General features: G+C 53.5%; 57 protein-coding genes and 1 pseudogene (2 of these 58 running past the window's edge). 35 read left to right on the top strand and 23 right to left on the bottom strand.

From position 1 onward, the window contains the following. Both pfkA and D6M16_RS20525 read right to left on the bottom strand, forming a co-directional pair. Positions 1-207: the 5' end (the start) of a 6-phosphofructokinase gene (pfkA, locus tag D6M16_RS20530; RefSeq protein WP_046220363.1), read on the bottom strand. Its footprint begins 756 nt before the window's first position; the window shows 207 of its 963 coding nt (coding positions 1-207); it begins with the start codon at positions 205-207; the stop codon falls past the left edge of the window. Positions 208-684: 477 nt separating this feature from the next. Further along, positions 685-1,161 (bottom strand): CpxP family protein, encoded by a 477-nt coding sequence (locus tag D6M16_RS20525; RefSeq protein WP_240435671.1) that lies wholly within the window; start codon positions 1,159-1,161, stop codon positions 685-687. A gap of 195 nt (positions 1,162-1,356) precedes the next feature. Here D6M16_RS20525 and D6M16_RS20520 point away from each other — a divergent pair, with 195 nt between their 5' ends. Together D6M16_RS20520 and cpxA are read left to right on the top strand one after the other, a co-directional pair. Then, entirely contained in the window at positions 1,357-2,046 is a 690-nt protein-coding gene (locus D6M16_RS20520; RefSeq protein WP_120513748.1) for a response regulator, read from the top strand. Beyond that, positions 2,043-3,461 carry an envelope stress sensor histidine kinase CpxA gene (cpxA, locus tag D6M16_RS20515; RefSeq protein ID WP_120513747.1) on the top strand — a complete coding sequence of 473 codons (1,419 nt, stop codon included), beginning with the start codon at positions 2,043-2,045 and terminating at the stop codon, positions 3,459-3,461. The genes D6M16_RS20520 and cpxA overlap by 4 nt, the downstream gene beginning before the upstream one ends. Here the strand turns inward: cpxA and D6M16_RS20510 are convergent. Then, positions 3,431-4,420, bottom strand: coding sequence for an AraC family transcriptional regulator (locus D6M16_RS20510; protein ID WP_120513746.1), 990 nt, complete (start codon positions 4,418-4,420; stop codon positions 3,431-3,433). The genes cpxA and D6M16_RS20510 overlap by 31 nt on opposite strands. Positions 4,421-4,627: 207 nt before the next feature. Here D6M16_RS20510 and D6M16_RS20505 point away from each other — a divergent pair, with 207 nt between their 5' ends. Genes D6M16_RS20505 through trmL form a run of 6 tightly spaced genes read left to right on the top strand, consistent with a single transcriptional unit; the run spans position 4,628 to position 9,845 of the window. Beyond that, positions 4,628-5,923: a flavin-containing monooxygenase gene (locus tag D6M16_RS20505; protein WP_120513745.1), complete on the top strand. Its 1,296-nt coding sequence runs from the start codon at positions 4,628-4,630 to the stop codon at positions 5,921-5,923. Next, the gene (locus D6M16_RS20500) at positions 5,924-6,850 is read left to right on the top strand and encodes a bile acid:sodium symporter family protein (RefSeq protein WP_120513744.1); all 927 of its coding nucleotides are present in this window, start codon (positions 5,924-5,926) and stop codon (positions 6,848-6,850) included. Further along, positions 6,847-7,800, top strand: coding sequence for an SDR family oxidoreductase (locus D6M16_RS20495; protein WP_120513743.1), 954 nt, complete (start codon positions 6,847-6,849; stop codon positions 7,798-7,800). The genes D6M16_RS20500 and D6M16_RS20495 overlap by 4 nt, the downstream gene beginning before the upstream one ends. After that, on the top strand, positions 7,793-8,587 hold the full coding sequence (locus tag D6M16_RS20490) for an SDR family NAD(P)-dependent oxidoreductase (protein WP_120513742.1): 795 nt from the start codon (positions 7,793-7,795) through the stop codon (positions 8,585-8,587). The genes D6M16_RS20495 and D6M16_RS20490 overlap by 8 nt, the downstream gene beginning before the upstream one ends. Further along, complete coding sequence (locus D6M16_RS20485; RefSeq protein ID WP_120513741.1) at positions 8,584-9,324, top strand: sulfite exporter TauE/SafE family protein; 741 nt, start codon at positions 8,584-8,586, stop codon at positions 9,322-9,324. The genes D6M16_RS20490 and D6M16_RS20485 overlap by 4 nt, the downstream gene beginning before the upstream one ends. A 56-nt stretch (positions 9,325-9,380) precedes the next feature. Further along, positions 9,381-9,845 carry a tRNA (uridine(34)/cytosine(34)/5-carboxymethylaminomethyluridine(34)-2'-O)-methyltransferase TrmL gene (gene trmL / locus D6M16_RS20480; protein ID WP_120513740.1) on the top strand — a complete coding sequence of 155 codons (465 nt, stop codon included), beginning with the start codon at positions 9,381-9,383 and terminating at the stop codon, positions 9,843-9,845. An 88-nt stretch (positions 9,846-9,933) separates the two neighbouring features. Here trmL and cysE read toward each other — a convergent pair whose 3' ends face one another. The 4 genes from cysE to D6M16_RS20460 all read right to left on the bottom strand — a co-directional run bounded on the left by cysE (position 9,934) and on the right by D6M16_RS20460 (position 12,970). Beyond that, positions 9,934-10,791 (bottom strand): serine O-acetyltransferase, encoded by an 858-nt coding sequence (cysE, locus tag D6M16_RS20475; protein ID WP_202602057.1) that lies wholly within the window; start codon positions 10,789-10,791, stop codon positions 9,934-9,936. Between the two features lie 132 nt (positions 10,792-10,923). Further along, a complete protein-coding gene (gpsA, locus tag D6M16_RS20470) occupies positions 10,924-11,940 on the bottom strand; it encodes an NAD(P)H-dependent glycerol-3-phosphate dehydrogenase (RefSeq protein ID WP_120513739.1) in 1,017 nt (338 codons plus the stop codon). Positions 11,941-11,953: 13 nt separating this feature from the next. After that, on the bottom strand, positions 11,954-12,424 hold the full coding sequence (gene secB / locus D6M16_RS20465; RefSeq protein ID WP_027250588.1) for a protein-export chaperone SecB: 471 nt from the start codon (positions 12,422-12,424) through the stop codon (positions 11,954-11,956). Between the two features lie 111 nt (positions 12,425-12,535). Further along, a complete protein-coding gene (locus tag D6M16_RS20460) occupies positions 12,536-12,970 on the bottom strand; it encodes a rhodanese-like domain-containing protein (protein ID WP_120513738.1) in 435 nt (144 codons plus the stop codon). Between the two features lie 425 nt (positions 12,971-13,395). Here D6M16_RS20460 and gpmM point away from each other — a divergent pair, with 425 nt between their 5' ends. Genes gpmM through D6M16_RS20445 form a run of 3 tightly spaced genes read left to right on the top strand, consistent with a single transcriptional unit; the run spans position 13,396 to position 16,878 of the window. Next, positions 13,396-14,934, top strand: coding sequence for a 2,3-bisphosphoglycerate-independent phosphoglycerate mutase (gpmM, locus tag D6M16_RS20455; protein WP_120513737.1), 1,539 nt, complete (start codon positions 13,396-13,398; stop codon positions 14,932-14,934). 8 nt (positions 14,935-14,942) lie between these two features. Next, on the top strand, positions 14,943-16,109 hold the full coding sequence (locus D6M16_RS20450; protein WP_120513736.1) for a peptidoglycan DD-metalloendopeptidase family protein: 1,167 nt from the start codon (positions 14,943-14,945) through the stop codon (positions 16,107-16,109). Positions 16,110-16,158: 49 nt separating this feature from the next. Further along, positions 16,159-16,878: a divergent polysaccharide deacetylase family protein gene (locus tag D6M16_RS20445; RefSeq protein ID WP_120513735.1), complete on the top strand. Its 720-nt coding sequence runs from the start codon at positions 16,159-16,161 to the stop codon at positions 16,876-16,878. Positions 16,879-16,933: 55 nt separating this feature from the next. Here D6M16_RS20445 and tdh read toward each other — a convergent pair whose 3' ends face one another. The 3 genes from tdh to D6M16_RS20430 form a co-directional block, all read right to left on the bottom strand. Beyond that, complete coding sequence (gene tdh, locus D6M16_RS20440) at positions 16,934-17,965, bottom strand: L-threonine 3-dehydrogenase (protein WP_120513734.1); 1,032 nt, start codon at positions 17,963-17,965, stop codon at positions 16,934-16,936. A gap of 63 nt (positions 17,966-18,028) precedes the next feature. Next, positions 18,029-19,222: a glycine C-acetyltransferase gene (locus D6M16_RS20435; RefSeq protein WP_120513733.1), complete on the bottom strand. Its 1,194-nt coding sequence runs from the start codon at positions 19,220-19,222 to the stop codon at positions 18,029-18,031. Between the two features lie 130 nt (positions 19,223-19,352). Then, a complete protein-coding gene (locus tag D6M16_RS20430) occupies positions 19,353-20,000 on the bottom strand; it encodes a TetR/AcrR family transcriptional regulator (RefSeq protein ID WP_120513732.1) in 648 nt (215 codons plus the stop codon). 184 nt (positions 20,001-20,184) lie between these two features. On the opposite strand from D6M16_RS20430, the gene rfaD reads away from it, so the two are divergent. The 8 genes from rfaD to waaA all read left to right on the top strand — a co-directional run bounded on the left by rfaD (position 20,185) and on the right by waaA (position 28,308). Next, positions 20,185-21,129 (top strand): ADP-glyceromanno-heptose 6-epimerase, encoded by a 945-nt coding sequence (rfaD, locus tag D6M16_RS20425; RefSeq protein WP_120513731.1) that lies wholly within the window; start codon positions 20,185-20,187, stop codon positions 21,127-21,129. Between the two features lie 71 nt (positions 21,130-21,200). Continuing rightward, positions 21,201-21,926: a glycosyltransferase family 25 protein gene (locus tag D6M16_RS20420; RefSeq protein ID WP_338048228.1), complete on the top strand. Its 726-nt coding sequence runs from the start codon at positions 21,201-21,203 to the stop codon at positions 21,924-21,926. A gap of 48 nt (positions 21,927-21,974) precedes the next feature. Then, entirely contained in the window at positions 21,975-23,306 is a 1,332-nt protein-coding gene (locus D6M16_RS20415; RefSeq protein WP_120513730.1) for an O-antigen ligase family protein, read from the top strand. Then, positions 23,303-23,983 carry a glycosyltransferase family 32 protein gene (locus D6M16_RS20410; protein ID WP_120513729.1) on the top strand — a complete coding sequence of 227 codons (681 nt, stop codon included), beginning with the start codon at positions 23,303-23,305 and terminating at the stop codon, positions 23,981-23,983. Before D6M16_RS20415 ends, D6M16_RS20410 begins: the two co-directional genes overlap by 4 nt. A gap of 61 nt (positions 23,984-24,044) precedes the next feature. Continuing rightward, a complete protein-coding gene (gene lpxM / locus D6M16_RS20405; protein WP_240435670.1) occupies positions 24,045-25,010 on the top strand; it encodes a lauroyl-Kdo(2)-lipid IV(A) myristoyltransferase in 966 nt (321 codons plus the stop codon). Between the two features lie 18 nt (positions 25,011-25,028). Then, a complete protein-coding gene (waaF, locus tag D6M16_RS20400; protein ID WP_120513728.1) occupies positions 25,029-26,072 on the top strand; it encodes a lipopolysaccharide heptosyltransferase II in 1,044 nt (347 codons plus the stop codon). Next, on the top strand, positions 26,069-27,040 hold the full coding sequence (locus D6M16_RS20395; RefSeq protein WP_240435669.1) for a glycosyl transferase family 90: 972 nt from the start codon (positions 26,069-26,071) through the stop codon (positions 27,038-27,040). The genes waaF and D6M16_RS20395 overlap by 4 nt, the downstream gene beginning before the upstream one ends. Continuing rightward, positions 27,037-28,308: a lipid IV(A) 3-deoxy-D-manno-octulosonic acid transferase gene (waaA, locus tag D6M16_RS20390; RefSeq protein ID WP_120513726.1), complete on the top strand. Its 1,272-nt coding sequence runs from the start codon at positions 27,037-27,039 to the stop codon at positions 28,306-28,308. The genes D6M16_RS20395 and waaA overlap by 4 nt, the downstream gene beginning before the upstream one ends. On the opposite strand, the gene D6M16_RS20385 is transcribed toward waaA, so the two are convergent. Then, the gene (locus D6M16_RS20385) at positions 28,305-29,018 is read right to left on the bottom strand and encodes a 3-deoxy-D-manno-octulosonic acid kinase (RefSeq protein ID WP_120513725.1); all 714 of its coding nucleotides are present in this window, start codon (positions 29,016-29,018) and stop codon (positions 28,305-28,307) included. The two genes, waaA and D6M16_RS20385, sit on opposite strands and share 4 nt — an antisense overlap. Positions 29,019-29,190: 172 nt before the next feature. Between D6M16_RS20385 and D6M16_RS20380 the strand changes: the two genes are divergently transcribed. The 4 genes from D6M16_RS20380 (at position 29,191) to coaD (ending at position 32,436) form a co-directional block, all read left to right on the top strand. Continuing rightward, entirely contained in the window at positions 29,191-30,234 is a 1,044-nt protein-coding gene (locus D6M16_RS20380; protein ID WP_120513724.1) for a glycosyltransferase family 9 protein, read from the top strand. 146 nt (positions 30,235-30,380) lie between these two features. Then, positions 30,381-31,166, top strand: coding sequence for a glycosyltransferase family 2 protein (locus D6M16_RS20375; protein WP_120513723.1), 786 nt, complete (start codon positions 30,381-30,383; stop codon positions 31,164-31,166). Continuing rightward, positions 31,163-31,957, top strand: a complete 795-nt coding sequence (locus D6M16_RS20370) for a glycosyltransferase family 2 protein (protein WP_120513722.1) — start codon at positions 31,163-31,165, stop codon at positions 31,955-31,957. The genes D6M16_RS20375 and D6M16_RS20370 overlap by 4 nt, the downstream gene beginning before the upstream one ends. After that, a complete protein-coding gene (gene coaD, locus D6M16_RS20365) occupies positions 31,954-32,436 on the top strand; it encodes a pantetheine-phosphate adenylyltransferase (RefSeq protein WP_046220388.1) in 483 nt (160 codons plus the stop codon). Before D6M16_RS20370 ends, coaD begins: the two co-directional genes overlap by 4 nt. A 36-nt stretch (positions 32,437-32,472) precedes the next feature. Here the strand turns inward: coaD and D6M16_RS20360 are convergent, their stop codons facing one another. From D6M16_RS20360 to radC, 6 genes are all read right to left on the bottom strand, one after another. Then, positions 32,473-33,504, bottom strand: a complete 1,032-nt coding sequence (locus tag D6M16_RS20360) for an NAD-dependent epimerase (protein WP_120513721.1) — start codon at positions 33,502-33,504, stop codon at positions 32,473-32,475. Positions 33,505-33,584: 80 nt separating this feature from the next. Then, the gene (mutM, locus tag D6M16_RS20355) at positions 33,585-34,397 is read right to left on the bottom strand and encodes a bifunctional DNA-formamidopyrimidine glycosylase/DNA-(apurinic or apyrimidinic site) lyase (RefSeq protein WP_120513720.1); all 813 of its coding nucleotides are present in this window, start codon (positions 34,395-34,397) and stop codon (positions 33,585-33,587) included. 40 nt (positions 34,398-34,437) lie between these two features. After that, entirely contained in the window at positions 34,438-34,923 is a 486-nt protein-coding gene (locus tag D6M16_RS20350; RefSeq protein WP_120513719.1) for a hypothetical protein, read from the bottom strand. Between the two features lie 110 nt (positions 34,924-35,033). Continuing rightward, positions 35,034-35,201 carry a 50S ribosomal protein L33 gene (rpmG, locus tag D6M16_RS20345; protein ID WP_002535344.1) on the bottom strand — a complete coding sequence of 56 codons (168 nt, stop codon included), beginning with the start codon at positions 35,199-35,201 and terminating at the stop codon, positions 35,034-35,036. 13 nt (positions 35,202-35,214) lie between these two features. Continuing rightward, on the bottom strand, positions 35,215-35,451 hold the full coding sequence (gene rpmB, locus D6M16_RS20340) for a 50S ribosomal protein L28 (RefSeq protein WP_027250565.1): 237 nt from the start codon (positions 35,449-35,451) through the stop codon (positions 35,215-35,217). A 204-nt stretch (positions 35,452-35,655) separates the two neighbouring features. Further along, on the bottom strand, positions 35,656-36,330 hold the full coding sequence (gene radC / locus D6M16_RS20335; protein WP_120513718.1) for a RadC family protein: 675 nt from the start codon (positions 36,328-36,330) through the stop codon (positions 35,656-35,658). 258 nt (positions 36,331-36,588) lie between these two features. Between radC and coaBC the strand changes: the two genes are divergently transcribed. Continuing rightward, entirely contained in the window at positions 36,589-37,800 is a 1,212-nt protein-coding gene (coaBC, locus tag D6M16_RS20330) for a bifunctional phosphopantothenoylcysteine decarboxylase/phosphopantothenate--cysteine ligase CoaBC (protein WP_120513717.1), read from the top strand. 207 nt (positions 37,801-38,007) lie between these two features. After that, positions 38,008-38,598, top strand: coding sequence for a nucleoid occlusion factor SlmA (slmA, locus tag D6M16_RS20325; RefSeq protein WP_027250562.1), 591 nt, complete (start codon positions 38,008-38,010; stop codon positions 38,596-38,598). Positions 38,599-38,714: 116 nt separating this feature from the next. Here slmA and pyrE read toward each other — a convergent pair whose 3' ends face one another. Continuing rightward, entirely contained in the window at positions 38,715-39,356 is a 642-nt protein-coding gene (gene pyrE / locus D6M16_RS20320; RefSeq protein WP_120513716.1) for an orotate phosphoribosyltransferase, read from the bottom strand. A gap of 124 nt (positions 39,357-39,480) precedes the next feature. Next, on the bottom strand, positions 39,481-40,197 hold the full coding sequence (gene rph, locus D6M16_RS20315; RefSeq protein ID WP_120513715.1) for a ribonuclease PH: 717 nt from the start codon (positions 40,195-40,197) through the stop codon (positions 39,481-39,483). Between the two features lie 190 nt (positions 40,198-40,387). Between rph and D6M16_RS20310 the strand changes: the two are divergent. Next, positions 40,388-41,241 (top strand): annotated as a pseudogene (locus D6M16_RS20310) (YicC/YloC family endoribonuclease). Positions 41,242-41,375: 134 nt separating this feature from the next. Here D6M16_RS20310 and D6M16_RS20305 read toward each other — a convergent pair. The 3 genes from D6M16_RS20305 to D6M16_RS20295 are packed head-to-tail and all read right to left on the bottom strand — an operon-like array spanning position 41,376 to position 44,462. Next, a complete protein-coding gene (locus D6M16_RS20305; RefSeq protein ID WP_120513714.1) occupies positions 41,376-42,629 on the bottom strand; it encodes an MDR family MFS transporter in 1,254 nt (417 codons plus the stop codon). After that, complete coding sequence (locus D6M16_RS20300; protein ID WP_120513713.1) at positions 42,630-43,406, bottom strand: ABC transporter ATP-binding protein; 777 nt, start codon at positions 43,404-43,406, stop codon at positions 42,630-42,632. It abuts the gene before it with no gap. 3 nt (positions 43,407-43,409) lie between these two features. After that, positions 43,410-44,462: a FecCD family ABC transporter permease gene (locus tag D6M16_RS20295; protein ID WP_120513712.1), complete on the bottom strand. Its 1,053-nt coding sequence runs from the start codon at positions 44,460-44,462 to the stop codon at positions 43,410-43,412. 207 nt (positions 44,463-44,669) lie between these two features. Here D6M16_RS20295 and D6M16_RS20290 point away from each other — a divergent pair, with 207 nt between their 5' ends. Next, complete coding sequence (locus tag D6M16_RS20290; protein WP_120513711.1) at positions 44,670-45,752, top strand: ABC transporter substrate-binding protein; 1,083 nt, start codon at positions 44,670-44,672, stop codon at positions 45,750-45,752. Positions 45,753-45,799: 47 nt separating this feature from the next. Here D6M16_RS20290 and D6M16_RS20285 read toward each other — a convergent pair whose 3' ends face one another. Beyond that, positions 45,800-46,312: a hypothetical protein gene (locus D6M16_RS20285; RefSeq protein WP_120513710.1), complete on the bottom strand. Its 513-nt coding sequence runs from the start codon at positions 46,310-46,312 to the stop codon at positions 45,800-45,802. Between the two features lie 313 nt (positions 46,313-46,625). On the opposite strand from D6M16_RS20285, the gene D6M16_RS20280 reads away from it, so the two are divergent. From D6M16_RS20280 to D6M16_RS20245, 8 genes are all read left to right on the top strand, one after another. Then, positions 46,626-48,860 carry a Gfo/Idh/MocA family oxidoreductase gene (locus D6M16_RS20280; protein WP_162941122.1) on the top strand — a complete coding sequence of 745 codons (2,235 nt, stop codon included), beginning with the start codon at positions 46,626-46,628 and terminating at the stop codon, positions 48,858-48,860. Next, positions 48,857-49,921 carry a glycosyltransferase family 4 protein gene (locus tag D6M16_RS20275; protein WP_120513708.1) on the top strand — a complete coding sequence of 355 codons (1,065 nt, stop codon included), beginning with the start codon at positions 48,857-48,859 and terminating at the stop codon, positions 49,919-49,921. The genes D6M16_RS20280 and D6M16_RS20275 overlap by 4 nt, the downstream gene beginning before the upstream one ends. Before the next feature lie 145 nt (positions 49,922-50,066). Next, positions 50,067-50,693 carry a guanylate kinase gene (gmk, locus tag D6M16_RS20270; protein WP_120513822.1) on the top strand — a complete coding sequence of 209 codons (627 nt, stop codon included), beginning with the start codon at positions 50,067-50,069 and terminating at the stop codon, positions 50,691-50,693. 50 nt (positions 50,694-50,743) lie between these two features. Then, a complete protein-coding gene (gene rpoZ / locus D6M16_RS20265; protein ID WP_027250547.1) occupies positions 50,744-51,019 on the top strand; it encodes a DNA-directed RNA polymerase subunit omega in 276 nt (91 codons plus the stop codon). Between the two features lie 18 nt (positions 51,020-51,037). Further along, positions 51,038-53,140 carry a bifunctional GTP diphosphokinase/guanosine-3',5'-bis pyrophosphate 3'-pyrophosphohydrolase gene (gene spoT, locus D6M16_RS20260; protein ID WP_120513707.1) on the top strand — a complete coding sequence of 701 codons (2,103 nt, stop codon included), beginning with the start codon at positions 51,038-51,040 and terminating at the stop codon, positions 53,138-53,140. A 114-nt stretch (positions 53,141-53,254) separates the two neighbouring features. Further along, positions 53,255-53,959: a tRNA (guanosine(18)-2'-O)-methyltransferase TrmH gene (gene trmH / locus D6M16_RS20255; RefSeq protein WP_120513706.1), complete on the top strand. Its 705-nt coding sequence runs from the start codon at positions 53,255-53,257 to the stop codon at positions 53,957-53,959. 32 nt (positions 53,960-53,991) lie between these two features. Beyond that, positions 53,992-56,073: an ATP-dependent DNA helicase RecG gene (gene recG / locus D6M16_RS20250; protein ID WP_120513705.1), complete on the top strand. Its 2,082-nt coding sequence runs from the start codon at positions 53,992-53,994 to the stop codon at positions 56,071-56,073. Positions 56,074-56,284: 211 nt separating this feature from the next. Beyond that, positions 56,285-57,072, top strand: the 5' portion of a protein-coding gene (locus D6M16_RS20245; RefSeq protein ID WP_120513704.1) for a uracil-xanthine permease family protein. 586 nt of this gene lie beyond the right edge of the window; only the first 788 of its 1,374 coding nucleotides appear in the window; its start codon is at positions 56,285-56,287; the stop codon falls past the right edge of the window.

The raw sequence follows: 57,072 nt of genomic DNA, 5'->3' as shown, positions 1-57,072 counted from the left end.
AAGAAAGGTACCGCCCCGGTTGATCACGTCAGAGACACTGGAACGGTCAAGCTTTTGAATACGGTTCTGATGCAGACCCTGATAGCCATCATAAACACCGTAAACTTCCAGGCCTTCTGATAAACCTGCGCGAACAACACCGCGAATCGCCGCGTTCATACCTGGGGCGTCACCGCCACTGGTCAAAACACCAATCTTTTTAATCATGGTTACCCTCTGACTTTGGGAAATGAAAATCCTTTCCTTTGCGAGCTGGCCCGGGTCAGCGACTCCGCCTCGCCTGCCTCTCGGCGGCGACTCGCGTAAACTGTAACTTTCCTACTAATGTAGGAGTATTACAATTTAGAAAAACGATGTATTGATTCATATCACGTAAACTTGCCATGTGTCGGCAGCCTTGATGGCATACTGGAACCCCAAGTGCATTTTGTACCCCAGGGTGCCGCCAGACTGTATGCCACTAAGTATATGCTTAGTTCGCCACGTCGGCTGCCTTGTCAGCGAATTCTCCCGAACCCTGACGGCAAGCCGGGTTTCCGGCCACATGAACAGACAAATATTATTCGCAGTATAGCGGTTTTGTGATGAAATTTAATAACAAAATTGACAAGTTAAGCTCATGGTGACAACAAAAAAAGCCACAACATTTCGTTGTGGCCTCGGTATTTTCAGACAAACACAGCATTATTCACTGCGTTTTTCTTTCCATTTCGCCATGCATTCTGCCTGTCTCTCGGCATGCAATGTCTTATACTGTGCTTTCTGCTCCGGCGTCAGAATATTGAGCATGTCATGACGTTGTTTCATCATGCTCACCCGACGTTCAATTTGCTGATCCGACATTTGCTTGGCCAGCTCACGTACGGCATTTTCATCAAAGTTTTCGGCTAACAGCAAATCCTGCATTTTATCGTGGTTCGCCTTCATGGTGTCACGACCCTGAGCCATGTTGTCGTGCATCTCTGCTCTGTGGCTCTCACGCAGGCTGCGCATCCGCTCTTTTTGCGCATCGGTCAGATCCAGCGACTCCATCATTCCACGCTCGCCACGAGGGCCGTCACAGTCACCATAATGACCTTTACCATGATATTTCCCTCCATCCGCGAAGACCGACACGGCGCCCAACATCATAGGCACCGCAAATACCATGGCGACTGTCATTTTCATTTTCCTGGTCATAGTCTTATTCATATCGTGTTCTCGCTCTGTTGATGTCCGATAAGCCAATACTACGCACTGGCAGGTAAACTGTTGTCGTGCAAACGTAAAGCTGGGTAAAGCCCTGTTATCCTGCTTGGCCTGCTTTCGGGCATAAGGGATACTTAGCCTGAATCATTTACTTAGTATGGAATCAGTATGGCAAACATTCTTCTGGTCGATGACGATAATGAACTGACGGCACTGCTCAATGACATCCTTGTGCTGGAAGGCTTTACAGTACGCATTGCGCACAATGGTGAACAAGGGCTGTTAATGGCCGATGAAGGCACAGATCTGATCCTGCTGGACGTCATGATGCCGGTCATGAATGGCATTAATATGCTGCGCAAACTGCGCGAGACCAGCAGTACGCCGGTGCTGATGCTGACTGCCAAAGGTGAAGAGATCGACAGGGTACTGGGACTGGAGCTGGGGGCGGATGACTATTTGCCTAAGCCTTTCAGCGACCGGGAACTGCTGGCCCGCATGCGTGCTATTTTACGCCGCTCCCGTATGGTGCAGGACAACCAGAATGAATCAGACTGCGTGAGCTATCTGGATCTGACCATTTATCCCGGCCGTCAGGAAGTCACCTGTAACGGCGAGCTGATAGAAATGACCGCCACAGAGCTGGCCCTGCTCAGCCACTTGATCCGCCATCCCGGCACTGTGGTGACTAAACAGGATCTCAGCCTGGAAGTACTGGGCAAACGCCTGGCCCCTTTTGACCGGGCCATCGACATGCATGTTTCCAATCTGCGAAAAAAACTGCCCCCGCGCGAAGACGGTAAACCCCGAATCAAAACCCTGCGCGGCAAAGGCTATCTGTTTGTGGAGGCAGGATGAAACGGCCCCTGTTCAGCCTGCCGGTTTTCAACCGGCTCTCCAGCCGGATCTTTGCCATTTTCTGGCTGACTCTGATGCTGGTCGTTATCGTGCTCCTGCTGCTGCCGCACCTTGACCCGCGCTCGCAGCACACGATTCCTAAGCCAGAGCTGGATAGGTATCAGAGCGCGGCGGCACGCATTTCTGAACGGTTAAGCAGCCAAACCGGTCCGCTGCAGGAAAAGCTGCTGCCGCTGGCCGATCCTGATCGCCACAAAGGCATGCAACTTTACTTTACCAACTTTGACGGTGAGCTGATCACCCCCCATCAGCGCACCAAAGCCCTGCGTAATTTCATTACCAGCGCCGACAGCCCGGAAACACCACGTCAAAAACTCTACGGCCGCTGGATGGTCGCCGGGCCTTTTCTGGTGACAGATCAGCAGCAAAGCGCGCTGATGTATGTCGGCAGAATATCGCACCGCCCGCCGCCTTTCTTTCTGCGCATTCTCGATCAGCCTTTTCATCTGCTGCTGCTGACCATGCTGGTCAGTACGCCGCTGCTGTTATGGCTAGCCTGGGCATTAAGCCGTCCGGCGCGCAAACTGCAAGAAGCCGCTCAACGCGTTGCCAGCGGACAATTTACTCAGGACCCGACGCTCGAATCCTCCGGCCCTCTTGAATTTCGCCAGGCCGGCGCCAGCTTTAATCAGATGGTCTCCTCAGTCAATCAGATGATCAGCGGGCAACAGCGACTGCTGTCAGATATTTCTCATGAACTGCGCTCTCCGCTGACCCGGCTCCGCATGGCCACCGCCCTGGCCCAGCGCAAACAGGGCAACAGCACAGAGCTGGATCGCATTGATACCGAAGCGGAACGGCTGGAAGCCATGATTGCCAAACTGCTGGAACTGTCGCGGATGCAAATCCACGGGCAGGAAACCCGCGAGTACAGCGATGCGGTGAGTCTGTGGCAGGAGATGCTGGAGGATGCCGAATTCGAGGCCAGCCAGAACAAGAAATCGCTGGCCTGCAGCCCGTTATTGCCCTGGCCGCTGGCGGGCAATGCAGAATTGCTGATCAGTGCTCTGGAAAATGTGGTCCGCAATGCCATCTACTACAGTAAAGATCGCATTGAAGTGCAGTTCAGCGCCAATGACCACTCGCTGACAGTGACCATCGACGATAACGGCGAAGGGGTGCCCGAAGATCAACTGAATGATATTTTCCGGCCTTTCTACCGCGTCTCAACCGCCCGGGATCGCCACAGCGGCGGAACGGGATTGGGGTTGGCGATCACAGAAAATGCCATTCGCCAGCACAATGGCAGTATCAGCGCCAGTCACAGCCCGCTGGGCGGACTGAGAGTGACTCTGATGCTACCGCTGGCACAAAAAAGCCAGCGTCACTCATTGTCGAAAACTGAGGCACGGTAGTCCCGGATCCCCATGCCGGTCCAGCGTTTGAACGCTTTTGCAAACGCACTGTCGTCCGCATAGCCAAAATGCAGCGCCAGATTAGCCTGTGTGCTGCCTTTTTGGTTCAGCATCTGCAGGGCCTGCTGTTTTTTTATCTGCTCAGACAAGGCCCTGAAGCTGACACCGAAATCTGCCAGCTTGCGATTGAGGTGGCGCTCGCTGAGATTACACAAGGCAGCGGTTTGTGCACGGGTAAGACTGGGTTGCTGCGTCAGCAAGTGGCTGATCTGCTCCAGAAACGACGCGGGGGCCAAGCGTCTCATTTGCTGCTGTGCCAACCGTATCAGCTGAGCCTGTAATTCCGGCTGGATGTCACGCCGGCTGCACAGCCAGTCTTCATCACTGAAAACCATATAGTTCCCTGTCCGGTTAAAACAAATCTGAGTATCGCCAAATACCTCACGGTACAAGGCAAGCGGTGCCTGTGGCGGATGCTCAAACGCAACTCTCTTAGGGATCACCGGCCCGCTGGCAACCACGGCAGCGCCCTGCATCACACTGGCAAAAATGGCTTCCAGCCGCGGCGCTCTGGCCGCCTCAAAATAAGGACGATAGACCAGATGCCAGCCTTCCCGGCTGTGAAACCGGGCAAAGCGCCCCCCCTCTCCGACCAGATCTGAAAAACGCAGCAGATTGTCCACCGCCCCCGCCAGATTGACACTGCTGAGTAACAAAAATCCCAGCATATCAAACTGATCGATCTGCAGCTGGCGGCCAATTCGCAATCCAGCGCCGTCGCAACCGGCGAGATCTGCAATCGCCTGCCAGAGCTGATCCTGCAAGGACAATGGCAGGCGTTCACCGGCCGGACAGGCCGCAACCTGCCGTCGCAGGGTGTCCGGCAGTGTGATCCCCAGAGACGGCAGAAATTTAAGGATCGCTTTGCTAAATCCTGGTGTGACAGTGCTGGCATACATAGCGCTAACCCGGGCATTCTGTTCATTATACTCTCGGCCATTTATACCATTGCCCGTCCGGGGGCACTGTGATGCGGCTCGGAACCCAGGTGTTATTTCGGGCCATTAAGTCCCAAATTAACCTGTTTATGTCCCGTCTGGGCCATAGCTAAGTGTTAACAAAAAGTTAATGATAATATTCAGAACCTAAACAGAGAGTCATTCAGTATGCATCCCTACGTTGTGATTGGCGCCGGCCCTATGGGCCTGTGCACAGTACGCCGCCTGGCCGAACAAGGATTGCCTGTTATCGGGCTGGAAGCTCATGCCGATGTCGGCGGACTGTGGGACATCAGCAGCCCGACCAGTACCATGTACGAATCTGCCCACCTGATTTCCTCCAAGCGAATGACAGAGTTCTCTGATTTTCCGATGGCGGATCATGTGGCCACCTACCCGAAACATGATCAGCTTTGCCGCTATTTTCAGGATTATGCCCGGCATTTTAATCTGTATGGCCATTATCGTTTTAACGCCTGGGTGGAGAACGTTGAGCCTTGCCAGGGCAACTGGCTGGTCACCTACCGCCAGCATGATGAGACCTTTACCCTGATGGCATCCGGGGTATTGCTGGCCAATGGCACGCTGCACCATCCCAGACGGGGGAACTTTGGCGGCGAATTCCAGGGCGAGCAGTTTCACAGCAGCGATTACAAAAGCGCCGAGGTCTTTGCCGGAAAACGGGTCCTGATTGTCGGCTGTGGTAACAGTGCCTGCGACATTGCGGTGGATGCCGTGCATCGCGCCCGCTCGGTTGACATGGTGATCCGCCGAGGGTATTACTTCCTGCCGAAATTTGTGGCTGGCGTGCCCACCGATACCCTGGGCGGTAAAGTGCGATTGCCAAACCGGCTAAAACAAATCGTCGACGGCACCCTGGTCAGGCTGATCTCCGGCAAGCCCAGTCAGTTTGGCCTGCCAGACCCCGATTACCGTATGTATGAATCCCACCCTGTGGTCAATTCCATGTTCCTGCACCACATAGGGCACGGCGATATTACAGTGCGGCCATCGATTGAGCAGTTGCTGCCGGCTGGCGCGCGTTTCCAGGACGGGCAGGAAGCAGAATACGATCTGATCCTTGAGGCCACCGGCTATTCACTGCATTATCCCTTTATCGAGCGCCGGCACCTTAACTGGGATGGTGACGCCCCCAGCCTGTATCTCAATATGTTCACCCCGCAGCATGACAACCTGTTTGTGATGGGCATGGTGGAAGCCTCGGGGCTTGGCTGGCAGGGACGCGATGATCAGGCTCAGCTGGTGGCGCGTTTCATCCGGGCCCGTCATGAGAAACCGGCCGAAGCGGAAAAATTTATGAACAAAGTCCGCCAGCAGGCCAGCAGCAGAATTGATGGCGGCATTGCGTACCTGAACGTAGAACGGATGGCCTACTATGTACACAAAGCCGATTATCTGGCGGCACTGAACCACGAAATGCGCCAGCTGCAATGGGAGAGCTGAATGTCGAGCACTAGCCTGCTGTTACTGAATCTGATCCTGGCAATGATGATGTTTGGCATCGCCCTGAGCCTCAAACCGGCCGACTTCCGCCAGGTCATCCGCCAGCCCAGAGGGCCCCTGACCGGGCTGGCGGCCCAGTTTGTGCTGATGCCGGCCCTGACCTGGCTGCTCACCCTGCTGGTGCCCATGCCCGCCGAAGTGGCGCTGGGCTTAATCCTGGTTGCCAGTTGCCCCGGCGGCAGCTTTTCCAATATCGTCACCTATCTGGCCAAAGGCAACACGGCGATGTCGATCAGTATGACAGGGATAGCCAGTGTCGCTGCCGCCTTCATGACCCCCTTTAATTTCATGCTGTATGCCAGCATGAACCCGCAGACGGCCCAATTGCTGAAACAAATTGCCGTGCCACCGGAAAGCCTGTTTATTGTGGTGACTCTGGTGCTGGCGTTGCCGCTGGCGCTCGGACTGATCTGCAGTCAGTTAGCCCCCGGCTTTGCCAGACGCAGTGAACCCTTCTTTCGCCTCATTTCGCTGCTGACTCTGTTCGGTTTTGTGGCTATCGCGCTGATCAGTAACTGGCCGCGCTTTATTGCCGGCGCCAGTGTCTTCCTGCTGGCGGTTATCTTCCACAACGCTCTGGCGCTGGCTATCGGCTGGCTCTGTGCCTGGGTCATGAAACTGCCGGTTGCCGACCGCCGGGCAATCACACTGGAAGTCGGCCTGCAGAACTCCGGCCTGGGCCTGGGTATCATATTCACTTTTTTCGGCGATCTGACCGGTATGGCCATTATTGCCGCAGGCTGGGGGATCTGGCATCTGATCAGCGGTATGGGACTGTGCTACTGCTGGCACCGCCTGGATCATCGCCACGCGCTCCTCACCGCTCCCGTTTCATCCACTCGCGAACAGCATAAAGGGACCTTATGACGCAGCGAATTTTGATCACCGGCTGCCAGGGCTATCTGGGCCGGCAGCTCAGCGTGCGCCTCGCTCAGCACGCCCAAGTGTTTGGCATTGATATTCAGGAGGCTCAGCCTGAAGGCATCACCTACCATAAAATGGACATTCGCTCTGCCGCGCTGAGCGATTTCATCGGACAGCACCGCATCAGCCATGTGATCCATCTGGCCAGCATCGTGCAGCCATCCCGTGACCGGGAGAGAGACTATGACATTGATGTCAACGGGACGGAAAACCTGCTCAAAGCCTGCATCAATAATCAGGTCCGCCATCTGACTGTGACCAGCAGCGGCGCCGCTTACGGCTATCATGCCGACAATGCCGAGTGGCTGCGTGAGTCCGATCCGCTGCGGGGCAACCGGCATTTCTCCTACAGTTACCACAAGCGGCTGGTGGAAGAGAGACTGTCTACCTACCGTATCGCCCACCCGGAACTGCAGCAGCTGATCCTGAGACCGGGTACTGTGCTGGGAGCGCAGACCAACAACCTGATCACCGACCTGTTCCGCAAAGACAAGTTACTGGCCATCAAAGGCTCACCGTCACCCTTTGTGTTCATCTGGGATCAGGACGTTGTCGATATCATCACTGAAGGTGTCACCCAAAGTAAATCCGGGCAATTCAATCTGGCGGGAGACGGAGCGCTCAGCGTTCACCAGATTGCCGGTATTCTCGGTAAAGACACCCGGGATTTGCCGGCCTGGCTGCTGAAAACAGCGCTGCGAATCGGCAAGCTGCTGCGTTTGACCCAATACGGCCCCGAGCAGCTGGACTTTCTCCGTTACCGCCCTGTGCTGGCAAACTGTGCGCTGAAATGTGATTTTGGCTATATCCCCAAAAAAACCTCGCTGGAGGCTTTCGAATATTATGCCAGCCAGCAAGGTTTGCTCCCGGCCAGGAGGGGTCAGAATGACTGAGTACAAACCTGTCGCCATCCTCACCGGCGCCGCCTCGGGACTGGGCCGCGATCTGGCCATTCGCCTGTCATATTGCTACCGGCTGTACCTGATAGACAGGGACCAGGACAAGCTGACGGAGCTGGCTGCCACACTGGAAGACAGCCAGGTCTTCGTCTGCGATCTGGCAGACAACCACGCGATAGAGGCGCTGATTGCCGATATCCGGCAGCACGAGCCTGACATTGCACTGCTGATTAACAATGCCGGTATCACCCACCGCTCACTGGCCCGTATCACGCAACCGGCGGTGATCGAAAAAGTCATGGCAGTGAACTTCTTTGCGCCGGTCCGTCTGACCCAGGGGCTGCTGCCGCTGCTGGTGCAGCACCAGACCAAAGTGGTCAACATCAGTTCGATGGCAGGGTGGATGCCTGTTATGGGCCGCGCCGGTTACTGCGCTTCCAAGTCTGCCCTGCATCAGTATTTCGAAACCTTCCGGGCCGAAATGCGACAGGACGGTGTGACTGTGCTGATGGTTTATCCCAGCTTTCTTGATACGCCCATCGAACAGAACGCCCTGAATGGCGACGGGGGGCGCACCAGCCATAAACGCTCGATGGTGGGCAAACTGCAGACCAGTCAGTGGATGGCTGAACAGGTATTTGCCGCCATTGCGCAAAACAAAGAGCGCTTGTTCCCGGATCGCTTCACCCATTTCTCCAGCTTGCTCTACCGCCTGCTGCCTCGGGTTTTCCTGCATCTGATGCGCCGGAGATTTGCCTCTGAGCTTGAGGTGCAGCCATGACACTGGTGTGGTTGGGCCTGGCGATTATACTGGCCTTCGGCATTGAAGCCATGACAGGGTTTGGCAGTATCGTCCTGGCACTGTCGCTGGGCGCGCTGGTGATGGATATAGAATCACTGGTGCATATTCTGGTGCCGCTCAATCTGCTGATGACGGCGCCGCTGGCCTGGAAGCTCAGACAGCACATACAGGTTTCATTCCTGCTGCGTACCGTGTTGCCCATGATGCTGGCCGGTACAGCCATTGGCGTCCTGATGACCCCTTACGTGCCCGAACTGCTGAGCAAAACCCTGTTCGCCGGCCTGATCATCTGGTTTGCCGCCCGTGCCCTGCTGCAACCTGCGGCAGCTGAGATGCCTTCACTGCGGCGACACTCCACCATTACGGCGGCCGGGATCACCCATGGGTTGTTCGCGTCCGGCGGTCCGCTGCTGGTCTATGCGCTGGCCCGCACCTCGCTGGATAAAACCCAGTTCAGGGCAAGCTTGCTGACAGTCTGGCTCTGCCTGAATGGCAGCCTGACACTCTATTTCCTGCAGGCTGGTGAACTGGCTGCTCACCGGGAAACCTTACTCTGGCTGGCCCCCTGTGTCGGCATAGGGGCATTTATCGGCAACCGACTGCACCACCGTATCGATCAGACGCACTTCAGCAAGCTGGTGTTTGGTGTCCTGCTGGTCGTCGGGCTGATGCTGATGCTCAATACGCTCTTTTCATGGGCAACCGCGCAGCACTAGTCCCCACCGGTTAAGGCAGGCTACAATAGTACTTTTGCCGCTGTTGTAGCCTGACCATGTTTGATATCGCTCTGTACGAACCTGAAATTGCGCCCAATACGGGCAACATTATTCGCCTGTGCGCCAATTGCGGTGCACACCTGCATCTGATTGAGCCGTTAGGGTTTGATCTGGAAGAGAAAAAATTACGCCGTGCCGGCCTGGATTACCACGATCTGGCCCATGTGCATCGTCACGCCAATTTTGAAGCCTTTCTGGCCGCCACTGCCGGTCGCCGTCTGTTTGCCTGCACCACTAAGGCCACCCAGTACCATACCCAAGCCCGGTTTCAGGATGGCGACATCCTGCTGTTTGGCCCGGAAACCCGCGGCCTGCCGGCAGACATCATAGAGAGCCTGCCGGCGACGCAACGACTGCGCATTCCTATGCATCCGGACAGCCGCAGCCTGAACCTCTCTAATGCCGCCGCCATCATTGCCTATGAAGCCTGGCGCCAGTTTGATTTTGCCGGGGCAAAATAGCCTCACTCAGTGACAAAAAAGGGGGCCGCCGCCCCCTTTCTCACAGAATCCATGTTGGCAACTATCGACCGCTGAATACTGTTGACACTCAGATACCATCGCCGGCAATAAAGGTCTGATAAATACCGTTAAACTGCTGATCCATATCCATGGAAGGCTTGTCGCTGCTCGGACGGCCGACAATTTTCGCCGGTACACCCGCCACTGTGGTGTGAGGCGGTACAGGTGCCAGTACCACAGATCCCGAACCAATCTTGGCCCCTTCACCCACTTCAATATTCCCCAGCACCTTGGCACCAGCGCCTATCATCACCCCTTCACGAATTTTAGGGTGACGATCGCCGCACTCTTTCCCTGTCCCGCCCAGCGTCACATCCTGCAAAATAGACACATCGTTTTCGATAATCGCCGTCTCGCCAATCACTATTCCTGTGGCATGGTCAAACATGATGCCCTGGCCAATCCTGGCCGCCGGATGCACATCCACCTGACAAGTGACTGAGATTTGATTTTGCAGATAAATGGCCAGTGCTTCGCGTTTTTGTTTCCACAGCCAGTTGGCAACCCGATAACCCTGCAAAGCGTGAAAGCCCTTCAGATACAGAAGCGGCACAGAAAATTTGTTGATAGCAGGGTCACGGTCGACGACAGCGCGAATATCGCACGCGGCCGATTCCGTCAGCATACTGTCGGCGATATAGGCTTCTTCCACCACTTCCCGTACTGCCATTGCGGGCATGGAAGGGGTAGCCAGCTTGTTCGCCAAGATATAACTGAGCGCGGCACCCAGATTATCGTGCTTAATAATGGTGGCATGGTAAAAACTGGCCAGCATCGGCTCCTGCTCAGTCAGCACCTTGGCCTCTTGCTTAATCGTCTCCCAGACGGCTTGCTGTTGACACTCCCTCACGTCGTCCCCTGTATATCCTTTATGTGTTTGCACCATAGCCTGCACCCTTCTCACCTGATGAGTATCGACTGCTGATAATGGTTATAACTTTAAACTTCTCAGCAAAAAAAACAACGCGGGCTTTTTTGCCCGCGCTGTGTCATTCCTGTAAGGCACCTTTTAAGCCGATCACTCGTCTTTCTTGGCCCGCGCCAGCAGATCTCTGGCAGCCTCACGCGCATCCTTACCCTGATAAAGCACCTGATAAATCTGCTCAGTGATCGGCATATCGACCCCAAAGCGCTGGGCAAGTACCCAAACTTCTTTGGTATTTCGATAACCTTCAACCACCTGGCCGATACTGTGCTGCGCTTCATCAACCTGCTTGCCCTGCCCCAGCGCCAAACCAAAACGGCGGTTGCGCGACTGGTTGTCGGTACAGGTCAGCACCAGATCGCCCAGCCCGGCCATCCCCATAAAGGTCTCCGGCTGAGCACCCAGTGCAGCCCCCAGGCGGCACATCTCGGCCAGCCCGCGGGTGATCAGTGCGGTGCGGGCATTGGCACCATAACCAATACCGTCCGACATACCGGCACCGATAGCAATCACGTTCTTCACCGCGCCACCCAACTGCATGCCGATGAAATCGCTATTGCTGTACACCCGGAAGCTTTTATCGCAGTGAATTTTATCCTGCAGATCTTTAACAAAACCGGCGTCCGGTGATGACACCGCAATCGCGGTAGGCAAGCCGGCGGCCAGCTCTTTTGCAAAAGTCGGCCCGGAGAGCACCGCTAACGGTACATCCTCGCCCAGGATTTCATGAGCAACATCCTGCAACAGACGTCCGGTTTCCGGCTCCAGACCTTTGGTGGCCCAGCAAATCCGGGAATCCTCCCGCAGGAAGGGCTTCATCTGTTTCAGCACATCGGCAAAAGCATGGCTGGGGACCACCAGCAGTAAATCCCGGCTGGCCTTGACCGCGGCTTCCAGATCCACACTCAGGATCAGCGAGTCCGGAAAGGCCACACCAGGCAGAAATGCCTCGTTGGCACGATCGGCTTCTAACTGCGCCATATGTGCAGGATTATGGCCCCATAAAATGACATTAGCGCCATTACGGGCCAGCGAGATAGCCAGCGAGGTGCCGTAAGAACCGGCACCCAGTACTGTCATCGTTATTGCATTATCAGTGATTGAGGTCATACGTTGTCGCCAATCAGGCTTGAGTGCTTTCCTGGTTTCCTTCCGCCTGGCTTTGCAGGTAGTTCATGAACAGGGCGTCAAAGTTAACCGGTGCCAGGTTCAGTTGCGGGAAAGTGCCTTTCACTACCAGGCTGGAGATAGTTTCACGTGCATACGGGAACAAAATGTTCGGGCAGAACGCACCCAGGCAATGGGCCAGTTGTGGCGCTTCCATACCGGCTACAGAGAAAATACCGCCCTGCTGAACTTCACACAGGAACGCGGCTTCGGACGCATTGTTCACTGTGACTGTCAGGCGCAGTACCACTTCGTACACACCTTCCGCCAGCTCACGACTCTGCGTATCCAGATCCAATTTCACTTCAGGGTTCCATTCTTTCTGGAACATTTCCGGCGAGCTTGGCGCCTCGAAAGACACGTCTTTCAGGAAAATGCGTTGGATTTGGAAGTTCTGTTGCGCTTCGTTGGTCGCTGCTTCAGCCATGTTATTGTCCTTTTTTGATGATTTCGTTAAGAAATCTGTCATTTTTACCGGAGGTTTCCGGCCTGAAATAAAGGGCAGCTGACACTGTCAGCCACCTGAGAGTTCAAGAACTTATTTCTTTCCCTGCACCAGAGGCAAATTGGCCTCATTCCAGGAAATCAATCCGTCCTTCAGCAGGCTAACCTTGGCGTAACCCGCTTTGTGCAGCAGGCTGGCACTTTCCTGCGCCGTCTGACCTGTTTTGCATACCACAATGATGGGGGCTGACTTATACTTTTCAAGCAGTCCAAAGTTCTCGGCTTTAATTTCGCTTGGTAAAATGTGAAGTGCGCCTGCAATGTGGCCACGCTGGAACTCATCTTTGCTGCGAATATCGACAAAAACGCCGTCTTCACGGTTGACCAGTATTGTCGCCTGATTAGGGGTGACAACGGAATAACCCGCGGTTTTTTGCTTCACCATGGAAGCGATCAGGGCCAGAACCAGGCCAACCCAAACCAGTGACAAAATGGGATTACTCGTAACAAACTCTATGAATTGCTGCATGATTTTCGCTCTATTAACCTTTACTGCCTGCCGGATTCCCGCACAGTGGTAAGATTCAACCAAAATTAAGGAAACTGAGTATACCTGTGGCCGGAATGATGTACAGCCACCCGCCACATTTACGCGTCACGGCTCACTGCTTTCTGCGCAATAAACCACATATCGCAAGGCGCCGCCTATAACTACAATAGGAAAAAACGCATTCTCAGATCTTACGTTACACCGGGGAAATGAATATATTCTAGAGAGCAAAGATAACAAACCATTTACAGCAATGTTTGATCTGAACTACAAAGTAGCGGTGATTTTGTAGTAAAATTACCGACCTGACTACTTACCTGAGCGCCTTGAAGCGACTTACAGCCGGATGTTGAGGTAATTGGTCTACATTTTCAGATTGTTCACATTTATGGAGAGGACAGCTTATGTCTGCTAAGAAACCACTGGCTCTGGTGATTCTGGACGGTTGGGGATACCGCGAAGATACGGCGAATAACGCGATTGCCAATGCCAACACCCCGGTACTGGATAACCTGATGGCCAATGAAGCCAACACCCTCATTCAAGCCTCTGGTCTTGATGTGGGTCTGCCTGATGGCCAGATGGGTAACTCAGAAGTGGGCCATACCAATATCGGCGCCGGCCGCGTGGTATATCAGGATCTGACCCGCATCGCCAAGTCTATTTCAGACGGTGAGTTTCAGCATAACCCTGCCCTTGTGCAGGCAATGGACAGCGCTATCTCTGCAGGTAAAGCCGTTCACATCATGGGTCTGATGTCACCGGGTGGTGTTCACAGCCACGAAGATCACATTGAAGCGGCCGTGAAAATGGCGGCAGAACGTGGTGCCGAGCATATTTACCTGCACTGTTTCCTGGATGGCCGCGACACGCCACCACGCAGTGCACAAGCATCCCTGGAGCGCTTCGATGCCTTATTTGCCCAACTGGGCAAAGGCCGCACCGCCTCTCTGGTTGGTCGTTACTATGCCATGGACAGGGATAACAACTGGGAACGTGTCGAGTCTGCCTATGACCTGCTGACTGCGGCCAAAGGTGACTTCACCGCGGCGTCTGCGGTTGAAGGTTTGCAGGCTGCGTACGCCCGCGAGGAAAACGACGAATTCGTCAAAGCCACTGTGATTCGTGCCGACGGCCAGCCTGATGCCGCCATGCAGGACGGTGACGCGGTTGTTTTCATGAACTTCCGTGCCGACCGTGCTCGTCAGATCTCCCGCGCCTTCCTGCCTGATTTCAATGGCTTTGAGCGCAAACAGTTCCCGACGTTGCACTTCGTGACCCTGACCCAATATGCCGCCGATATCGATTTGCCATCCGCGTTCCCGCCGGAAAGCCTGACCAACACCTTAGGTGAATGGCTGTCTAAACAAGGCAAAACCCAGCTGCGCATTTCTGAAACCGAGAAATATGCTCACGTAACCTTCTTCTTCAATGGCGGTGTAGAAACCGAGTTTGAAGGCGAATCCCGCGCTCTGGTGGCATCACCTAAGGTCGCCACTTATGACCTGCAGCCTGAAATGAGTGCTCCTGAGCTGACCGACAAGCTGGTCGCGGCAATCAAAGGCGGCGAATTCGATATGATCATCTGCAACTACCCGAACGGCGACATGGTCGGCCACACCGGTGTATACGATGCGGCAGTGAAAGCCTGTGAAGCCATTGATGAAAGTATCGGCCGTGTGGTGGAAGCCATTAAAGAAGCAGACGGACAGTTGCTGATCACCGCCGACCACGGTAACGCAGAAATGATGGTGAACCCGGAAACCGGGGGGATTCATACCGCACACACAAACCTGCCTGTTCCGCTGATCTATGTCGGCGATAAGCAGATCAGCCTGAAAGACGGCGGTAAGCTATCTGATCTGGCGCCAACCATGCTGTCATTGACCGGGCTCCAAATCCCGTCAGAGATGACTGGTCAGGTGCTGTACGATCTGAAATAATCCCGGACATGCGGGAATTATTTTATTGTGTAATCGGTACACTCCGCGCCAGTGCCTTAGGCACTGGCGCTTTGCTATGTCTGACGCTCAGTGCATCCGTGTATGCTGACGGTCAGAATCAGCTTGATGGCATGAAACAGGAAATCGCACGGCAGCAAAAACAGCTGAGCGATAAAAAACAGCAGCTCAATGATGTGCAGAAGACCCTGAAACAACAGGAGCTGGCTATCGCCAAAGCGGCCGGAAACATTCACGCCGCCGAACAAAAGATCGACGGCCTGACACGCTCTATCAGCCTGCTGGAGAAAGAACAGCAGGCACTGCTTCAACGCCAGATTGGCCAGCGTGAACTGCTGAAAGAACTGCTTACCAACCAATATAAAATGGGCAAATCCTCACCGCTCGCCAACTTGCTGGGCGAAAGCGACCCGGCCCGGTTAGACCGCATGGCCATCTACGCCTCACACCTCAGCCAGGCTCGCAGCCAGGCTCTGGATGAATTGGCCGCCACGGATACCGAACTGCAGCTCAAAAAACATCAGTTAAGCGAACAGCGTAATGAACAGCAAGCCCTGCTTAGCCAGCTGAAAAAAGACAGGACGACACTGCTGAGCAGCCAGCAGGCACGTAAAAGCACGGTCAGGGAATTGCAGGGCCAGTTGAATGCAGATAAACGCTACTTAACAGAGCTGAAAAGCAATGAATCACGCCTGATCGCCGAAATTGCCAAAGCCCGGAAAGCCGCCGAGGAAGCGGCGCGTCAGGCCAGAGTCAATATGGATGGACTGGGCAAATACAAAGGCAAGTTACCCTGGCCGGTCTCGGGCAATATTCGCCACGCGTACGGTAGTCCGCTTCAGGGTGAGCTGCGCTGGAAAGGCATGGTGATCAGTCAAGCCGTGGGCAGCGAGGTGAAAGCCGTCCATGGCGGTAAAGTCGTCTTTGCCGACTGGCTACGCGGCTACGGCCTGATGGTTGCCGTGGATCACGGCCAGGGCGACATGACTTTCTACGGGTATAACCAGACAGTACTGAAAAAAGTGGGCGATACCGTGCAGCGTAACGAAGCCATCGCCTTGGTTGGCGACAGCGGCGGGCAGGAATCACCGGGACTGTATTTTGAAATCCGCCGTAAAGGGACGCCAACCAATCCTCAGCCATGGCTGACGCGTTAACCGCATTTTATGACACACAGCGCCCATTAGCAGAACAAGGATGGTTCGAATGAAGGGGTTATTCAGTGTAGGTCTGGTCTGGCTGCTACTCTTGCCAACGCTGGCGCAAGCGGCCAGACTGGCGATTGTGATTGATGATCTGGGTTATCAGCATATGCCCTCTTCGTTATCAGCACTTCCGCCGCAAATCAGTGTCTCCATCTTGCCAGAGACCCCCTATGATCAGTTGACAGCCCGCCAGGCCCGGCAGGAATTCAGAGACGTGTTGCTCCACATGCCGATGCAGCCGAGCAGAACGGCTCCGCTTGAAATGACGACCCTGACCGAGACCATGAACAAGGAAGAACTTCAGAGCAAGCTTCGCTTTGCGCTGTCGCGAGTGCCGGGCGCCGTTGCGGTCAATAATCATATGGGCAGTGCCCTGACCCAGAATCCGACCGCGATGGGCTGGGTGATGGAAGTGCTAAAGCAGGAGCATCTGGCCTTTCTCGACAGCCGCACTACCGCCAGATCTGTCGCTCAGGCTCAGGCTCAGGCAGCACACATTCCCGCCCTGCGCCGCCATGTTTTCCTGGATCATGTTCCGAGCGAAACCTTCATCCGCCGCCAACTGAAACGGGCCGTCTTACAGGCCCAAAAACAAGGCACAGTGATCGCGATAGGCCACCCGCACCCCATCACGCTGTCGACACTCACAGCCATGCTGCCCGAGATTCAGCAGCAAGTCACCCTGGTTCGCCTGTCTGAGCTGTTTTCCGCCGGCAGCTGACAAAAAACGGTGTGCCGAGGCACACCGTTCAGTTTGTTTGAAAATGAGGGGGAAATCAGTCCCAGCTCAGAATCACTTTACCGGACTGGCCGGAGCGCATGACATCAAAGCCCTGCTGGAAGTCATCCACATTGTAGTGGTGGGTAATGATTGGCGTCAGATCCAGACCAGACTGAATCAGACTCGCCATCTTGTACCAGGTTTCAAACATTTCACGGCCATAGATACCTTTGATCACCAGACCTTTGAAAATCACCTGAGTCCAGTCGATTCCCATGCTCGACGGTGGAATACCCAGCATGGCCACCTTGCCACCGTGGTTCATGCTTGTCAGCATGCTGTTAAACGCAGCAGGCACACCCGACATTTCCAGGCCAACATCAAAGCCCTCTGTCATACCCAGCTCTGCCATCACATCTTCCAGCTTTTGCTCTGCCACGTTAACGGCACGGGTCACGCCCATCTTGCGGGCCAGATCCAGGCGGTACTCGTTCACGTCAGTGATCACGACATGACGCGCGCCCACGTGCTTGGCCACCGCCGCCGCCATAATACCGATAGGGCCGGCACCTGTGATCAGTACATCTTCGCCCACCAGGTCAAAAGACAGCGCAGTGTGCACAGCGTTGCCGAACGGGTCAAAAATCGACGCCAGATCGTCAGAAATGTTATCCGGGATCTTGAATGCGTTGAAGGCCGGGATCACCAGATACTCAGCAAAGGCCCCTTCACGGTTGACACCCACACCGATAGTATTGCGGCACAGATGAGTGCGACCGCCACGGCAGTTACGGCAGTGACCGCAGGTAATGTGGCCTTCACCGGATACGCGGTCACCAATTTCAAAACCACGCACTTCCTGGCCAATCGCGACCACTTCGCCCACGTACTCGTGACCGACGACCATAGGCACAGGAATCGTATTTTGTGACCATTCGTCCCAGTTATAGATATGAACGTCAGTACCACAGATAGCGGTTTTCTTAATCTTGATCAGCAGGTCGTTGTGGCCCATCTCAGGCTTGTCGACCTCTGTCATCCAGATACCTTCTTCAGGCTTCAGTTTTGCTAATGCTTTAATTTTCATGATGCTTTCCACAAGTGGCCCAGAAGCGGTATTGTACCGCTCCTGCAGCAAAGTCGGTGATTATCAGATGATGCCCATCTCTTTACCAATGCGGATAAACGCATCGATGGTATTGTCCAGCTGTTCTGCGCTGTGCGCGGCAGACATCTGAGTACGGATTCGCGCCTGGCCTTTTGGCACGACTGGGTAAGAGAAGCCAACCACGTAAATGCCTTCTTTCAGGGCACGTTCCGCAAATTCTGCTGCAACTTTCGCATCACCCAGCATAATCGGGATGATGGCATGATCCGCGCCTGCCAGTGTAAAGCCGGCTTCAGACATACGGGTGCGGAACTGCTCTGCGTTTTTCCACAGCGTCGCACGCAGATCACTGCTTTCAGCCAGCAGATCCAGCACGCGGATCGAAGCAGATACAATCGCCGGGGCCAGCGAGTTAGAGAACAGGTACGGACGAGAACGCTGGCGCAGCCAGTCAATCACTTCTTTCTTACCTGAGGTATAACCGCCTGACGCTCCGCCCAGGGCTTTACCCAGCGTACCTGTGATGATGTCGATACGATCAATCACATCATGGTACTCATGGGTACCACGGCCATTGTCACCCATAAAGCCAACGGCGTGGGAATCATCGACCATCACCAGCGCATCATACTTGTCCGCCAAATCACAGATAGCCGGCAGGTTTGCCACCACGCCATCCATAGAGAAGACACCGTCGGTCACAATCAGCTTGTGGCGCGCACCGGCTTCATTGGCGGCGATCAGCTGCTGCTCCAGCTCGGCCATGTCATTATTGGCATAGCGGAAGCGTTTTGCTTTACACAGACGCACACCGTCGATGATAGAAGCGTGGTTCAGCGCATCTGAAATAATGGCATCTTCAGGGCCAAGAATGGTCTCGAACAGACCTGCATTTGCATCAAAACACGAAGAGTAAAGGATAGTGTCTTCCATGCCTAAGAAGGCCGACAGCTTACTCTCCAGCTCTTTATGTGCGTCCTGCGTACCGCAGATAAAACGCACTGAAGCCATACCAAAACCGTGCTCATCCATGCCTTGTTTGGCAGCCTCAATCAACGCCGGGTGGTTAGCCAGACCCAGGTAGTTGTTAGCACAGAAATTCAATACCTGATCGCCACTGGCAATCGCAATATTGGCTTTCTGAGCAGAAGTGATTACACGCTCACTTTTGTATAATCCTTCTGCTTTCACTTCCTGAATCTGATCGGCGATCTGTTGATAAAAGGCAGCTGACATCTTGCTCTCCAAACATGTAAAGGCGTATTTGCCACTTTTAGCGAACAACCTACTATTAAATTAGCAATCATTCGCCACAATGTTACAAAGTTTGCCGGATTCTAAGAGCTAAACTCTAGTCAGTCGACAACTATGAAACATCCCGCTCTACTTGATCACAATAATGTGATTCAAGTTGAAGAACGACCTGCCGCCCCTCATCACTGGTCAGAGGTCTTATCATGGCAAGCATATGCAACACCCCCTGATAAATGACGGCTTTGGTAATTTTAGCCCTGGGCGCCTGCGCGGTCTGATAGCTGATCCAGCTGGTGGCCACCAGCTTGAGCGTGGTTGCCAGGCTCAGCAAATCGTCATCGCTCAGGGTGACCAAGCCTAAGGAACGAAAATGGCGCATCACCACCATGATATCCTGATGGAGGTTTTCCTGCGCTTCCAGATACTTATGCTGTAATACGGGATCCCGGCTGAGAATATCGGGCAGGTTGGCGTAAAAAAAACGGTAGCGCCACATCAGCATAAAGACCGCATCCAGGTATTGCAGCAGGCTGTCAGCCGACAGCACCGCCTCTTCCCGCGGCTGGAAGCGAACCCGCAAATCCTGAGCGTATTCATCAAAAATACTGTGTATAATCTCTTCTTTATTACGAAAATGGTAATACAGGTTGCCTGGGCTGATGCCCATATGTGCCGCAATGTGGTTGGTGGTAACGTTGGGTTCCCCTCCGTCATTAAACAACTCCAATGCAGCATGGATGATTTTATCGCGGGTTTTCATAAGCCTCTCACTTGCGTCGCCCTGGGCAGTCTCGGTTTGTTATCTTATGTGGGTCAAAATCCAGATCAACAAACCCTGATGATGTTATCATAACTACTGACTAAATTTTGACGCGGTGGTGCAGTTCTTCTGCTACGCTTCAGGCCTCTTATCACCGGGTCCATCTGACAAAACTGGAAGTGCCATGATTATAGTGACTGGTGGCGCCGGCATGATCGGCAGCAACATTGTAAAAGCGCTCAATGAACAAGGTTATAGCGACATTCTGGTCGTCGACAACCTCAAAGACGGTACCAAATTCGCGAATCTGGTTGATTTGGATATCGCCGATTATATGGACAAAGAAGATTTCATCACCCAAATCATGGCGGGTGATGACTTTGGCCCGATCGAAGCCGTTTTCCACGAAGGTGCCTGCTCGGCTACCACAGAGTGGGACGGCAAATACATGATGCTCAATAACTATGAGTATTCCAAAGAGTTGCTGCATTTCTGCCTGGAGCGCGAGATTCCGTTCCTGTATGCCTCTTCCGCTGCAACTTATGGCGGCCGTGACCGTGATTTCATTGAAGAGAAAACCTACGAAGGGGCGCTGAACGTTTACGGTTACTCCAAGCAACTGTTTGACAACTATGTCCGTCGCTTGTGGCAAGACGCCGAAGCCCACGGCGAAACGCTCTCGCAAATTACCGGTTTTCGTTATTTCAACGTCTACGGCCCGCGCGAGCAGCACAAAGGCAGCATGGCCTCCGTTGCCTTTCACCTGAATGAACAAATTGCAAAAGGCGAAATGCCAAAGCTGTTTGAAGGGTCAGACACCTTTAAACGCGATTTCATTTATGTGGGTGATGTCTGCAAGGTGAACCTGTGGTTCTGGCAAAATGGCGTCTCCGGTATTTTCAACTGCGGCACCGGACGGGCAGAAAGTTTCCAGGCCGTTGCCGATGCGGTCATTAAGCATCACGGTAAAGGTCAGGTAGAAACTGTCCCGTTTCCTGAGCACCTGAAAGGCCGCTATCAGGCCTATACTCAGGCAGATCTGACCAAAGTCCGTGCCGCCGGTTATAACGAAGCGTTTAAAACCGTTGCCGAAGGCGTTGCTGAGTATATGGCGATTCTGAACAACTAATACTAACAAACCTTTCAGCGACACCCTGATTCGCTCTGGGTGTCGCTGACTTGTATAAAAAGATTGATTTGATGACTATACCAACTTTCGTTGTCAGCTTAGCGCGCTCTTCTCATCGCCGTGAGCACATGCAAACGTTAATGGATCAGGCTGGAATCTCTTTCCAGTTTTTTGATGCCGTTGATGGCATTGACTCTGAGCATTTTCTGCACAGTGAAAAGGCCACACCAGCGCTAACCTTCAAACGTAAAGGCTATCAATTGGTCCCGGCTGAAGTTGCCTGTTTTGCCAGCCACTATGCCCTTTGGGAAAAGTGCCTCGAACTGGATACGCCAATATTGATCCTCGAAGACAATGTCAACGTGCTGGCTGACGTTCACTCAGTGCTGGCTGACATTCAGCCATACATTGAACAATACCATTACATCAAACTGTCAGCGCATCAGCCAAACACATTTAAAGCTTTGTTTGCTGTCTCAGATACCCACTCAATCGGTGTTTACCGAAAAGGCACCTGCGGTACCAGCGCTTATATTATCACCCCGGTTGCTGCAAAAAGTTTCCTGGAGAATGCCCAGCGATTTATTGAGCCGGTGGATGACTATATGGAAAAGCCCTGGCGACACGGCATTCAGGCCTACCATGTTTATCCGTCAGTGTTTGAACGCTCGCAAACCGCGACGACGATTGGTTCGACCCGCAAACAGAAACAATCTGTGGGATTCTCCCACAAACTGTACATTGAAGGTTTCAGAACCTATGAAACTATTATGAGAAAGCTGAAAAGCATAAAATAAAAAACATCAGCCTTATCAATAACATTGACTATTTCAGAGCAATCAGTAATGCAATTTAACGCGCAAATAAAACGACTCATCAACTCTCGGGGCTTTTGTCTTGCGATGCTGTGCTGCATTGTGGGCTATGTACTGTTTAAGCGCTCTTACCGCGAAATTGGCGACATCTTCCAGTCGGTCTTCCTGCTGGCTTCCGTCGCGGCCCTGTTTATCGACAGAAAACAATTTTTCAAAGATAAAATGTTATGGGCGTTATTATTCGCCATTGCTATTCAGGTGCTCAGCTGGGCCAATTCACTGATCGACATACCTGAACTCGCCTACTCCAGCCCGCATATTGGTGCGTTAGCAGACCTGTTTGTCTTTATTTTTGTTGCGTATTGGCTGAAAGGGTCACTCAACAATGTTTACCTGATCTGGTGGGCTATGTGTCTGGGAATTTTACTGGCGTTTTACAGCCATTCCGACATTGTTCAGCAGGTGCAGCTGGGCTTCCAGGGTGTTCGCATCGATTTCAATATCATCAATGCGCAGTATCCGGCCATGTACAGCGGAGTCGGCTTTCTGCTCTCCTCCTTCTTTATGGTGAAATACCTGTGCCTCAGCGTCCGGACCAGAAAAGCTCAATATATTGCTCTCTTCGTCTCTGCATTACTGCTGTTTATTGCCTTTGTTTTCGTGGTGATCACCACTCAGTCCCGTCAGGTTTGGGTTGGGTTGCTGGCCGCCTACGTGATAGGTACTGTGCTTTATGCCATCTTACATAAAGAAAAACTGAATAAAATCATTCTGGCAGGTTCATTGTCATTGTTAGGATTTGCCTTCTATTCCTATGCCAGCATGCCTTTAATCCATGACAGAGTGCAAAGAGAGATGGGGACTGCCACCAGCATAGTAACCAATGGCGACATGTCTAAAATACCGTTCAACAGTGCGGGTACGCGCCTGCATTTATGGTACGAGTCCATCAAATGGATAAAAGAAAGACCACTGCTGGGCAGCGGCTACAACGCCCGTGAGACGGTGATCAAGCAGGCAACGCATTTTCCACCCAATATCCATAAGTATTTCACGCACCTGCACAGTTCACATATCGAGCTGCTGGTCTCTTACGGCATCGTTGGCCTGGCATTAATGTACTTTGTTTTTGCATGGGTCATTCGAAGTACTAAAGTTGCCCCAGAAAAACGCGGTATCAACGAGGTCCTGCTGATCTCTTTACTGTTTACTGTTTACTGGCTGACAGTAAACCTGTTCGAGTCATTCTTCTTTTCCAATAATGGTCAGTGGATCCATAACGTGATGTTAGGTAGTTGTTATACCTTCTATCTCACTTATAAACTGAACCGTTTACCGCCTTCAGAACAAGCGAGCTCATGATTAAAAAAATCCACGCCATCTGGCTTGGCAATAAAATGCCACCCTTAGCCTTCGTCTGTATTGATGACTGGAAAAAACAAGGTTTTGACTACACCCTTTGGACGGAAAACAATCCGCTGCTTCAGCAATGGATTCGCGAATGTCGGTTTGCAAAGGAGTGTTACGATAAAGGCCTGCTCGCCTTTGTCACTGATTACCTGCGGTTGAAAATTCTGCAACATGAGGGCGGGCTGTATCTGGATGTGGATGTCACTATCCAGCAGGATCCTTTCCCGTTATTTGACAATTGTCTGTTTTCAGTAGGTTATGAAACTGAGACACTGTTGGGCACTGCAGCTATCTATGCCGAGCCGCACTCGACGATTCTGAATCAACTCATTCAGTTCTATGAGAATGACATTTATCAGTCCCCGTTGTATATGGGCCCAGATATCATGACTCACTTCCTGATCGAGAAAGCACTCAGCAACACTGAAAACAGCCAGCTTTACCCAGTAGCCTATTTTTATAACTATCAGGGTGAACCCATGCATTTTGAAAAACCCGCCAATGCTTATCTGACACACTGGTTTCAGCACAGCTGGAAAAAATCGAAAGGGCTGGTGTTTCTGAAATCTAAGCACATGGGGCTACTGGGGAAATTCTATACCTGGCAGAAGTATTTTTTCCGTACATAATAATGCCGCTCCTGTTTCCAACCGGTTTATTAGAGTTTACAGCTAAAAGAGAGAGCATCTTTTGACTACAGTCCGAACCCGCGTATCACAGGATGAACTGACACCCGGCTATCGTCCGTCTTTCCAGTGGTCTTTCTTGCACCCCCGTCATTGGGGAACTTGGATCAGTATTCTGCTGTTAAGCCTGCTGGCACTGTTGCCCTGGAAAATCCGCGACCCAATCGCTGGCTTTCTGGGTTTGCACATAGGCCGGAAAATCAAGAAAGCACGGCACCGTGCCAGAGTGAACCTGACACTGTGCTTTCCGGAACTGACCGAACAAGAGCGGGAAGAGAAAATCGACGCCATGTTCACCGTCGCCGCTAAAGTGGTTTTGGCCATGGGTGAATTGTTGTTCAGAAGCCGTCGCCACCTCCAGCAGCGCACTGAAGTTTTTGGTCAGGAAAATATTGATAAAGAAGTGGAAGCCGGTAATCCTGTCATTATTTTGGTGCCTCACTGCTGGGCGATTGACTTTCCGGCAATCTATTGGGCATCACTGGGTTTACCTGTAGCCGCTTTAATGCAGCCTCAGCATCGCCAGCCCGTTTTTGACTGGTTAATCAGTTGTCAGCGTCTGCAGTATGGCGGAATTTGTTACGCACGAGAGGGTGGATTAAAACCTTATTTTCGTGCAGTCAAATCAGGCTTTCTGGGCTATTACCTGCCTGATGAGGACTTCGGGCCAGAACAAAGTCAGTTTACTGATTTCTTTGCGACCCAAAAGGCAACCTTTTCTGGTCTGGGTAAGATTGCCAAACTGACAGGGGCCTCCGTAGTACCTATGATCCCTGTATACAACACAACAAACGGTAAATTTGAAATTCATATCTCCCCGGCACTGACACCACTTCCGGGGCCTGATGCGCAACATGATGCCAATTTACTGGCAAACGCACTGGAAAAAATGGTCGCCCCCTATCCTGAGCAGTACATGTGGAACTTGCAATTGCTGAAAACGCGCCCTGATGGCAGCAAACCCTACTAAGTTAATGAGCAGCGTCATATGAAAATTCTTATTATCGGTCCATCCTGGGTTGGCGATATGGTGATGTCGCAATGCCTGTATACCAGTCTCAAGCAGCAGTATCCGCAAGCTGAAATTGATGTACTGGCACCGGCCTGGTGCCGCCCCATTCTGGAACGCATGCCCGAGGTACACCGCGCGCTTGAAATGCCCATCGGACACGGCGAATTTAACCTCAAAGGGCGCTACCGGATTGGACGCTCACTGCGTAACAATCATTATGATCAGGCTTACATCCTGCCTAATTCGGCGAAATCTGCGCTGATCCCGCTTTTTGCCCGCATTCCGGTTCGTACCGGCTGGAAAGGAGAAAGCCGCTATGGTCTGCTCACTGATCTTCGTGGCAACAAGCGTGATTTCAGCCTGATGATTGAGCGCTACTGCGCACTGGCTTATCCCAAAGCGGAAATGACTGGCAGTGCGGCGCTGTCTGCGCTGCCCAAACCGGCACTGACGGTTGACAGCCACAATCAGGCCAGTGCAATGAAACGCCTGGCGCTGAACAATGATCGCCCTGTGATTGGCCTTTGTCCGGGGGCAGAATTTGGTCCGGCCAAGCGCTGGCCAGACGCCTATTTTGCCCAGGTAGCACAAAAAATGATTGAGCAGGGAAAACAAGTCTGGCTGTTCGGCTCGGCCAAAGATCAGCCTGTCACCGCCGCCATTCAGCAAGCGCTTCCCGCTGAATTACAAGCTTACTGCCACGATTTAGCCGGGCAAACCAGCCTGATTGAAGCGGTCGACCTGCTCGCGGCCTGCGATACGGTTGTCAGTAACGATTCCGGGCTGATGCATGTCTCCGCGGCGGTTGGCTGTAAAGTGGTCGCTATTTATGGCTCGACGTCACCAGACTATACCCCGCCACTGGCAGAACAGGTTGCCATCGTATATACAGATATTGAGTGCCGTCCGTGCTTTAAGCGAGAATGCCCCTACGGACACCTTAAGTGCCTGAAAGACTTACCGGCAGATCGTGTCATTCAAGCCATTGACGACCTAATGATTCCCAAAACAGATCTATGATGACCTTGATACAACGACATAAAAATAACAAAGTCGCTTTTTACAGTCGTAACATACTGCGCTCTCTGACACCCAAGGTAATCTATCATCGCCGGTTACAGTACCTGCTGAACACCCTGAACAAGTACGACAGACAGTACATTGCCTACAGGGTCAATTATTACCTCAAGCACAGTGACGGGTTCAGATTACCCGAAGACAAAGCTGTATCCATTAAGCGTTATCGCAAGAAAGGTCAGAGTGCTTACTATTACGATCTGAAAGAATACCTGCATTACTTTGATCGTCACTTCAAAGTAACCTACCGCTTTGGCGATGACACCCACCTGGAACCTTACCCGTTCCTGGTCAAAGCACGGCCTATTAGCGGTGACAATGCCAATGCGATTTTATTTAAGCTCAATAAAGTTCGTCACTTCAATTTCATTGAGGATTCGCTGAGCTTTCGAGAGAAAACAGACAAAGCCGTCTGGCGCGGTGCCGCCTATCAGCCTCATCGTGCCAGCTTGGTCAGGCAATACTACAATCATCCTCTCTGCGATATCGGCCAGACCAACCCGAGCGATACGCCGCAGCCTTGGGATAAAGGCTTCATGTCGATTGCTGAGCAGCTCGGTTATAAATTTATTCTCTGTATCGAAGGCAATGACGTCGCCACTAACCTTAAGTGGGCTATGTCCTCGAACTCTCTGTGTATGATGCCTAAGCCTAAATACGAGACATGGTTTATGGAAGGCACGCTCAAAGCCGGTGTCCATTATGTCGAACTGCAGGATGACTTCTCTGACATCGAAGAGAAGATCCGCTACTACAGCCAGCACCCTGAAGCGGCCGAAGCTATCATTGCCAATGCCCATGAACACGTACAGCAGTTCTGTCATCCGCGGCAGGAGAAACTGATTGGCCTGCTGGTACTGAAGAAATATTTCGAACTGTCCGGCCAGTGGCAGCAGGAACCCAATAACTGATGCTACGCTTTCTCTACACTTGCCTGCTCACTGTTGCCGCCCCGTTATTGCTGGTGTCGCTCTATAAAAAGCGACCGGGTGTCCCGCCTATAGGTCTGCGCTGGAAAGAGCATTTCGGTGTCAGCCCTCAGGTGCAGGGCCAGCGGCCGCTGTGGATCCATGCAGTGTCCGTCGGAGAGACCCTGGCGGTCACGCCGCTGATCAAAGCACTGAAAACCCAATATCCCGATTTACCGATCCTGCTGACAACCACAACAGCCACCGGAGCAGCACAGGCCGCACGCCTCGGGCCATTGGTTGAACATCGTTATATGCCGCTCGACTTTCCCTGGGCACTGCGCCGTTTCATCCGCAGGCAACAACCACGCGCCCTGTGCATCATGGAAACTGAGCTCTGGCCCAATACGCTGGCCGAAGCCAAACATGCCGGCCTGCCTGTCACTATCTTGAACGCCCGCTTATCTGAACGCTCCTGCCAGCGCTATGCCAGAGTCCAACCCCTGTTTAACCTGCTTGCGCATAATCTGGATCAGGTTTTGTGTCAGCATCAGGATGATGCCGAGCGCTTCATTCGTTTAGGCGTGTCGCCAGATGCAGTACAGATTACCGGTTCCATCAAGTTTGATCTTGCTTTGCCCGAAGGGCTGGAACAGGCCAGTGAGATACTGAGAGATAAGCTGGGCAGCCAGCGTCCGGTGTGGATTGCCGCCAGCACCCACCAGGGCGAAGATGAGCAGGTACTTGAAGCCCACAGACAGATTTTGCGTACCTACCCTGACGCACTCTTGATTCTGGTACCAAGGCACCCCGAGCGATTCGACCCTGTCTACACGCTGATTGTTCAGCAGGGCTTTACCGCCGCCCGCCGTACTCTGAGCAACGAACCACTGAGCGATAAACAGGTCTATCTGGCCGATACCATGGGCGAGATGATGCTACTGCTCGGCGCCTGCGATCTGGCATTTGTCGGCGGCAGCCTGCTGGGTGACAAAGTCGGCGGCCACAACTTACTTGAGCCTGCCGCACTGGCAAAACCCGTCCTGACTGGCCCGAGCTATTACAACTTTACCGACATCACGACTCAGCTGCTAAACGCGGGGGGCGCAGAAATCGTCGACAACAGTGAAGAATTAGCGCGCACCGTGTCACGGCTGATGGCGGATAAAAAGGAGCAGACCAAGACTGGCCAGGCCGCCCTTGGCGTGGTAAAAGCCAATCAGGGGGCCATTGCGCGCACCTTGCATGCACTCTCTGCCAGCCTCAATTAATCAGAAGATGATCGGCGGTAACCTGACAACAGTTGCTGCCAGTCGCTTTCCTGCCAGTGAATACCGGCTTTATCCACTTCTTTAACCAGCGAACGGTGCAGCCGGGACAAATTGTCCTCCTGCCAGCCATCGCCGCGCTGGATACTGCATTTGTCAAAGTCAATCAGCCAGATCTGCTCCTGACTATCCAGCAAAATATTGTGTGCATTCAGATCAGTGTGATTGACCCGGCAGTCATGCATACGGCGCACCATCTCACCGACAAGCTGCCATTGCTCTGACGACAAAGCACCCTGCTGCAAACGAGCCACAAGATCAGTTGCGTCAGACACTTTCTCTGTCAGCAGATCAGCCCGATAGTATGGCCCGGATTTACAGACTCTTGCCGCGACAGGTCTCGGCACTCTGACGCCCTGCTCCACCAGATGTTGTAACAGGGAAAATTCAGCCATGCTGCGGCAAGCCGACCAGGTTTTAAACCAATACTGATCTTTCACCAGCTTGCCAAACAGCCCGCCCCGGAAGTAATGCCGCAATGCCATGTCGACCCGTTCGCCACGAACAAACCAGGTGGTTCCCCGCCCTTTAGCGCTGCCGAGCACAGCCTGCTGATGCTGCCAGAAATCCGGCTCAAAGCACCGCCAGGGATCTTCTGCCAGCAAAGCAGGGTCAAACATGATCCGGCAGTTATCTTGCTCCCGTATTTCCATCGCGCGGTATCCCAAACTACTGAAAAGATCTATTTTATACAGGTTTGTCCGTGCCCGTCATGAGATAGACAGAATCTTTGCACAGTGTTCGCGCAATCACGCTGATTCCGACATGCTTAATGTATATAATTCCCAACACACAATCACATCCACTCGGTTGAAAGCAGGTGTCATGACATTATTCAATTCCGCTCCCCAGTCTTTGTGCATCCTGCGCCTGTCGGCGATTGGTGATGTCTGCAACAGTATTGCCATGGCACAGGCTATTCAACGGCAATGGCCCCAAACGCGCCTGACCTGGATCTGTGGCAAAGTCGAAGCACGGCTGCTGAAGGATTTACCCGGCATCCGGGTGATCATCTTTGATAAAAAGCAGGGCTGGCAAGGCTACAAAGCTGTCTGGCAGGCCCTCAAAGGTGAGCGTTTTGATGCCCTGCTGCATATGCAAACCGCCATTCGCGCCAGCATCGTCAGTCTGGGCATCAAAGCGAAGTACAAACTGGGATTTGATGCCGACCGCAGCAGCGATCTTCAGCAGTTATTCACCAATGTCAAAGTCCCGTCTCCGGAGTCACCTCATGTGCTGGATGGCTTCATGCAGTTTGCTGCCACCCTGGGTGTCCGCGATCTGACACCAAAGTGGGATATCCCGTTATCTGAAGATGACCACCGCTGGGCCGATCAGCAAATTCATCAGGACGCGACATTGGTCATCACGCCCGCAGCCAGTAAAGGCTATAAAAACTGGACGCCGGAAGGGTATGCTGAGTTAGCCCGCCATGCCCACCAGCAGGGCTATGAGATTATTCTGGCCGGCAGTCCGGCAAAAATTGAGATAGACCTGGGTAATGCCATTGAAGACAAGCTGGACTTCCCCGTCACTAACCTGATTGGCCAGAGCAGCCTCAAACAGCTGCTGGCTCTGTTGCAGAAAGCGGCACTGGTGTGCGCGCCGGATACCGGCCCGGCCCATATGGCGGTGGCTGTCGGTACCCCTGTACTGGGGTTGTATGCTCACCATAACCCCAAGCGTACAGGGCCCTATCTGTCGCGGCAGTATGTGGTGAGTGTGTACGATGAATGCATTGCGGCCGAAACGGGCAAGGCGCCTGAACAGCTGCCCTGGCGCAGCCGGGTCAAAGATGACGCAGCGATGAAACGCATCACAGCAGATCGAGTCACCGCCATGTTCGACAAAATCACCGCTGAACTGTGATCGTATGCATTTCAAACGAAATGAAAGCGATAGATTGATCCCTGAAACAAGGCCGGGGTTTTACATTCGCTACCCCGGTCGGCATAATCGTTCGCATATCGCTGCATTGACAGTCACTACTCATCTATCTGAAAACTGGACAACTAATGGCGCCTAACACCTCCAGCACCACTTTGGGTGTGCTGATGATCATCAAGAATGAAGCCAAGCATCTGGCTGCCTGTCTGGAGACGGTGAAAGACTGGGTCGACGAGATCGTCATTATTGACTCCGGCAGCACGGATGAGTCAGAAACCATTGCCCGTCGTTACACGGACAAATTCTTCCGCTATGACGACTGGCCCGGCTTTGGCCCGCAACGCCAGCGTGCCCAGCAGCATGCCACCACAGACTGGGTATTGGTACTGGATGCCGATGAAAGGGTCACCCCTGAATTGAAAACGGCAATACAGTCTGCGATCACAGCCAATCCGAGTGGGGTTGCCTTTAAGATAAACCGGCTGAGTGATGCCTTTGGCAAAACCATTCACCACTCTGGCTGGTCGCCGGATTGGGTAATTCGCCTGTACCGCCGCGAAGAAACCCGTTACAACGATGCCCTGGTGCATGAAAAAGTGCTGACCGATGGGCTGACTGTCCGCCCGCTAGAAGGCCGGTTGCTGCATTTTACCTATGACAACCTGCACCATTACCTCGGCAAGACCACCCAATACCTCAAAGCCTGGACCGATGAACGTGAAGGCCGGAAAAAAGCCGGACTAAGTACCGCGCTGCTGCATGCTCTGGCCAGCTTTCTGAAAATGTACATTCTCAAGCTCGGTTTTCTGGATGGCCGCCATGGCTTTATTCTGGCGTGGCTCAGCATGCACTCGACCTTCGTAAAATATATTGATCTCTGGCTACGGGATTATCAAAAAGAGAGAAATCAATGAAAGTCGCTCTCATTATTACGACTTATAACTGGAAAGAAGCCTTACAGGCCGTCCTGGACAGCGTGAAACGCCAATCTGAGTTACCTGATGAAGTCATCATTGCTGATGATGGCTCCCGAGCAGATACCGCTGAACTGATTCAGTCCTACCAAGCGCAGTTTCCCTGCCCCCTGATACACTCCTGGCAACCCGATGAAGGCTTCCAGCTCGCCATGAGCCGTAACCGTGCCATGGCTAAATCACAGGCGGACTATATCATTATGATTGATGGCGACATTGTCATGTCTCCTGATTTTATTCGCTCTCATAAGCAGGCGGCAAAGGCCGGTTATTTCGTTCAGGGTGGGCGCGTACTGGCTAATGATAATATCAGCCAGCAAATCATGCACCAGCATGTGGTACCCAACCTGTTTTCTCCCGGCATTAAAAACCGCCATAATTGCATCAGCAGTACCTGGCTCAGCAAATTGTGCTCGTACGAACGCAATAACGATGCCTCAACGCGTGGCTGTAACATGGCATTCTGGCGAGCCGATCTGATTGAGGTCAACGGCTTTAATGAAGACTTTGTCGGCTGGGGCCGTGAAGACAGTGAATTTGTTCACCGCATGCTCAATTGCGGTAAGAAAAGGCTGTATCTTAAGTTTGCCGGTGTAGGCTACCACCTCTACCATGATGAGAGCTCAAGAGCATCGTTAGCCAAGAACGATGAGATACTGGAAAACACCGTCCGTCAGAAACTGACACGTTGCGAAAACGGCATTGATAAATTTCTGGATGAAAAATCATGACAACCCGAGTCATTTACCCTGGTACTTTTGACCCTATCACTAATGGCCATCAGGATCTGATTGAGCGTGCTGCAGCCATGTTCGATCACGTGGTCGTCGGGATCGCTTTCAGCCCGAGCAAAAAACCCTTATTCGACCTGCAGGAGCGGGTGAATCTTGCCAAGGCTATCACCAGTCATCTCAGTAACGTGGAAGTGGTGGGGTTCTCTGGTCTGCTGGTCGATTTTGCCCGCGAGCAACAGGCAACAATACTGGTTCGTGGCCTGCGCGCGGTGTCGGACTTTGAATATGAATTTCAGCTGGCGAACATGAACCGCCGCCTGATGCCGGAGCTGGAAACCGTGTTCCTGACACCGGCCGAAGAAAATTCCTTTATCTCCTCCACCATAGTCAAAGAAGTGGCGCTGCACAAAGGGCAGGTCGATCAGTTCGTTCATCCGACTGTGGCACAGGCGCTGAAAGCCAAGCTGGCCAAATAACCTACAAATCCAAACACAACTCCGGCGGCTCGCCATTCAGCGCGCCGCTATATTTGCCTTCGCTGGTTGCCCGTAATACCCCAGATACCAGTCCACAAATTGCTGCACCCCTTGTTCAATACCAATTTGTGGCCGGAATCCCGTGACTTCAAATAAATCGTCGGTGTCGGCAAAGGTGGCGTAGACGTCGCCCGGCTGCATCGGCAGGAAGTCTTTGCTGGCTTCTCTGCCCAGTGCCTTTTCCAGCGCGGTGATAAAGTCCATCAGCTTCACCGGCTGACCATGCCCGATATTGTACACACGATATGGTGCAGAACTACTGGCTGCTGAGCCCTCCTCAGGGCTCCAGTCAGGCTGACAGCCAGGCACAACATCCTGAATTCTGATCACACCTTCAGCGATATCATCAATGTAGGTGAAATCCCGCTGCATATCGCCGTGGTTATATACCTCAATGGGCTGACCGGCCATGATTGCATCAGCAAAACGAAACAGCGCCATATCGGGTCGCCCCCAAGGGCCATAAACCGTGAAAAAGCGCAAGCCCGTGGTAGGAATACCATAGAGGTGGGAATAGGTGTGCGCCATCAGTTCATTGGCTTTTTTGGTGGCAGCATACAAGGATACCGGGTGATCGACGCTGTCACAGGTCGAGAAAGGCTGCTTGCGATTGAGGCCATAGACAGAGCTGGAAGACGCATACACCAGATGTTCGACCTGATGGCGGCGACAGCCTTCCAGAATGGTCAGATGACCAATCAGATTGCTGTCGGCATACGCCATAGGATTATCCAGTGAATAGCGAACCCCAGCCTGGGCGGCCAGGTGGATAACTCTCTCGAATTTGTGGGTGAGAAACAGACGGGCAATGGCTTCCCTGTCTGCGATATCGCAGTCCAGCACCAAAAGCGCCGGATGGGCAATATGCCGGACTCTTGCCTGTTTCAGTTTCACGTCGTAGTAGCTGTTGAAATTATCAATACCCACCACTTCATGGCCCAGATGGCACAACCGCTGAGCCACTGCACTGCCAATGAAACCGGCTACTCCTGTTACCAAAAAGCGCATGCACACCCCCTAAGAAGGCGTATCACCGCCCTCCTTCTCTTCCCTAAAGACAGATATGAGGGCCTATCTCTCTGGCAACATTATGATCGCTGGCACTCACTACAATAGACTGTAGCACGCTGGCCGATTTTGACCTCATTCAGGATATGCCCGCAGTTCGGACAGGGTTTTCCCGCTTTACCATAGACTTGCAGCTCTTGGGCAAAATAGCCCGGCTTACCGTCACTTTGTTTGAAATCTTTCAGTGTCGTCCCGCCCTGAGCAATGGCCTTGCTCAGCACCCGCTTGATTTCATCCACCAGATCAGCCAGCCGCTCAGCCGTCAGTTGCCCTGCCGGGGTCTGTGGATGGATGCGCGCAGCAAACAAGGATTCATTGGCATAGATATTTCCGACTCCAACGACTACCTGATTATCCATGATGAACTGTTTAATGACGGTGCGCTTACCTTTAGCCTTTTCCATCAGATAGCCGGCATCAAAGCCCTCAGCCAGCGGCTCAGGTCCGAGTTTACTCAGTACAGGGTGTTCGCTGTCACGTTCCTGCCATAGCCAGGCACCAAAACGGCGGGGGTCGTTATAGCGCAGCACTTCACCACTGGCGAGCAGCACATCGACATGATCGTGTTTCACCGGTGGTATCTCTGCGGGCAGGATACGCAGGCTGCCTGACATGCCCAGGTGAATAATGGCAAAGCCGGCATCGGTTTCCAGCAGCAGATATTTGGCTCTGCGCGTCACACCACGAATGGTTTGCCCCTGTAACAACTGTAATTCAGCGGGAACGGGCCAGCGCAGGCTGGAATTGCGAACCGTCACACGGACGACAGTCTGACCCACCACATGAGGGGTGATCCCCATGCGGCTGACTTCAACTTCAGGTAATTCAGGCATCTTTTCTCTGATTCATCTTTGCTGTGGTGGATGCAGGATATCAGATTTCAGGGAACAGGTAGCTGGCCTCAACCGTGATCGCCAGCCATTCGCCCTGCCAGTTTTGTAACAACCAGAACTGGGGAAGCTGATACACAGTCAGGCGGTAAGGTTCTTCGTGATTCTCCAGCCACACTTCCACGCTGCGTGGCGCGTCGAGCTTATCATTGAGCTGGGCGAAGGTTTCTGAGTCAATGTTAGTACCGGCGACATCCTGCCAGTTTGCCACGATGGCTGACGGATCATCTGTTATGGCCGGTTCAGATTGCCAGTTTTCATTGTGACGACTGAAAATAATATTCGGCAGCACCAGCTTTTCAATGCGGCTGTCAGCCGGAAGCAAGCGTACTAGCCCGGCAGATTGCTGCTCGGCCGGGGTGGCCTGCGTCATGCGCTGCTGAATCAATTCCGGCAACTGAATCATAGCTAAAAACAGCAATACCCCAATGATGATGATGTTGTTCCATCCCTTGCGCGACAGTTTCATCGTCTCTCCAGCACTAAGTATGAGTGAGTGATCATAATCTGCTTCCTGACCGACAGCCATAAAAAAACCCAGCCTTGGCTGGGTTTTTATCAAAAAGCAAAATAAACCAATTACTTGATTTTTGCTTCTTTGTACATAACGTGCTGGCGAACAACTGGATCAAATTTCTTGATCTCAAATTTGCCTGGCATGTTACGTTTGTTTTTGTCGGTAGTGTAGAAGTGTCCTGTGCCGGCAGATGATACCAGACGGATCTTCTCACGAATGCCTTTAGCCATTCTTCAAATCCTCTTAAACGTTCTCGCCGCGAGCACGCATTTCAGACAGAACGGTATCGATACCTTTCTTGTCAATGATACGCATGCCTTTCGCAGAAAGACGTAGTTTAACGAAGCGTTTTTCGCTTTCTACCCAGAAACGATGAGTTTGCAGGTTCGGCAGAAAACGACGCTTGGTGGCATTACGTGCGTGTGAACGGTTGTTACCCGTTACAGGACGTTTACCAGTTACTTGGCATACTCGGGACATTACTGTCTTCTCCAAATCGTTTCAGCTCGATATCAACCGCGATTAACCGAACGCAAAAAGCATTCCACCTAACCGAAGCTATCAAAGGTCGCGCATTATACTAAGTCAAAACCAGTTGCTCAAGTCCCGAGCAGATCCTTTCTCGTCTTTTTGATCAATTTCGGCCTAGTTTGACATCAAGCTGAACAATAATCAGCTTGATAGTTACAGCCATCCTCTTTCAGCAAAAGAAATCACTTCCCCGTCTCCGACGACAAAATGATCGAGGATCCGAATATCTACCAAGGCCAGCGCATCGCTGATCCTTTGAGTAATTCGCCGATCGGCCTGACTTGGCTCCGCCACGCCTGAGGGGTGATTATGCGCTAAAATCAACGCCGCTGCATTAAGTTCCAGTGATCTTTTTACCACTTCCCTCGGATAGACGCTGGCGGCATCAATCGTTCCTTCGAACATCACCTCCCCGCTAATCACCCTGTGCTGGTTATCCAGAAACAACACATAAAATGCCTCGCGATGGCGATCACGCAGCATCTGGCTTAAATATTGGCGCGTGTATTCAGGGCTGCTGAGGGCTTCACCTTTTGCCAGTTTCTCGGATAAATAACGCAGGCTCATCTCCAGTACCGCCTGCAACTGAACATATTTAGCCGGCCCTAACCCTTTGTGCTGACAAAAGGTTTTACAGTCCGCCGCCAGTAAGGCGCGCAGAGAACCGAACTCGTCCAGCAACTGGCCTGCCAGCTCAATCACATTCACGCCCGGCAGGCCTGTACGTAAAAAAATGGCCAGCAGTTCCGCATCCGACAGCGCATTGGCGCCGCGCTGTAACAGTTTTTCCCTGGGACGCGCCTCCGCAGGCAAATGTTTCAATACCATGGCGTTTCAATCCTTTCACTGTGTCTGTGCAAAAGAAACGCAAAGTCACGTTCTGTACAAAGCCCGCCACTTGAAAATGCGGCGACAGGCGCAGCTTTGATGTCTTGTTACAGAGTGCCCGCCGTGCTGGGTCGAGTGATTACTCGATCTCGATCATCCGTCACAGCCTGACAGACATTTTTCTCGCGACTAAAGCGATGAAACCTCGTCGCTTTGGTGATATCTTGTTGCCAGTTTTTTCACGACACAGGCAATCGAATGAAAACACTGGCAGGAAAGAAAATACTTCTGGGGATCAGCGGTGGCATCGCAGCCTATAAGTGTGCCGAGCTGACACGGCGTCTGATTGAACGAGGCGCAGAAGTTCGCGTCGTCATGACCCCGGCCGCCAAGGAATTCATTACCCCGCTTACCATGCAGGCCGTTTCTGGTCACCCGGTGGCCGACAGCCTGCTCGACCCCGCCGCCGAAGCCTCCATGGGCCATATTGAGCTGGCGAAATGGGCCGATCTGGTTCTGCTGGCTCCCGCCTCAGCCGATCTGATCGCCCGCCTTCGCGCTGGCATGGGTAACGATCTGCTGACAACCTTATGTCTGGCCACCAGCGCGCCGATTGCTGTGGCACCGGCCATGAACCAGCAAATGTATCGCCAGCCTGCCACCCAGGAAAATTTGGCCGTACTGGCGAGCCGGGGACATCAGATCTGGGGCCCTGCCAGCGGCGAGCAGGCTTGTGGCGATATCGGCCCGGGCCGGATGCTGGAGCCTATGGCGCTGATTGCGGAGATGGAAAACGCCTTCCAGCCGCAGGATCTGGCCGGTGTCCGCATCGCCATTACGGCCGGCCCGACCCGGGAAGCCCTGGATCCGGTGCGTTATCTCACCAACCACAGCTCAGGCAAAATGGGCTTTGCCATTGCACAAGCCGCGGCACAACGCGGCGCAAGCGTCACGCTGATCAGTGGCCCGGTCAACCTTGCTACCCCGGCTGGCGTCATTCGCATTGATGTCGACAGTGCGGCTGATATGCATCAGGCCGCCACTGAGCAGGCAAAGGCGCATGATATTTTTATTGGCTGCGCCGCGGTGGCCGATTTTCGCCCGGCGGAAATGGCTTCACAAAAAATGAAAAAGCAGCCTGGAAAGGACGAGCTGGTACTGAAACTGGTGAAAAATCCGGATATTATCGCCAGTGTCGCCGCCCTGACTGAGCAGCGACCGTTTACTGTCGGCTTTGCCGCCGAGACACAGGACGTCGCCCGCTATGCGCAGGACAAGCTGCAGCGCAAAAACCTCGACCTGATTTGTGCTAATGATGTCGCACAGCAAGGCCAAGGATTTAACAGTGATACCAATGCCCTGCACCTGTATTGGAAGAACGGTGACAAGGCACTGCCCCTGACAGACAAAGCATCATTGGGGCGCCAATTAATTACTGAGATCATCAACCGCTATAAAGAACATCACTGAGCCTATTTCGTTGAACTCTCAGCGAAACCGGTAAAAACACTCAGCGGTTCATTCATTTTTGGCAGCCAGCTCTCAAGCTTACACTCTGGCTGTCGATACAGATAACACTGCCTGATCCAGATGCTTTCCATGCCCTGTGCGCATGGCTAAGATAGTCAGGCTTTTTCTGTCCGGACACAGTCTTATATCGAAAAGGAACGGTTATTCATGGCTGGCAATAAAAAAAACAACCGCCGCGAAGAAATCTTACAAGCGCTGGCTGAAATGCTGGAATCAAACCAAGGCAGTCAGCGTATTACCACAGCGAAACTGGCTGCTCAGGTGGGCGTTTCCGAAGCCGCGCTGTATCGCCACTTTCCCAGCAAAGCCCGTATGTTTGAAGGCCTCATCGAGTTCATTGAAGACTCGATCACCACGCGCATTAACCGTATTCTGGATGATGAAAAAGACACCATGACCCGCCTGCGTATGGTACTGCAACTACTGCTGGTATTTGCTGAGCGCAATCCCGGGCTCACCCGCATCATGACAGGCCATGCCCTGATGTTTGAGCAAGACAGGTTACAATCGCGTATCAACCAGCTGTTCGAGCGCATTGAAACTCAGCTGCGCCAGATCCTGCGTGAACGCAAACTGCGCGAAGGCCGCGGTTTCCCTATCGATGAAAACCTCTTATCCGCCCAGTTGCTGGGTCAGGTAGAGGGCAGTTATAACCGCTTTGTGCGCTCCAGTTTCCGTCACAAGCCGAACGATAATTTCGATGCCTACTGGGAACTGCTGACCGGCCAGCTGAGCTAACCTTTTCTCTCTCTTATATTGCACTCAGTATACAGCGGCACGCAGAACTCAGAAAAAAGGGCTGGCACACGGCCAGCCCTTCCTCGTTGGCATTTACTGCGCTGTAACAAGCCGAATCAGATACCGTACTGAGCACGGTACGCTTTCACCGCTTCAAGATGCGCATCCATGCCCTCTTGCTCTTCCAGATAACTCACCACATCACCCAGAGAAACAATAGAGATCACCGCACAGCCAAAATCACGCTCCACTTCCTGAATCGCAGAGAGTTCGCCTTTGCCTTTTTCCTGGCGGTCAATGGCCACCAGCACACCGGCCAGATCGGCGCCATTGGCTTTAATGATTTCCATCGACTCACGGATTGCCGTGCCGGCGGTAATCACATCATCGACCAGCATGATACGGCCTTCCAGCGGGCTGCCCACCAGGTTGCCGCCTTCGCCGTGGTTTTTGGCTTCTTTACGGTTAAAGCAGTATGGCGTATCCACATCATGGTGATCAGCCAACGCAACGGCTGTCGTGGTGGCAATCGGAATGCCTTTATAAGCAGGACCAAACAAGACATCAAATTCAATACCGGAATCAGCCAGTGCCGCGGCATAAAAGCGGCCCAGGCGCGCCAGATCGCGACCTGAATTAAACAGGCCGGCATTAAAGAAATACGGGCTCTGACGGCCAGACTTCAGGGTGAACTCACCAAACTTCAATACACCTTTTTCTAAAGCAAATTCGATGAACTGACGCTGATATGCTTTCATTGTTTCTCCTCGAGCGATTGGTCGCATGCTTCAGCCAGACACGGGCGCTGGCCGGTCAATCCCCGCAGCCTTAGCGTGCTGCAGGCAAAAAAAAGCGGCTCCGACAGGAACCGCTCCAAAAACATTAACTTTCCAGCGACGCCTGCTGGATAGTGATGATCTCGGCAATGCCGTCTTTGGCTAACGACAGCATCTCCATTAATTCTTCCGTACTGAAGGCATCACCTTCAGCCGTCCCCTGAATCTCAATAATCTTGCCATCACTGTTCATAATGACGTTCATATCGGTTTCAGCATTCGAATCTTCCGCATAATCCAGATCGCACACTGGCGTACCCTGATAAATACCGACAGACACGGCAGCGATAGTGGTTTTCAGCGGGCTCTTTTTCAGCTGACCTTTTTCCAGCATCAGATTGATGGCATCGGTCAGCGCCACCATGGCACCTGTGATAGAAGCGGTACGGGTGCCGCCGTCAGCCTGAATCACATCACAGTCGACAGTGATCATCTGCTCGCCCAGCACTTCCAGATCCACCGCTGCACGCAGGCTGCGGGCAATAAGACGCTGAATTTCCAGTGTCCGGCCGCCCTGCTTCCCATTGGCCGCCTCGCGACGGTTACGGGAATGGGTAGCGCGTGGCAGCATGCCATATTCAGCCGTCACCCAGCCTTGGCCTTTTCCTTTCAGCCAGCGTGGCACACTTTCTTCAACACTGGCAGTACATATGACCTTGGTATCGCCGAACTCAACCAATACCGACCCTTCGGCATGGGCAGTGAAATGACGGGTGATAGTAATAGGACGAACTTGACTGGCACTTCTTCCACTTGGACGCATCGGGTTTCACCTTGGCTGATATTGAGCGCTGATAACAAAGCCGCTGTGCGGCCGACAGACATTAACCGGCGATTATAGCCAGATCTGCGTCGCAGTGCACGCCTGTCCGCATCCGCCGGCCGAGGAGAGATTTCCATTATTCGCACCGGCGCGTATAATCAAGCCATCATTTCTTAAGGGCCGACAGCCAATGATTCACAGTATGACCGCCTATGCCCGTCGCGAAGTAAAAGGCGACTGGGGCAGTGCCGTTTGGGAAATCCGCTCGGTAAACCAACGATACCTGGAAACTTATCTGCGTCTGCCAGAGCAGTTCCGCAGCCTGGAACCTGTCCTGCGCGAGCGCTTCCGTCAGCGTCTGGCCCGGGGCAAAGTGGAGTGCAGCCTGCGCTTTGAAGCCAACCCGGCTTCCAGCAGCGAACTGCGCATCAACGAGCAACTGGCCAAGCAGGTCATCAAGGCAGCAAGCTGGGTCAAAGAAGCGGCAGGTGAAGGCAATATCGGCCCGTTTCAGGTTCTGAACTGGCCCGGTGTGATGGAAACGCCAGAGCAGGACATGGACACCATCAACCAAGAGTTGCTGACGGCGCAGTGGACGACTTCCTGGCAGCGCGTGCCAGCGAAGGCGCCAATATGAAAGATCTGATTGACCAGCGCCTGGCCGCGATTTCAGAAGAAGCCGGCAAAGTTCGCGCGCTGATGCCTGAAGTGATGCAGTGGCAACGCGATCGCATTCTCAATCGCCTGGAAGAAGCCAAAGTTGAGCTGGATGCCAACCGCATTGAACAGGAACTGATCCTGCTGGCGCAGAAGAGCGATGTCGCCGAAGAGCTTGACCGCCTGGATTCTCACGTCAAAGAAACCCACAAGATCCTGAAAAAAGGCGGCGCCTGTGGCCGACGCCTGGACTTCATGATGCAGGAGTTCAACCGCGAATCGAACACCCTCGCCTCTAAGTCCATTAACACAGAGATCACCGCCTCAGCCGTTGAACTCAAAGTGCTGATTGAGCAGATGCGCGAGCAGATCCAGAACATCGAATAAGATTTTTTGCGTTTACTTTCGCTAACTCTTACCAAGCCCCTGTTTTAAGGGGCTTTTTAATAGCTTAAAGAAGCTTTCCTGCATTTTCAGCCAACGGCACGGCCTCACTTTCCGTTTTAGTGCCATGGCTATGTTCAATCTGCGATTGAGTCGTTTGAGACACCAAGCGGTTGCTGTTCGCTTCTCTCCTGCTTACTGACCTGCACAAACAAGCCAATCCCGGAGAGAGAGCCGAGTACCGCGAATGTCAGCCACAGCCAGCCAGTGTGAAAATCCGGTAAGTCCAGCAGCCAGCCCGCGCCCCAGTTGCCTACAAATGCAAAGAATCCACCGATACAGGCATGCAGTCCGTAATAACTCGCCAGTTTCGCCGGCTCGGCAAAGCGCGGTACATAAGCACCTATCAGCGGGTAAACCATCATCGAACCGGCGCTCAGCAGCATGGCACACAGTACAAACGGCAGTGGCAGCCAGGGTTCAAAGCGCAGGTTCAGAAGCAGAAAGGCACTCCCCATCAGCGCCATCCCAATGCCCATGCCTTTGGCAACACCGAGCGTTTTATCCACCCAGTGACTGACGGGCAGTTGCAACAGCACCCCCATGAAGGAGGACACCATAAATACCCAGGTAATAACAGAAGGTGTACCGGTTTGCACCTTGGCCTGATGAGGTATGGCAAGGTAAAGCTGGTGAAACAGGATCTGATAGACGCTGGCGGCCAACACGAAGTGCATAAACGCTTTATGTTTCAGCATTAACCACCAGTCGTTCAGAAACCCCTGCTTCTCTGCGCTGCTCGGAATATAGCTATCTTTGGGCAGATAATGCCACTGAAGCACAAACAGAAGACAAAACACGCAGGCCGCCGACAACCCGACCCAACTGAAACTGACGTAGAACAGTGTCAGACCAATCAGGGGGCCAATCAGCATACCCGCTTCCTTTGCCAGGTTCTGTAACGCAAAAACGCGCTGGCGTTCACTCGGCTCAGGGTATTCGGACGACAGATACGCCTGACTGCTCGGGGTAAACAGCGCACCGGCAAACCCGGTACAGAAAGCCCCCAGGAGAATCGCGGTAAAACTGTCACTGACACCCAGCAAAAAGAAGCCCACAATGCGGACGGCGCAGCCCCACAGTATCATCAGTTTGTAGCCAAACCGATCGCCTAAGGTGCCACCGACCAGGAACAAGCCTTGCTGGCTGAGGACACGCAGGCCGATGATCAGTCCGATATACCAGCCGTCAAATCCCAGATTCTGCAGATGCTCAGCCAGATACGGCAGCAACATGTAAAAACCGAGATTAAAACTGAAACTGTTAAACACCAGAACGCGACCGGCCGCCGACAGTAATCGCCAGTCATTGGTGAAATGGTGCCACCGCACTTATGCCGCCTTTTTCGAACGCAGGGTGCGCACAAACGGTACGCCACTGTCATCAGTGATCACCTGAGCTTCCACGTTATAAATCTCTTCAACCAATTCTGATGTCAGGATCTGTTTGGGATGCCCGCAAGCGACGAGATCACCCTGCTTAAGCACTAGCAGGTTATCGGCATACTGCGCGGCCAGATTGAGATCGTGCAATACCATCACAGTAATGCATTGCTTCTCCCGGGTCTGGCTGACCAGATGCTCCAGCAAGACATGCTGGTGATGCAGATCAAGCGCACTGACAGGTTCATCCAGCATCATGATCGCCGGATCACGCATTAAAGCTTGCGCAAACAGCACCATCTGGCACTGACCGCCACTGAGGGTATTAACGCTCCGGTTAGCCAGATGAGAAATCCCGATATTGTCGAGAATATGCAGCACTTGATTGAGCGTCTTATCGTCGACACGCAGACTCAGGGCGTCCAATCGTCCTAACAGGATCACTTCAATGACAGTTAAATTGACATCCAGACTGATATCTTGCGGCATGTAACCAAATTGATGTCGCCACTGTGCTAACGATTTATAAGACAAGCGATTGCCACGATAAGCAATCTCGCCGCTGTTAAGTGTAATCTCACCGAATAACGTCTTTAACAGGGTGCTTTTCCCTGTGCCGTTTGGCCCGAGAATCGCGGTGATCTGCCCTGGCTTTAAGTCAAAGCTCATATCACGGGCTAAGGTCAGTGAGCCAAGCTGAATATTGGCCTTATCGACAGTCAACATGTATTAGCTCCGCTTAGCGATAATAAGCCAGAAGAAAAACGGCACCCCAATAATGGCGGTAACGATGCCGATAGGAAACAAAGCACCCGGAACAATCACTTTAGACAGTACCGAAGCCGTAGACAGCAAAAAGGCACCAATCAAAAACGAGAGCGGTAAAAAAAATCGCTGATCTTCACCCACCAGAATTTTGGCGATGTTGGGTGCTACAATCCCCACAAACCCAATGATCCCCACAAAACTGGTGATCGTTGCCGTCATCAGAGCAACAATAAACAGTGTTTTGAGGCGCAGCTGCTTCACATTCACCCCGACGCTTTTCGCACGCTCCTCTCCTAAACGTAACGCAGTCAGCTTCCAGGAATCCTTCATCAAAAAGAAACATCCTGAGATCACCACAGTTGCCGTCATCATCAGGTTGCCCCAAGTCGCTTTTGACAAACTGCCAAAGAGCCAGAATAGAATTTGCTGGCTGAGTTCCGGTGACGAGACAAACTGCACGAGTGAAAGGAGTGACTGGAAGAGAAACAGTAAGGCGATACCCGCTAAGATGAGCTGCCCTGAACTGATATGCCGCATAGAGGCCAGAGCGAACAGGAAACAGGCCGACAGCATGCAACAGATAAATGCCCCGATTGGAACGGCATAGTAGCTCTCTATGCCTAAAGAGCCGACATACAGCGTCATTGCAGCGCCAAACCCTGCCGCCGCGGCCATCCCCAATGTATACGGGCTGGCCATATTGTTGTTGAGCAGGGTCTGCATCTCAGCCCCGCCGACTCCCAGAGCCCCTCCTACCACAATCGCCATCAATGCAATCGGTAGTCGTAAATCAGTGACAATGATTTGTGTGGAGCTGTCTACCTGAAAAGGTAAGCCGACAAACTGAAAGAGTGCATGCAAGACGCGGGTGGCATCCAGCATGGATGGACCACTCATAATATCAAGCACAAATGATGCCATCAAAACCAGACAGAACATGATGAGCACAACCATGCGCCGGTATTCGTATTTTCTTTGTATCTCAATGGCTTGTAATACTGCTGCAGATTGCATCTGTCATTACCCGATATGTATTTGATTTGTTAACACTTGCGACCAGGCACCCACAATGGCCAGGCTACTGGCTGATTTTATTCCGTACGCACATTACCAGAAATGATAATAGTTTGCATAAGTGTTATTGAACGAATTATGATTAGTGGCTAAGTGAGTATCTGGTTGTGCTGGCCGGTATTGATAATAAAATCAGGGTTCCCATTGATGTATAAAAAGTTACTCAGCCTTGCTGCACTGATGTTCAGTGCATCGACGCTGGCAGAAATCACCACAGTCACGGATGTGCTGGGAAGAGAAGTCACCTTTGACGCGCCGGCGAAAAGAGCCATTGTCGGATTTTATCCGGAAGACTATATGGCAATCGGCACAGAAGCGGCCTATGACAATGTTGTCGGCATGTCGAAATATATCTGGCAGGCACGTTCAGCGAACTGGGAGCTGTATGTCAAACACCGCCCTTCACTACAAGACATTCCAGCCATTGGCCGCGTTGATACCAATACGTTTTCCGTTGAAAAAGTGATCAGCCTGCAGCCGGACTTACTGATGCTGGCTGACTGGCAATACAAAGCATTAGGCGCAGAAATAAAGCGCATCGAAAGCGCTGGCATCCCTGTGATTGTTGTCGATTACAACGCCCAGACGCTTGAGCGCCATCTCAAAAGCACCCAACTGATAGGTGTGATTACCGGGCAGGAAGAAAGAGCCGAAAAAATAGCCGGTGAATACCGTCGTAATATCGAAATGATCAATCAGCGCTTAGCTTCGGCCAACCTGGAAAAACCCAAAGTCTATACAGAATACGGTGCTGCTGGTATCAATGACGTTGGCTACACATTCGGTAAAAACATGTGGGGAGCCATTGCCACCATGGCCGGCGGAGACAACATTTCCGCGCCATATGTTGAGTGGTGGGGCAAACTGAATCCGGAGCAGATCATTGCCGCCAACCCAGACGTCATTATCATGACAGGTTATGAATCAGGCAGTGTGAATGACGCAATGGTGATGGGGCAAGGTGTCCAGGAGGCATTCGCCAAGCAGCGTTTAGCCGGCTTTAAAAACCGCCTTGGCTGGACGTCCATTTCCGCCGTCCGGAACAATCGTATGTACGCCGCCTACCACGGGGCATGCAGAACGATTATGGATGGCGCGATGATCCAGTTTTATGCCAAAGCCCTGTACCCAGAGTTGTTCAGCGATCTTAACCCCAAGCAGGCTTATCTGGACTTCTACCGCAAATACCTCCCCGTTACGCCGGAGGGTACCTTTGTCACTCAGCTGTAATCATTGATCCCAACTGGGCTGATTAAATCAGGCAGACTGCTGCTGGGTTACATCCCGCCCCTCAGTCCGCCGCCCCCCTGGCCGCGCAAGTGACCCGCGCCAATATTAGGATGGTTCATCATGCCGCGCTGAAACGCCGGACGATGGTGTTGAATGGCTGAGCGATCAACTGGCCCCTGCGCGCGGCGGTTTTGCAGTTGCTGCCTGACGCGCTGCTGGGTAGCCGGCGGCAGGCTCTGCCATTTCTGATCAAACCGGGCTTTGACCGCCGGCAGATTGTCGGCAATATCCGCACGATCACCCTGCCAGTTGTCAAACTTGTTTTTGATCTCCTGCTGCTTATCTGGATCCAGGCTCTGCCACCACTGGGTCATCACCTCCTTGTATTCACCATCACCCTGACAGCAGTTGGGATGATAATGGTGCCAGTAATACAGGTAATCGTCGTACCACCACTCATTGCTGTAATGGTAGCTGGCCGGACCCGATGAACCTGCTCCTGTGTTGCCGCATCCGGTTAACAGCAAAAACAGACCGAGACAGAAGAGGCGAATCGCCATATTGAGGAGCTCCGTGGCAGAGATGTGATCAACAGCATCAGTCGCCCAGCCCGGTATAAGGCACAGGTCAGCCTGATTTTATTCAGAGTAGCAGATCCTGCTCAATCCCGATTCAGACAGGAATAAATCACTCGCCTCCTCTCGCGGCTTTCGTTTTCTCATCTTAACTTTTGCATGACTTTGCGAGGTCACAGCTCAGTACCTGCCTTCACTGACTATAGTTAACAATAGCGGCGAAAAAATAGCATAAAAGTTCAATTGAAAGCCGCAGCTAGCCACTGATTTTCAAGAGATAATGCAGAAGGGCAAAAGCATGACAACAAAAACAGACAATAAGGTCATCCTGATAGGTGCGGGTTACATCTCAGATGTTCACGCTGCCGCGATCCGGTCTCTGGATGGCATTAATCTCTGTGCTGTGGTCGATCCCAATCGCTCTGCCGCACAGGCACTGGCGGAGCGTCATAATATTCCGTTGTGCTTCAGCACCATTGAGCAAGCGCTGGCAGAAACAGCGTTTGATGCCGCCCATGTGCTTACCCCGCCCAATCTGCATTATGCGCTGGCAGGCCAGCTTCTCCGCCACGGCAAACATGTGCTGGTCGAAAAGCCCCTGGCTGAAACTGAAGCGGAATGCGATGCGCTGATTGCCCTGGCTCAACAACAGGGGGTCACTCTGGCCGTTAATCAGAATTTCATTTTTCACCCTGTGATGGACCGGGCGAAACAGCATCTGGCCGACAATGACATTGGCCCGGTCAAATCGGTTTCCCTGCGCTATGAGATGCCGTTACGCCAGCTGGCAGCCGGCCAGTTCAGCCACTGGATGTTCCGCCAGCCCGTTAACTTACTGCTGGAGCAAGCCGTGCATCCGCTGTCGCAACTGATGAGTCTGTTCGGACGCCCGACAGCACAGTCAATGGCTGAGATGGTGGCGAAAATCACTCAGCCCCGGCATCTCAGTAATGGCCAGCCTTTTATTCAGCGCTTGGATGCCATCGGCGAGCTGGACATCCCGCTACATTTTGCCTTTGCTATGGGCCAGGACTTTCCGGTGTGGGAAATGCAGATCACCGGCGAAGACGGCTGCCTGAGCCTGGATTTTGTCCGTCAGCAAGTCACAGTGCAAAGCCGCAGTCGCTTTCTGCCTGCGCTGGATAACGCCGTGACCGCCTGTACACAGGCAGGCAGCCTGCTGTCTCAGGGAATGCGGCAGTTAGCAAACTATGCCTTGACCACAGCCGGCCTGAAAGCCTCGCAGGACCCTTTTTTCCTGTCGATGAAAACCAGTATTGACCAGTTTTATCAGTCTATCTCTACCGGGCAGCCCCTACTGCATGATGGGGCATTCGGCCGCGATCTGGTGGCGCTGTGCCATCATCTGGCCAGCCAAAGCCAGGGGGCAGATCGGCTGAGCGCAGCTAAAACGCCGGTTAATCGCGCCGTTACGCCAGAGGGCTATCAGCCTTTTGAGCCGCCATTCGATGTACTGGTGATTGGCGGTACCGGCTTTATCGGCCGTCATGTGGTGCAACACTTACTGAACAAACACTATTCGGTCGGCATCATGGCGCGCAATATTCAGGCCTTACCTGCTTTTTATCACCAGCCTGCTATTGAGCTGATCCGGGGAGATGTGTGTGACCCTGCCGCCCTGGATGCCTCGGTGCGGCGTGCCACTTATGTCATCAATCTCGCCCACGGCGGTGCCAGTGGAGACTGGGAAGCCGTTCAGCACGCCATGGTTGATTCGGCCCGGTTTATTGCCCAGGCCTGTCAGACACACCAGATCACGCGCCTGGTGCATCTGGGCTCCATCGCCTCGCTCTATCTCGGCAGCGACAGGACTGTGATTCACAGCGGCACCCCGCCCGATCCCGGCGCTGCTCAGCGGGCACATTACGCCCGCGCCAAAGCCATGGCAGATCACCTGCTGCTGCATGACATCAAAGGGCTAGATCTTGTCGTGCTCCGGCCCGGCATTGTGGTCGGCCAGGGCGGGCCGGTCAATCACACAGGTGTCGGCTTTTTTAATAACAACCAGTACTTTATTGGCTGGAACTTAGGCCATAATCCCCTGCCTTTTGTGCTGGCCGAGGATGTCGCCACCGCCGCGGTTTCCGCCCTCACAGCGCCGGGCATTGCCGGCAAAGCACTGAATCTGGTCGGGGATGTGCGCCCCAGCGCGCGCGAATATGTGGCCATGATCAGCAAAGGACTGGGCCGTCCCTACCGTTATGTGCCGCAATTTACCTTCTGGCTGTATCTGCAGGAGCTGGGCAAATGGAGCATCAAGCGCCTTTCCGGCCGCAGCACTCCGCTGCCTGCCCTGCGGGATCTGCGCTCCCGCGCCATGAATGCACGTTTTGATACCAGTGTCGAAAAGCGCCTGCTGAACTGGCAGCCGGTCAGCGACTGGGACTGCTTCTATCAAAAAGCCATCCTGGTGCATCGGTCCACGCCTGCTGCTATGTCAGAAGCCGAAGCCCCCCGTGCTGAAAAACCCGTTTCGCCACCCGTACCAGCTGACAAGGTGACATCAGAATGACTCACATACTGCATGTGTTTTCCACCTTTGCCGTTGGCGGCCCTCAGATCCGCTTCGCGCAGCTGGCCAACGCCCTGTCCGGACAATATCGCCACACCATCATCTCGCTGGACGGCGCCAGCCAGGCGATGTCCCGACTGGCGCCGGATGTACAGGCGGAATTCCTGCCGATGGCAGAACTGAAAGCCATGAGCCTGCCGCAGCGTTTACACGCCATTCACCACACATTAAGCCATCATCAGCCCGATATTCTGATGACCTACAACTGGGGAGCGATAGAGTGGGCGTTCTGCAATCGCCTGCTGCGCCGGTGCCGGGGCATTCACTGGGAAGACGGATTCAGCCCGGATGAAGCCAACGGGCTTTACCGGCGCCGCAATTTGTTCCGCCGCCATGCCCTCAGCGGTCAGACTCAGGTGGTAGTGCCCTCTAACACCTTGATGGCCATCGCCAGGCAGCACTGGCAGATCCCTGCGCAGCGGCTGCACTATTTTCCTAATGGTATTGCTATGCCGGAGGCCGCCAGAAAAGGGCCGCCTTCCGCGGTCACCACACTGATCACTCTGGCGAGCTTACGCGCCGAAAAAAATCTGCACCGTCTGATCGACACCTTTGCCAGCCATGCCCCCCACAGCCGCCTGCTGATTGGCGGCGATGGCCCGATGCTGACCGAACTTGAAACTTACATAACGGCCCGCAACCTGACCAACAGTGTCAGGCTGGCCGGACGCATTGATGATGTCTGGGGCTTTCTGGCACAGGGCGATATCTTTTGCCTGTCGTCCGATACCGAGCAGATGCCCTTATCTGTGCTGGAAGCTATGGCCGCCTCCCTGCCCGTGGTAGCGACCGATGTCGGTGATGTGAAAACTATAGTGGCAACGGAGAACACCCCTTTTGTGGTACCGCCTGCTCACTACGCCGACGCATTGCAGCGCTTATTGTCCACCCCCCGCCACTGGCAGGCGATTGGGGAAGCCAATTGCCGGAAAGCCCGCCAGCACTACCATTTCCAAAACATGCTGGAGAATTTCACTCGGCTCACGTCCCTGCCCCGCTAACCCAACAACAAGCTGCTATTTTTTATAAGAGCAGGATGATGAACGCAGTATTTGGTCTAAAGGCGAAACTTACACGTGCCGATTCAATTTCGCTGCAGTTCGTGATACCCTGCGCGCCCTTTCTTCCACTTGAGTGACAATGGTAATGAGTAAAGGCACGCTATACATAGTTTCGGCCCCGAGTGGCGCAGGCAAATCGAGCCTGATCAACGCACTGCTGGAAACCAATCCGACCTATGACATGAAAGTCTCCGTATCCCACACCACGCGCGGTATGCGTCCGGGTGAAGTTCATGGTGTGCATTACAATTTTGTCAGCGTGGAAGAGTTCAAAGAGCTGGCTGCCCAGAATGCCTTTCTGGAGCACGCAGAAGTGTTCGGCAACTTCTATGGCACGTCACGCCTGTGGATCGAACAGCAACTCAATAAAGGCATTGATGTGTTTCTCGACATCGACTGGCAGGGCGCGCAGCAAATCCGCACTCTGATGCCAGAAGCCAAAAGTATTTTTATACTGCCGCCGTCCAAAGATGAGCTGGAGCGTCGTCTCAACGCCCGCGGCCAGGACAGCGAAGCCGTTATCGCCAGACGCATGGATGAAGCGCGCTCTGAAATCTCGCATTTCACGGAGTACGACTATGTGATCGTCAATGACGATTTTGATGTCGCATTAATTGATTTTAAAGCGATCATCCGCGCTGAGCGATTGAAGCAAGACAAGCAAGCTGCTAAATATAGCAGCATGTTGACTGCGCTACTGGCGCAACAGTAAGTAATTTTGTACAATTTTCCGTCTTTTTATTAAACCCACTGGAGTCCTCGATGGCACGTGTAACTGTTCAAGATGCTGTTGATAAAATCGGCAACCGTTTCGACCTGATCCAAATTGCTTCTCGCCGTGCACGTCAAATGCAGACTGGCGGTAAGGATCCATTGGTTCCTGAAGAGAATGACAAGTACACAGTGATCGCACTGCGCGAGATCGAAGAAGGCCTGATCACGAAAGACATTCTGGATGCACGTGAGCGTCAGGAAATGCAAGAGCAGGAAGCCGCTGAGCTGGCGGCAGTCAGTGCCATTGCAGGTAACCAGCGCTAATTCAAGGAAGCGGGCAATTTGTATCTCTTTGATAGCCTGAAAGAAGTTGTAATTGAATACCTGCCTGAGACTCAGATTGAGGCGCTCAGGCAGGCCTATTTAGTCGCAAGAGACGCCCATGAAGGCCAGACGCGTTCCAGCGGCGAGCCTTACATCATCCACCCGATTGCCGTTGCTCGTATCCTGGCCGAAATGCGCCTGGATTATGAGACCCTGATGGCAGCCCTTCTCCACGACGTGATCGAAGATACCGATGTCACCAAAGACGACCTTGACAGTCGTTTTGGTTCGACCGTGGCAGAACTGGTGGACGGCGTGTCCAAACTGGACAAACTCAAGTTCCGCGACCGCAAGGAAGCGCAGGCAGAAAACTTCCGCAAGATGATCATGGCCATGGCTAATGACATCCGGGTGATACTGATCAAACTGGCCGACCGGACCCACAACATGCGTACCCTGGGTGCGCTGCGCCCGGATAAACGTCGCCGCATTGCCCGCGAAACGCTGGAAATATTCTCGCCGCTGGCCCACCGTCTGGGTATTCACAATATCAAGACCGAGCTTGAAGAACTGGGTTTCGAGGCGCTGTACCCGAACCGCTATCGGGTACTGAAAGAAGTTGTTGCCGCTGCCCGTGGTAACCGCAAAGAAATGATCAACCGTATCCACGCCGAGATTGAAGGTCGCCTTCATGATGCGGGGATCGACGGCCAGGTTCTTGGCCGTGAAAAAAATCTGTACTCCATCTACAACAAGATGAAGAACAAAGAACAGCGTTTTCATTCCATCATGGATATCTACGCGTTCCGGGTGCTGGTCGATAACCTGGATACCTGCTATCGCGTGCTGGGTCAGGTGCACAACCTGTACAAACCTCGCCCGAGCAGGATGAAAGACTATATCGCCATCCCGAAAGCCAACGGCTATCAGTCGTTGCATACCTCGCTGGTCGGCCCGCACGGTGTACCGGTTGAAGTACAGATCCGCACCGAAGACATGGATCAGATGGCCGATAAAGGGGTCGCGGCGCACTGGGCTTACAAAGACGGTGAAAGCTCAGGTACCACAGCGCAGGTCAAAGCCCAGCGCTGGATGCAAAGCCTGATCGAGCTGCAGCAAAGCGCCGGTAACTCCTTTGAATTTATTGAGAACGTGAAATCCGATCTGTTCCCGGATGAGATTTACGTTTTCACCCCCAAAGGCCGGATTGTCGAACTGCCGGTCGGCGCGACCGCAGTCGACTTCGCCTATGCGGTGCACACCGATGTCGGCAACACCTGCGTCGGGGCGAAAATTGACCGCCAGCCTTATCCGCTGAGCAAGCCGCTGAAAAACGGCCAGACGGTCGATATCATCAGTGCGCCGGGTGCCCGCCCGAATGCGGCCTGGCTCAACTATGTGGTGACCTCGCGGGCCCGCACCAAGATCCGCCAGGTACTGAAAACCATGCGCCGTACCGAGTCGATCACCCTGGGCCGACGTCTGCTCAATCATGCCCTGGGCGAGCTGAACATCGATCAGATTGAACCGGTCACGCTGGACAAAGTCCTCAAGGATCTGCGTCTCAAAGACGCAGAATCCCTGCTGGCTGCGATTGGCCTGGGTGAGCTGATGAGTGTGGTGGTTGCCCGTCGTCTGCTGGGCACACTGGACGAAGAAACGCAGGCGGATGACAAACGTCGCATGCCTATCCGGGGTGCTGACGGCATTCTGCTGACCTTCGCCAACTGCTGCCATCCTATTCATGGTGACCCGATCATGGCCTATGTCAGTCCGGGGAAAGGGCTGGTCATTCACCGCGAAGAATGCGCCAATATCCGCGGCTACCAAAAAGAATCGGACAAATATATGCCGGTTGAATGGAGCCGGGACTTCGAGCAGGAGTTTGTCACCAACCTCAAAGTGGATATGCAGAACCACCAGGGGGCACTGGCTGATCTCACCAACACCATCGCCAATACAGGGTCCAACATCCAGGGATTGTCGACGGAAGAGAAAGACGGCCGCCTGTATACCATTACGGTGCGCCTGACGACCAAAGGCCGTGTCCATCTGGCCAATATCATGCGCCGGATCCGGGTGATGCCCAACGTGGTCCGGGTGGCCCGGCAGAAAAACTGATATGTCTGCCTGCCGCAGCAACACTGAATACTCAAACGCCCGCCCCGGGCGTTTGTGCTTTCCCGAGCGCTGAATTGTAAGCCATTCAGCCAGAACTCAAACAAGACCAGAATCATGACGCCAGAACGTTACCAGAGGATCCAGTCAGTACTGGCCACCCGCCAGCCAGATTTAACCCTGTGCCTGGAAGAAGTGCACAAACCCAATAACGTCTCCGCCATTATCCGTACCGCCGACGCGGTTGGCGTGCACAAAGTCCACGCAGTGTGGCCGGAAAAAATGCGGGTACTGGCTCACACATCTGCCGGCGCACGCAACTGGGTTGAACTGGAAACCCACACCAGCATGCCGGATGCCATCGGCCAGCTCAAACAACAAGGTATGCAGGTGCTGGCGACGCACCTGTCTGATCGCGCGGTGGATTTTCGCGAGATTGATTACACCAAACCCACCGCCATTATCCTGGGCGGCGAAAAAAACGGGATCACTGCCGAAGCGCTGTCTCTGGCAGATCAGGATATCATCATTCCTATGGTGGGTATGGTACAGTCACTCAATGTCTCGGTGGCCAGTGCGCTGATCCTGTATGAAGCGCAACGCCAGCGCCAGCTAGCCGGTATGTATGACAGAGAAACCACGCCGCTGCCGGCCGACACAGTGCACCGTATCTTGTTTGAACGCGGTCATCCTGTGCTGGCGAAAGTGGCCAAACGTAAACAGCTGCCCTACCCACCGCTGGATGACGCCGGCCAGATAGTGGCCGATGACGCCTGGTGGCAGGCAATACAATCCAGGGATAAGCCCCGGCGCAACAAATAATCCTGAACGGACGGAGCACAGAGTAAGCAGGCATGAGCGGACAGATGCTAGACACCATCGCCCTGACAGAACTGTCGGGGGTAGGCGCCAAAATGGCGGAGAAACTGAGCAAAATCGGCCTTCACACCGTACAGGATCTGCTGTTTCACCTGCCGCTTCGCTATGAAGACCGCACCCGGATCTGGCCGATTGCCGAAGTGAAACCCGGCCAGCACCTGACGGTGCAGGGCGAAGTGCTGCATAACGCCATCAGTTTTGGCAAGCGCCGGATGCTGACGGTCAAGATCAGCGACACAACCGGCTCTGTCACCCTGCGCTTTTTCAATTTCAACGCCGCGATGAAAAATGCCCTATCCGAAGGCAAGCAGGTCAAAGCCTACGGCGAGATCCGCCGCGGCCAGCACGGACTGGAAGTGATCCATCCTGATTACAGCGTGTTTTCTGAACCGACCGCACTGGCGGTCGAAGAGACTCTCACCCCTGTCTACCCCACTACAGACGGCTTACGCCAGTTGACCCTGCGCAGTCTGACCGAGCAGGCTCTGACCCTGCTCGATAAAGCGGCAGTCAGCGAATTGCTGCCCGAAGGTCTGTACGATCGCCAGATGACCCTGGCGCAAGCCCTGCACCTGATGCACAGGCCTACGCCGGACGTATCGCTGGATCAGCTGGAAAAAGGTCAGCACCCCGCCCAGCAAAGGCTGATCCTGGAAGAATTGCTGGCGCAGAACCTGTCGATGCTGGCAGTTCGCCAGAAAAGCCAGCAGCACCAGGCCTGGCCGCTACCGTCGAGTGAAACCCTGAAACAACAATTACTGGCCGGCCTGCCTTTCAGCCCGACCGGTGCGCAGCAGCGTGTGGTCGCCGATATCGAAAGCGATCTCGCCAGGCCCGTGCCCATGATGCGGCTGGTACAGGGCGATGTCGGTTCAGGCAAAACCCTGGTTGCCGCCTTGGCAGCAGTCCGCGCCATAGAGCACGGTTTTCAGGTCGCGCTGATGGCACCGACTGAATTACTGGCCGAACAGCATGCCATCAACTTTGCCCAATGGCTGGAGCCGCTCGGCATTCAGGTCGGCTGGCTGGCCGGCAAGCTCAAGGGCAAAGCGCGCGACACCGAGCTGGCCCGCATTGAATGCGGCGACGCCAAAATGGTGGTCGGCACACATGCTCTGTTTCAGCAGCAAGTCGTGTTCAGCAACCTGGCGCTGGTGATCATCGACGAGCAGCACAGATTCGGGGTGCACCAGCGGCTGGAGCTGCGGGAAAAAGGCGCCAACGAAGGTCGCTACCCGCATCAGTTAATCATGACGGCCACACCGATTCCGCGGACGCTGGCCATGACGGCTTATGCCGATTTGGAAACCTCGGTGATTGATGAACTGCCACCGGGCCGGACACCGATTCAAACCGTCGCCGTGCCAGATTCCCGCCGGGCCGATATCATAGCGCGCATCCGCGCAGCCTGTCTCAATGAGGGTCGTCAGGCTTACTGGGTCTGCACCCTGATTGATGAATCAGAAGTGCTGGAGGCACAGGCGGCGTCAGACACAGCCACAGAGCTGACCGCACAATTGCCCGAACTGAAAATCGGTCTGGTGCATGGCCGGATGAAAGCGGCAGAGAAACAAGACATCATGCAGCGCTTCAAAGCCGGTGAGCTGCACCTGCTGGTCGCTACCACAGTAATTGAGGTTGGTGTGGATGTGCCCAATGCCAGTCTGATGATCATTGAAAACCCGGAACGGCTGGGGCTGGCACAGCTCCACCAGCTGCGCGGCCGGGTGGGCCGGGGCAATGTGGCCAGCCACTGTGTGCTGCTCTACCATGCCCCGCTGTCAAAAACCGCGCAGCAGCGTCTGGCTGTACTGCGCGAAAGCAGCGACGGCTTTGTGATCGCCCAGCGCGATCTGGAAATTCGCGGTCCCGGCGAGCTGCTCGGCACCAAACAAACCGGGATTGCCGACTTCAAAGTCGCCGATCTGGTCCGCGACCAGCACCTTATCCCCCAGGTACAGAAGCTGGCGCGTTACCTGCACGAGCAATATCCGGCCAATGCCAAAGCGATTATCGACCGCTGGCTGGGGCAAAAAGAAAACTACTCTAACGCCTGATCGCCAGTCTTCTGTTGGCTGACAGTGGCAAAGTGTCACTATTTTCTGCTATTAGCCGACATGTTGCGGTCAATTTAACTGCGCAAACGTTTGCTAAAAATAACAACCTCATTAGAATAGTGGCCACTTTTGACCCAAGAGTCATTGTCGGCTTCAGCGTCTGCCTGTCTCGCAGCCTGGGGTCATCCTGTCGACGCCATAAGGAAGCATCATGACTGGCCAGCACCAAGAGATCACGCCACCGCGTTCATCCGATTTGATATACCGACTCGATGACAGACCACCTTTACCACAAACCCTGTTTGCCGCATTGCAGCATTTGCTGGCGATGTTCGTAGCCGTCATTACGCCGTCGCTGATTATCTGTCAGGCGCTGGGTCTCCCCGCCAGCGATACCAATACCATAGTCAGTATGTCGCTGCTGGCTTCCGGAGTAGCCTCTTTCATTCAGATCCGCACCATAGGCCCGGTCGGTTCCGGCTTGTTGTCAATTCAGGGCACCAGCTTCAACTTTCTTGGCCCGATTATCGGTGCCGGACTGGCGATGAAAGCCGGCGGCGCGGATGTAACGACCATGATGGCCGCTATTTTCGGCACTATCCTCGCCGCTTCTCTCACTGAAGTGGCTATTTCGCGTATTTTACAGCACACCCGTCGTATCATTACGCCACTGGTGTCCGGCATTGTGGTCACTCTGATTGGCCTGACGCTGATCCAGATCGGCCTGACCTCTATCGGCGGCGGTTATGCGGCAATTGAAAACGGCAGCTTCGGCAGTCTGGACAAACTCTTGCTGGCCGGCATAGTGCTGGGACTGATCGTGCTGCTGAACCGGATGAAAAACCCGTATCTGCGTGTCTCATCGATTGTGATTGCCATGGCCGCCGGTACACTCACTGCCTGGGGAATGGGCATGATAGACAGCAGCCAGCTCGCAGAAACCAGCCTGATTGCGATCCCCGATCCAATGCAATACGGCCTCGGGTTTGACTGGTCTTT

It is taken from the genome of Photobacterium salinisoli (assembly GCF_003614885.1).
GTDB lineage: Bacteria > Pseudomonadota > Gammaproteobacteria > Enterobacterales > Vibrionaceae > Photobacterium > Photobacterium salinisoli.
Note: the sequence above shows the minus strand (reverse complement) of the source record. Positions and strands in the feature narration are given on the sequence as shown.

Coding starts and splice junctions, on each gene's coding strand:
- D6M16_RS20350 (WP_120513719.1), bottom strand. CDS start 34,923: ATGAAACTGTCGCGCAAGGGATGGAACAACATCATCATCATTGGGGTA.
- D6M16_RS20370 (WP_120513722.1), top strand. CDS start 31,163: ATGAAAGTCGCTCTCATTATTACGACTTATAACTGGAAAGAAGCCTTA.
- gpmM (WP_120513737.1), top strand. CDS start 13,396: ATGTCTGCTAAGAAACCACTGGCTCTGGTGATTCTGGACGGTTGGGGA.
- D6M16_RS20520 (WP_120513748.1), top strand. CDS start 1,357: ATGGCAAACATTCTTCTGGTCGATGACGATAATGAACTGACGGCACTG.
- D6M16_RS20385 (WP_120513725.1), bottom strand. CDS start 29,018: ATGGAAATACGGGAGCAAGATAACTGCCGGATCATGTTTGACCCTGCT.
- trmH (WP_120513706.1), top strand. CDS start 53,255: ATGACGCCAGAACGTTACCAGAGGATCCAGTCAGTACTGGCCACCCGC.
- D6M16_RS20510 (WP_120513746.1), bottom strand. CDS start 4,420: ATGTATGCCAGCACTGTCACACCAGGATTTAGCAAAGCGATCCTTAAA.
- cpxA (WP_120513747.1), top strand. CDS start 2,043: ATGAAACGGCCCCTGTTCAGCCTGCCGGTTTTCAACCGGCTCTCCAGC.
- tdh (WP_120513734.1), bottom strand. CDS start 17,965: ATGAAAATTAAAGCATTAGCAAAACTGAAGCCTGAAGAAGGTATCTGG.
- D6M16_RS20490 (WP_120513742.1), top strand. CDS start 7,793: ATGACTGAGTACAAACCTGTCGCCATCCTCACCGGCGCCGCCTCGGGA.
- rph (WP_120513715.1), bottom strand. CDS start 40,197: ATGCGTCCAAGTGGAAGAAGTGCCAGTCAAGTTCGTCCTATTACTATC.
- D6M16_RS20295 (WP_120513712.1), bottom strand. CDS start 44,462: ATGCAATCTGCAGCAGTATTACAAGCCATTGAGATACAAAGAAAATAC.
- cysE (WP_202602057.1), bottom strand. CDS start 10,791: ATGGTGCAAACACATAAAGGATATACAGGGGACGACGTGAGGGAGTGT.
- D6M16_RS20300 (WP_120513713.1), bottom strand. CDS start 43,406: ATGTTGACTGTCGATAAGGCCAATATTCAGCTTGGCTCACTGACCTTA.
- waaF (WP_120513728.1), top strand. CDS start 25,029: ATGAAAATTCTTATTATCGGTCCATCCTGGGTTGGCGATATGGTGATG.
- D6M16_RS20435 (WP_120513733.1), bottom strand. CDS start 19,222: ATGTCAGCTGCCTTTTATCAACAGATCGCCGATCAGATTCAGGAAGTG.
- D6M16_RS20420 (WP_338048228.1), top strand. CDS start 21,201: ATGACTATACCAACTTTCGTTGTCAGCTTAGCGCGCTCTTCTCATCGC.
- radC (WP_120513718.1), bottom strand. CDS start 36,330: ATGGTATTGAAACATTTGCCTGCGGAGGCGCGTCCCAGGGAAAAACTG.
- D6M16_RS20415 (WP_120513730.1), top strand. CDS start 21,975: ATGCAATTTAACGCGCAAATAAAACGACTCATCAACTCTCGGGGCTTT.
- rpoZ (WP_027250547.1), top strand. CDS start 50,744: ATGGCACGTGTAACTGTTCAAGATGCTGTTGATAAAATCGGCAACCGT.
- D6M16_RS20445 (WP_120513735.1), top strand. CDS start 16,159: ATGAAGGGGTTATTCAGTGTAGGTCTGGTCTGGCTGCTACTCTTGCCA.
- D6M16_RS20360 (WP_120513721.1), bottom strand. CDS start 33,504: ATGCGCTTTTTGGTAACAGGAGTAGCCGGTTTCATTGGCAGTGCAGTG.
- D6M16_RS20380 (WP_120513724.1), top strand. CDS start 29,191: ATGACATTATTCAATTCCGCTCCCCAGTCTTTGTGCATCCTGCGCCTG.
- pyrE (WP_120513716.1), bottom strand. CDS start 39,356: ATGAAAGCATATCAGCGTCAGTTCATCGAATTTGCTTTAGAAAAAGGT.
- D6M16_RS20525 (WP_240435671.1), bottom strand. CDS start 1,161: ATGACAGTCGCCATGGTATTTGCGGTGCCTATGATGTTGGGCGCCGTG.
- gmk (WP_120513822.1), top strand. CDS start 50,067: ATGAGTAAAGGCACGCTATACATAGTTTCGGCCCCGAGTGGCGCAGGC.
- D6M16_RS20375 (WP_120513723.1), top strand. CDS start 30,381: ATGGCGCCTAACACCTCCAGCACCACTTTGGGTGTGCTGATGATCATC.
- D6M16_RS20290 (WP_120513711.1), top strand. CDS start 44,670: ATGTATAAAAAGTTACTCAGCCTTGCTGCACTGATGTTCAGTGCATCG.
- coaBC (WP_120513717.1), top strand. CDS start 36,589: ATGAAAACACTGGCAGGAAAGAAAATACTTCTGGGGATCAGCGGTGGC.
- trmL (WP_120513740.1), top strand. CDS start 9,381: ATGTTTGATATCGCTCTGTACGAACCTGAAATTGCGCCCAATACGGGC.
- D6M16_RS20495 (WP_120513743.1), top strand. CDS start 6,847: ATGACGCAGCGAATTTTGATCACCGGCTGCCAGGGCTATCTGGGCCGG.
- secB (WP_027250588.1), bottom strand. CDS start 12,424: ATGGCTGAAGCAGCGACCAACGAAGCGCAACAGAACTTCCAAATCCAA.
- gpsA (WP_120513739.1), bottom strand. CDS start 11,940: ATGACCTCAATCACTGATAATGCAATAACGATGACAGTACTGGGTGCC.
- D6M16_RS20280 (WP_162941122.1), top strand. CDS start 46,626: ATGACAACAAAAACAGACAATAAGGTCATCCTGATAGGTGCGGGTTAC.
- D6M16_RS20410 (WP_120513729.1), top strand. CDS start 23,303: ATGATTAAAAAAATCCACGCCATCTGGCTTGGCAATAAAATGCCACCC.
- recG (WP_120513705.1), top strand. CDS start 53,992: ATGAGCGGACAGATGCTAGACACCATCGCCCTGACAGAACTGTCGGGG.
- D6M16_RS20395 (WP_240435669.1), top strand. CDS start 26,069: ATGATGACCTTGATACAACGACATAAAAATAACAAAGTCGCTTTTTAC.
- D6M16_RS20450 (WP_120513736.1), top strand. CDS start 14,943: ATGCGGGAATTATTTTATTGTGTAATCGGTACACTCCGCGCCAGTGCC.
- D6M16_RS20275 (WP_120513708.1), top strand. CDS start 48,857: ATGACTCACATACTGCATGTGTTTTCCACCTTTGCCGTTGGCGGCCCT.
- rfaD (WP_120513731.1), top strand. CDS start 20,185: ATGATTATAGTGACTGGTGGCGCCGGCATGATCGGCAGCAACATTGTA.
- rpmG (WP_002535344.1), bottom strand. CDS start 35,201: ATGGCTAAAGGCATTCGTGAGAAGATCCGTCTGGTATCATCTGCCGGC.
- rpmB (WP_027250565.1), bottom strand. CDS start 35,451: ATGTCCCGAGTATGCCAAGTAACTGGTAAACGTCCTGTAACGGGTAAC.
- D6M16_RS20500 (WP_120513744.1), top strand. CDS start 5,924: ATGTCGAGCACTAGCCTGCTGTTACTGAATCTGATCCTGGCAATGATG.
- D6M16_RS20460 (WP_120513738.1), bottom strand. CDS start 12,970: ATGCAGCAATTCATAGAGTTTGTTACGAGTAATCCCATTTTGTCACTG.
- D6M16_RS20285 (WP_120513710.1), bottom strand. CDS start 46,312: ATGGCGATTCGCCTCTTCTGTCTCGGTCTGTTTTTGCTGTTAACCGGA.
- D6M16_RS20430 (WP_120513732.1), bottom strand. CDS start 20,000: ATGAAAACCCGCGATAAAATCATCCATGCTGCATTGGAGTTGTTTAAT.
- coaD (WP_046220388.1), top strand. CDS start 31,954: ATGACAACCCGAGTCATTTACCCTGGTACTTTTGACCCTATCACTAAT.
- D6M16_RS20485 (WP_120513741.1), top strand. CDS start 8,584: ATGACACTGGTGTGGTTGGGCCTGGCGATTATACTGGCCTTCGGCATT.
- mutM (WP_120513720.1), bottom strand. CDS start 34,397: ATGCCTGAATTACCTGAAGTTGAAGTCAGCCGCATGGGGATCACCCCT.
- D6M16_RS20505 (WP_120513745.1), top strand. CDS start 4,628: ATGCATCCCTACGTTGTGATTGGCGCCGGCCCTATGGGCCTGTGCACA.
- slmA (WP_027250562.1), top strand. CDS start 38,008: ATGGCTGGCAATAAAAAAAACAACCGCCGCGAAGAAATCTTACAAGCG.